Annotated in this window: 42 protein-coding genes (2 of these 42 only partly in view); 22 read left to right on the forward strand and 20 right to left on the reverse strand. The window is 45.6% G+C overall.

Annotated features, from left to right (window positions below):
• The 11 genes from ACHKAR_RS05145 to ACHKAR_RS05195 all read left to right on the forward strand — a co-directional run.
• On the forward strand, window positions 1–824 hold the 3' portion of the coding sequence (locus ACHKAR_RS05145) for an ROK family protein (RefSeq protein ID WP_395416591.1). It extends 91 nt beyond the left edge of the window; 824 of the gene's 915 nt are visible here — the last part of the coding sequence; its start codon lies off the left edge, out of view; it ends in the stop codon at window positions 822–824.
• Entirely contained in the window at window positions 824–1,966 is a 1,143-nt protein-coding gene (locus ACHKAR_RS05150) for an MFS transporter (RefSeq protein ID WP_395416447.1), read from the forward strand. Before ACHKAR_RS05145 ends, ACHKAR_RS05150 begins: the two co-directional genes overlap by 1 nt.
• A gap of 5 nt (window positions 1,967–1,971) precedes the next feature.
• On the forward strand, window positions 1,972–4,320 hold the full coding sequence (locus tag ACHKAR_RS05155) for a GH92 family glycosyl hydrolase (RefSeq protein ID WP_395416448.1): 2,349 nt from the start codon (window positions 1,972–1,974) through the stop codon (window positions 4,318–4,320).
• Window positions 4,321–4,479: 159 nt separating this feature from the next.
• On the forward strand, window positions 4,480–6,603 hold the full coding sequence (locus ACHKAR_RS05160) for a LamG-like jellyroll fold domain-containing protein (protein WP_395416449.1): 2,124 nt from the start codon (window positions 4,480–4,482) through the stop codon (window positions 6,601–6,603).
• Between the two features lie 12 nt (window positions 6,604–6,615).
• Window positions 6,616–9,651, forward strand: a complete 3,036-nt coding sequence (locus tag ACHKAR_RS05165; RefSeq protein WP_395416450.1) for a SusC/RagA family TonB-linked outer membrane protein — start codon at window positions 6,616–6,618, stop codon at window positions 9,649–9,651.
• 12 nt (window positions 9,652–9,663) lie between these two features.
• Window positions 9,664–11,235 (forward strand): RagB/SusD family nutrient uptake outer membrane protein, encoded by a 1,572-nt coding sequence (locus ACHKAR_RS05170; protein WP_395416451.1) that lies wholly within the window; start codon window positions 9,664–9,666, stop codon window positions 11,233–11,235.
• Window positions 11,235–12,464 carry a SusE domain-containing protein gene (locus ACHKAR_RS05175; RefSeq protein WP_395416452.1) on the forward strand — a complete coding sequence of 410 codons (1,230 nt, stop codon included), beginning with the start codon at window positions 11,235–11,237 and terminating at the stop codon, window positions 12,462–12,464. Before ACHKAR_RS05170 ends, ACHKAR_RS05175 begins: the two co-directional genes overlap by 1 nt.
• A gap of 15 nt (window positions 12,465–12,479) precedes the next feature.
• Entirely contained in the window at window positions 12,480–13,664 is a 1,185-nt protein-coding gene (locus ACHKAR_RS05180; RefSeq protein WP_395416453.1) for a glycoside hydrolase family 76 protein, read from the forward strand.
• A 24-nt stretch (window positions 13,665–13,688) separates the two neighbouring features.
• Complete coding sequence (locus ACHKAR_RS05185) at window positions 13,689–15,461, forward strand: class I mannose-6-phosphate isomerase (protein ID WP_395416454.1); 1,773 nt, start codon at window positions 13,689–13,691, stop codon at window positions 15,459–15,461.
• A gap of 112 nt (window positions 15,462–15,573) precedes the next feature.
• Window positions 15,574–16,797: a glycoside hydrolase family 76 protein gene (locus ACHKAR_RS05190; RefSeq protein ID WP_395416455.1), complete on the forward strand. Its 1,224-nt coding sequence runs from the start codon at window positions 15,574–15,576 to the stop codon at window positions 16,795–16,797.
• A gap of 406 nt (window positions 16,798–17,203) precedes the next feature.
• Window positions 17,204–18,982 carry a hypothetical protein gene (locus tag ACHKAR_RS05195; protein WP_395416456.1) on the forward strand — a complete coding sequence of 593 codons (1,779 nt, stop codon included), beginning with the start codon at window positions 17,204–17,206 and terminating at the stop codon, window positions 18,980–18,982.
• A gap of 91 nt (window positions 18,983–19,073) precedes the next feature.
• Here the strand turns inward: ACHKAR_RS05195 and ACHKAR_RS05200 are convergent, their stop codons facing one another.
• Entirely contained in the window at window positions 19,074–19,520 is a 447-nt protein-coding gene (locus ACHKAR_RS05200; RefSeq protein ID WP_395416457.1) for a hypothetical protein, read from the reverse strand.
• Between the two features lie 5 nt (window positions 19,521–19,525).
• On the reverse strand, window positions 19,526–20,812 hold the full coding sequence (locus tag ACHKAR_RS05205) for an APC family permease (RefSeq protein WP_395416458.1): 1,287 nt from the start codon (window positions 20,810–20,812) through the stop codon (window positions 19,526–19,528).
• A gap of 141 nt (window positions 20,813–20,953) precedes the next feature.
• On the opposite strand from ACHKAR_RS05205, the gene ACHKAR_RS05210 reads away from it, so the two are divergent.
• Window positions 20,954–22,906 (forward strand): tetratricopeptide repeat-containing sensor histidine kinase, encoded by a 1,953-nt coding sequence (locus ACHKAR_RS05210; protein WP_395416459.1) that lies wholly within the window; start codon window positions 20,954–20,956, stop codon window positions 22,904–22,906.
• Window positions 22,907–22,935: 29 nt separating this feature from the next.
• Here the strand turns inward: ACHKAR_RS05210 and ACHKAR_RS05215 are convergent, their stop codons facing one another.
• The 5 genes from ACHKAR_RS05215 to fbaA form a co-directional block, all read right to left on the reverse strand.
• Window positions 22,936–24,759: an alpha-amylase family glycosyl hydrolase gene (locus ACHKAR_RS05215; RefSeq protein ID WP_395416460.1), complete on the reverse strand. Its 1,824-nt coding sequence runs from the start codon at window positions 24,757–24,759 to the stop codon at window positions 22,936–22,938.
• A gap of 145 nt (window positions 24,760–24,904) precedes the next feature.
• Window positions 24,905–25,792: a 3-hydroxybutyryl-CoA dehydrogenase gene (locus tag ACHKAR_RS05220; RefSeq protein ID WP_395416461.1), complete on the reverse strand. Its 888-nt coding sequence runs from the start codon at window positions 25,790–25,792 to the stop codon at window positions 24,905–24,907.
• Window positions 25,793–25,799: 7 nt separating this feature from the next.
• Window positions 25,800–27,401, reverse strand: coding sequence for an alpha-amylase family glycosyl hydrolase (locus ACHKAR_RS05225; RefSeq protein WP_395416462.1), 1,602 nt, complete (start codon window positions 27,399–27,401; stop codon window positions 25,800–25,802).
• A gap of 1 nt (window position 27,402) precedes the next feature.
• Complete coding sequence (locus ACHKAR_RS05230) at window positions 27,403–29,226, reverse strand: alpha-amylase family protein (protein WP_395416463.1); 1,824 nt, start codon at window positions 29,224–29,226, stop codon at window positions 27,403–27,405.
• Window positions 29,227–29,352: 126 nt separating this feature from the next.
• Window positions 29,353–30,417 carry a class II fructose-bisphosphate aldolase gene (gene fbaA / locus ACHKAR_RS05235; RefSeq protein ID WP_159580871.1) on the reverse strand — a complete coding sequence of 355 codons (1,065 nt, stop codon included), beginning with the start codon at window positions 30,415–30,417 and terminating at the stop codon, window positions 29,353–29,355.
• A gap of 313 nt (window positions 30,418–30,730) precedes the next feature.
• On the opposite strand from fbaA, the gene ACHKAR_RS05240 reads away from it, so the two are divergent.
• The 5 genes from ACHKAR_RS05240 to ACHKAR_RS05260 all read left to right on the forward strand — a co-directional run bounded on the left by ACHKAR_RS05240 (window position 30,731) and on the right by ACHKAR_RS05260 (window position 36,802).
• Window positions 30,731–32,062, forward strand: a complete 1,332-nt coding sequence (locus ACHKAR_RS05240) for an MFS transporter (RefSeq protein ID WP_395416464.1) — start codon at window positions 30,731–30,733, stop codon at window positions 32,060–32,062.
• Entirely contained in the window at window positions 32,059–34,782 is a 2,724-nt protein-coding gene (locus ACHKAR_RS05245; protein WP_395416465.1) for a 4-alpha-glucanotransferase, read from the forward strand. The genes ACHKAR_RS05240 and ACHKAR_RS05245 overlap by 4 nt, the downstream gene beginning before the upstream one ends.
• Before the next feature lie 69 nt (window positions 34,783–34,851).
• Window positions 34,852–35,376 carry a hypothetical protein gene (locus ACHKAR_RS05250; RefSeq protein WP_395416466.1) on the forward strand — a complete coding sequence of 175 codons (525 nt, stop codon included), beginning with the start codon at window positions 34,852–34,854 and terminating at the stop codon, window positions 35,374–35,376.
• Window positions 35,373–36,116, forward strand: coding sequence for an LVIVD repeat-containing protein (locus tag ACHKAR_RS05255; protein WP_159580865.1), 744 nt, complete (start codon window positions 35,373–35,375; stop codon window positions 36,114–36,116). The genes ACHKAR_RS05250 and ACHKAR_RS05255 overlap by 4 nt, the downstream gene beginning before the upstream one ends.
• Window positions 36,113–36,802 (forward strand): hypothetical protein, encoded by a 690-nt coding sequence (locus ACHKAR_RS05260; protein WP_395416467.1) that lies wholly within the window; start codon window positions 36,113–36,115, stop codon window positions 36,800–36,802. The genes ACHKAR_RS05255 and ACHKAR_RS05260 overlap by 4 nt, the downstream gene beginning before the upstream one ends.
• Before the next feature lies 1 nt (window position 36,803).
• Here ACHKAR_RS05260 and ACHKAR_RS05265 read toward each other — a convergent pair whose 3' ends face one another.
• Window positions 36,804–37,598 carry a carboxypeptidase-like regulatory domain-containing protein gene (locus ACHKAR_RS05265; RefSeq protein WP_395416468.1) on the reverse strand — a complete coding sequence of 265 codons (795 nt, stop codon included), beginning with the start codon at window positions 37,596–37,598 and terminating at the stop codon, window positions 36,804–36,806.
• An 87-nt stretch (window positions 37,599–37,685) separates the two neighbouring features.
• Here ACHKAR_RS05265 and ACHKAR_RS05270 point away from each other — a divergent pair, with 87 nt between their 5' ends.
• Complete coding sequence (locus tag ACHKAR_RS05270; protein WP_395416469.1) at window positions 37,686–39,995, forward strand: acyl-CoA dehydrogenase family protein; 2,310 nt, start codon at window positions 37,686–37,688, stop codon at window positions 39,993–39,995.
• Here the strand turns inward: ACHKAR_RS05270 and ACHKAR_RS05275 are convergent, their stop codons facing one another.
• Window positions 39,996–40,445 (reverse strand): DinB family protein, encoded by a 450-nt coding sequence (locus tag ACHKAR_RS05275; protein WP_395416470.1) that lies wholly within the window; start codon window positions 40,443–40,445, stop codon window positions 39,996–39,998.
• A 12-nt stretch (window positions 40,446–40,457) separates the two neighbouring features.
• Window positions 40,458–40,922, reverse strand: a complete 465-nt coding sequence (locus tag ACHKAR_RS05280) for a nuclear transport factor 2 family protein (protein ID WP_395416471.1) — start codon at window positions 40,920–40,922, stop codon at window positions 40,458–40,460.
• A gap of 200 nt (window positions 40,923–41,122) precedes the next feature.
• On the opposite strand from ACHKAR_RS05280, the gene ACHKAR_RS05285 reads away from it, so the two are divergent.
• Window positions 41,123–45,223, forward strand: a complete 4,101-nt coding sequence (locus tag ACHKAR_RS05285; protein ID WP_395416472.1) for a T9SS type A sorting domain-containing protein — start codon at window positions 41,123–41,125, stop codon at window positions 45,221–45,223.
• Between the two features lie 125 nt (window positions 45,224–45,348).
• Window positions 45,349–46,878 carry a M61 family metallopeptidase gene (locus ACHKAR_RS05290; protein ID WP_395416473.1) on the forward strand — a complete coding sequence of 510 codons (1,530 nt, stop codon included), beginning with the start codon at window positions 45,349–45,351 and terminating at the stop codon, window positions 46,876–46,878.
• Window positions 46,879–46,988: 110 nt separating this feature from the next.
• Here ACHKAR_RS05290 and ACHKAR_RS05295 read toward each other — a convergent pair whose 3' ends face one another.
• The gene (locus ACHKAR_RS05295; RefSeq protein ID WP_395416474.1) at window positions 46,989–51,683 is read right to left on the reverse strand and encodes a glycosyl hydrolase; all 4,695 of its coding nucleotides are present in this window, start codon (window positions 51,681–51,683) and stop codon (window positions 46,989–46,991) included.
• A 385-nt stretch (window positions 51,684–52,068) separates the two neighbouring features.
• Between ACHKAR_RS05295 and ACHKAR_RS05300 the strand changes: the two genes are divergently transcribed.
• Both ACHKAR_RS05300 and ACHKAR_RS05305 read left to right on the forward strand, forming a co-directional pair.
• A complete protein-coding gene (locus tag ACHKAR_RS05300; RefSeq protein ID WP_395416475.1) occupies window positions 52,069–52,482 on the forward strand; it encodes a hypothetical protein in 414 nt (137 codons plus the stop codon).
• Entirely contained in the window at window positions 52,479–52,673 is a 195-nt protein-coding gene (locus tag ACHKAR_RS05305) for a helix-turn-helix transcriptional regulator (protein ID WP_159580845.1), read from the forward strand. The genes ACHKAR_RS05300 and ACHKAR_RS05305 overlap by 4 nt, the downstream gene beginning before the upstream one ends.
• 40 nt (window positions 52,674–52,713) lie before the next feature.
• Here the strand turns inward: ACHKAR_RS05305 and nudK are convergent, their stop codons facing one another.
• The 9 genes from nudK to ACHKAR_RS05350 form a co-directional block, all read right to left on the reverse strand.
• Complete coding sequence (gene nudK, locus ACHKAR_RS05310; RefSeq protein ID WP_395416476.1) at window positions 52,714–53,292, reverse strand: GDP-mannose pyrophosphatase NudK; 579 nt, start codon at window positions 53,290–53,292, stop codon at window positions 52,714–52,716.
• A 62-nt stretch (window positions 53,293–53,354) separates the two neighbouring features.
• Window positions 53,355–53,906 carry a YdeI/OmpD-associated family protein gene (locus tag ACHKAR_RS05315; protein WP_395416477.1) on the reverse strand — a complete coding sequence of 184 codons (552 nt, stop codon included), beginning with the start codon at window positions 53,904–53,906 and terminating at the stop codon, window positions 53,355–53,357.
• Between the two features lie 88 nt (window positions 53,907–53,994).
• The gene (locus ACHKAR_RS05320) at window positions 53,995–54,576 is read right to left on the reverse strand and encodes a YdeI/OmpD-associated family protein (RefSeq protein ID WP_395416478.1); all 582 of its coding nucleotides are present in this window, start codon (window positions 54,574–54,576) and stop codon (window positions 53,995–53,997) included.
• 16 nt (window positions 54,577–54,592) lie between these two features.
• Window positions 54,593–54,964, reverse strand: a complete 372-nt coding sequence (locus ACHKAR_RS05325; protein ID WP_395416479.1) for a DoxX family protein — start codon at window positions 54,962–54,964, stop codon at window positions 54,593–54,595.
• Between the two features lie 4 nt (window positions 54,965–54,968).
• Entirely contained in the window at window positions 54,969–55,433 is a 465-nt protein-coding gene (locus tag ACHKAR_RS05330) for an SRPBCC domain-containing protein (protein WP_395416480.1), read from the reverse strand.
• A gap of 6 nt (window positions 55,434–55,439) precedes the next feature.
• Window positions 55,440–55,763 (reverse strand): ArsR/SmtB family transcription factor, encoded by a 324-nt coding sequence (locus tag ACHKAR_RS05335; protein WP_395416481.1) that lies wholly within the window; start codon window positions 55,761–55,763, stop codon window positions 55,440–55,442.
• Between the two features lie 138 nt (window positions 55,764–55,901).
• Window positions 55,902–56,666, reverse strand: a complete 765-nt coding sequence (locus ACHKAR_RS05340) for a TlpA family protein disulfide reductase (protein WP_395416482.1) — start codon at window positions 56,664–56,666, stop codon at window positions 55,902–55,904.
• A 60-nt stretch (window positions 56,667–56,726) separates the two neighbouring features.
• Window positions 56,727–57,212, reverse strand: a complete 486-nt coding sequence (locus ACHKAR_RS05345) for a hypothetical protein (RefSeq protein WP_395416483.1) — start codon at window positions 57,210–57,212, stop codon at window positions 56,727–56,729.
• Between the two features lie 69 nt (window positions 57,213–57,281).
• On the reverse strand, window positions 57,282–57,671 hold the 3' portion of the coding sequence (locus tag ACHKAR_RS05350; protein ID WP_395416484.1) for a YdeI/OmpD-associated family protein. It continues 192 nt past the right edge of the window; the window shows 390 of its 582 coding nt (coding positions 193–582); the start codon falls outside the window, past its right edge; it ends in the stop codon at window positions 57,282–57,284.

Genomic DNA, 57,671 nt, shown 5'->3' on the forward strand with positions numbered 1-57,671 from the left:
TTACACTTCCGGTTGACAATGGAGCTTCTAAATCAGAAATATTATCTCAATGGACTGAAGCGATTCAGCGGACCATGTCGATCAGCGGAGTAGCTCATGTAGAAGGTATTGGTTTGGCAGTACCAGGGCCGTTTGACTATTACAATGGAATCTGTTTAATCAAGGGTGTGCAGAAGTTTGACTCACTGTATGAGGTAAACATAAGAGAAGAACTTTCCTCGCGGTTAAATCTACCAGGCGATAAAATTCGGTTTATCAATGACGCAGCTTCGTTTTCAATCGGAGAAGCAAAATTTGGAGAAGCGTCCACTTTTAGGAGATGTGTCGCTATAACGTTGGGGACTGGTTTCGGTTCTTGCTTTTTGATTGATGGACAGCCTATTGTCAATGGGCCTAACGTTCCAGAGCAAGGTGTCTTGTATGATAAATACTTTGACGGACATATGGCCGACGATCTGTTTTCTACCAGGGGTCTGATCAATTCATTTAATCAACTGACAGGCAAGAAAGTTGATTCTGTACTGGATATATATCAAATGGCTAAAGAAAACACAACTGCATATGAGGTGTTCAAAGATTTCGGCTCAGAACTGGGGAAGTTCCTGAAACCTCACCTTTCTCTATTTAATGCCGAAGTGTTGATTCTCGGTGGGAACATCTCTAAGGCCTTTGAATATTTTGGGGATAAACTTCAGGAGCAATTACCTGAAATTAAAATAACTGTATCGAAACTCAATGAAAATGCTGCCCTAATCGGAGGGGCAAGCCTTTTCGAGAAGGGCTATTATTCCGAGTTATCAACTACGCTCAAACTGATGAACTAATGAGAGGTCAATCAATCAAATTAATAGCACCTGTCCTTTTATCCTATATCGTTATGGGTTTTGTAGACATTGTCGGTGTTTCTACAGGTTATGCTCAGCGAGATTTTAGCCTGACACCGGACATGGCTCAGTTGATCCCATCCATGGTATTCGTTTGGTTTTTTGTTCTGTCGATCCCGGTTGGAGTATTGCAGAGCCGATTAGGCAAGAAAAGAATCTTGATAACAGGTGTTTTCCTAACCTCCTTGGGAATGTTTGTGCCATTTATCCATTATTCTTACCCTACGCTTTTGCTATCATTTTTATTTCTCGGTGTTGGAAATACAGTAATTCAAGTTGCTTCTAATCCACTACTAAAAGATGCTGTGCCGGAGAGTAAATTCTCCAGCTTTATGAGTTTATCACAATTCATCAAAGCAATCAGTTCATTGATTGGGCCTCTCATTGTGACCATAATGGTGACGAGATTTGGTGACTGGAAGCATGTTTTCCTTGTTTATGGTGCAGTCTCCATTATCTCTGGCACATGGTTGATAATGGTGAATATTGAAGAGGCCCAAACCACACAAAAAGCTTCTTTCAGTTCAAGTCTCAAGCTCCTTCGGAACCCATTGGTCCTGTCAATGGTGGTGTCCATCTTTCTAATCGTAGGTCTGGATGTGGGTATGAACACCAACATTCAAAACCTACTGGTTCAAAAGTTTGGTTTGACCCTTGAGAAGGCATCTCTCGGTATAAGTGTTTACTTTTTTGCGCTGATGGTCAGTAGGTTCTTCGGGGCAATTTTACTGGCTAAAGTAAAGAACTTCTCATTCCTAGTTTGGTCAGCTTTGCTTTCGTGCTTATTCATCATTTTATTAATGGTTTCGCCATCATCCAGTCTGGCTATTGTGTCAATTGCATTGATTGGTCTGGTTTCTGGCAATCTCTTTCCACTCGTATTTTCACTAACGATCAACAAGCTTCCAGAGCGGTCAAATGAAATATCAGCCTTAATGATAATGGCTGTGGTTGGTGGAGCTGTAATACCTCCGGTCATGGGGCTCGTCAATAAAATGTTGGGGGCTTCTTTAAGCTTTGTAGTGGTTCTGATCTGTGCGCTATACGTTTTTGGTTCTTCATTTATTTTAAAAAAACACTAGTACTCATGAAAAATATTTTATACTTATTTCTGGTTGTTGTGGCTTTCTCTTGCAATGTTCCGCAATCAGCTCCTACTCAAGAAGCTAAAGCGTCCGTTCTGGATTATGTAGATCCAAATATTGGGACAGCTCACAGTCGATGGTTTTTTTATACGCCAGCAGCCGTTCCTTTTGGGATGGCCAAGCTAGGCCCATCTACTGATGGTAGCTATGGTAATGAACAAGGATGGGAAGCTGTAGGGTATGATTCACGTCATGAGAGTATTGAAGGATTTGCGAACCTTCATGAGTTTCAGGTGGGAGGACTATTGTTTACCGCCATGACCGGTGATCTAAGGACCATCCCAGGTACTTTGGATGATCCTGATGGTGGATATCGTTCCAGGTTTGATAAGAAGGATGAAGAGGCTTCACCTGGTTACTACAGGGTGTTGCTCAAAGACTATGGTGTAACAGCAGAGCTTACCGCCACCAAAAGGGTAGGTTATCAAAAATATACCTTTCCTCAATCCAGGGATTCATATATTCTTCTGGATATTGGTAACCAGCTAGGAGAAAGTGGTAAGGTGAAGGATGCGATGGTGCGCTATGTAGGTGATGGACAAGTAGAAGGCTGGGTGATTACTTACCCTGAGTATGTGAAGAAATATCAGGCTGGAGGTGAAGTCAGAATGTATTTTTCAGGGGTTCTGGATCGAAACCCTGACGCTATAGGTACATTTAGAAACGAAGAGGCTTATGAAGGTGAAGCGAGTATTTCAGGAAAAGGAGCAGGCATATACTTTAAGTATACTACAGAGGAAGATGAGTCCATTGGAATTAAAGCAGGTTTTTCATTCACATCCATTGAAAATGCCAGGGAAAATTTAGATGCAGAAGCAGCGGATCTGACATTTGAGGATGCGCTGCTTGCTGCTCAGGAAATTTGGGCAGAAGAACTGAATAAAATAAAGGTTTCTGGTTCGAACGAAGAGGATAAAACCAAATTTTACACTGGTTTGTACCATGCTCTATTAGGTCGAGGACTTGCAAGTGATGTAGATGGTAGCTTTCCACAGAATGATGGATCTATTGGGAGTATCCCATTGAAAGAGTCTGGTGAGCCAGCGTTTAACTTTTATAATACAGATGCGGTCTGGGGTGCATACTGGAACCTGACACAGCTATGGGCTTTGGCATGGCCAGAATACTACAATGACTTTGTGCAAACGCACCTCGCTGTTTATAAAAACTCAGGCTGGTTGGGTGATGGTATCGCCAATTCGAAATTTGTCTCAGGGGTTGGTACCAACTTCGTAAGTCTGATTATCGCATCGGCCTATCAGTGTGGTATTCGGGACTATGATGTGGAACTGGCTTTCGAGGCGGCGTACAAAAACGAAGTGGCCTATCAGAACCGAATAGAGGGTGCTGGTAAGACCGATTTGGAAGGTTTTGTTAAAAATGGATACGTCGCTTATGTACCTGGCTGGAATACCACCTCAGAAGGTTCAGGTTTTTCCGTTTCGCATTCACTGGAGTATGCTTACAGTGCATATTCAGTTGCGCAGTTTGCTAAAGCACTCGGTAAGGATGAAGAATATGAAGAGTTAATGGCTCTGGCAGATAACTGGAAGAACTTTTATGATGATGAGATTGATTTTGTGCGGCCTATCATGCCTTCCGGTGAGTTCATTGAGGATTTTGACACCTTCGCGCCATGGATAGGTTTCCAGGAAGGAAACGCCTGGCAGTATACCTTCTATGTGCCGCATGATCCCGAAGCACTCATTTCCAGAATGGGTGAAAGGAAATTCGTAGATCGGCTGGATTCCATCTTTACCGTTTCAGAAAAGACAAAGTTCGGAGGAGAAGAAATAGATGCTTTTGCAGGCCTGACGTACCTCTACAATCAGGGTAACCAACCGAATCTACATATCCCGTGGTTGTTTAATTACACCGATCATCCGTGGTTGACGCAAAAATGGGTCCGACGGATCTGTGATGAGTTTTATGGAACAGGGCCTGTGCATGGTTATGGCTATGGTCAGGATGAAGATCAGGGTCAGTTAGGTGCCTGGTATGTCATGGCTGCCATGGGACTGTTTGATGTGAAAGGTTTGATTGAGACAGAACCAACATTCCAGTTTGGAAGCCCAATTTTTGACAAAATCGAAATTCAGACAGGTGCTTCCAACAAACTAACTATAGAAGCAAGTAATAACAGCAAGGACAATATGTACATCCAGTCCATTAACATTGACGGATCACTATTTACGGAAAGCCAAATTCCTTATGAACGATTGAAAAATGGAGCTCATATTATCATTGAGATGGGAAGTAGTCCTCAGAAGGAGCTTTATGATGGGAATTAGAATAAGGCAATACGGAGATCTCTATGGGGCTACGTATTGCAATAATCGCAATTCAGGATATTGATTTGTAAAAAATATTTATTACATTTGATATGTCTGAACATTTGGACTTAATAACTAAAATGGAGAATAATTAGCATCAATTAAACTAAAACCCATATGAGACATACCTACTTACTTTTACTCTTTTGCACCATAGCTATTTCGGCTTTAGGCCAGAATGGAGCAGTCAAATTGAATGCAAGCAACACTGATAGTTATGTTGATGCAGGTTATAATGACGATTACCTCACTGAAGGAAGTTACACCTATCAGGCATGGATTTATCTGGAAGCTGCCAATACTAATGGCTACATTATGGCTACTGAGGATGATCAAAAAGGATTTTCGTTTCGGATGTCAACAAATGACGCTGTAGAGTTTGTTCACGGTATTCCTGGATGGCATACCATTAACAGTGGAGAAGTTACAGTTCCTTTGAAAACATGGACACACGTGGCGGCTACCTATGATGGTACCGACCTGGTACTTTTGATGAATGGAGATTCGGTCACATCCAATCAACCAGCTGAGCCAATGATTACCTCAACCCAGAATCTGATTATAGGAGAGGGTGCTACATGGAAGGAAAGACGATTTACAGGTATTATTGACAATGTGCAGATATGGTCTGAAGCTCGCTCAGAGACGGCCATCAAAGAAAGTTTGTTTGAAGAACCAGCCGGTACAGAGACGGGTTTAATCGCTGCGTGGTTGTTTAATGAAGTATCTGGAAGCACAGCTTCAAGTGCTGGTGGTGCCTATGCAGCAACTTTAGGCAACTCAGTTACCCGAGTATCTTTAAAGGAGGACTTTTCATTAGTTTTTGATAAAAGCCAGACGCCAAGTTTGGTGGACTTTGGTGTGAATGCATCTTTATCTCCTGCTGCTCCTTTCACTATTGAAGCGATGGTGTGCCCATTTGAAAATAACAACGGATATATCGTTTCAGGTGAAAATGGAACAGATGGGCCAAATGGTATCACTTTAAGAATGGCCGGTACATACGGTGTTGACTTTTATTTTGGAGGGAGTGGAAACTGGAATCTGATCAACTCAGGAGACAATGCCCTGGATTCTGGAAAGTGGTCTCATGTGGTGGGTACTTATGCCGAGGATACGCTGAGACTATACATTAATGGTTCTGAAATGGCCAAAGCATATAACACCAATGCAGTAGGAGTCTCTACAACTGCTTTTACAGTTGGTGAAGGTTCTGAATACAGAGATCGTGGGTTTACTGGAAAAATTGACAATGTAAGGTTATGGAATACCGCAATTAAGTCGGGTGAAGTCTTGCTGCTTAAGGATACGATTATCGAAGAAGCATCTGATGATTTAATCGCTGCATGGGCTTTCAATGAGGGGGCTGGAAATACAACAACTGACGTAGCACAGGTATACACCGGTACTTTGAGCAACGTAACCTGGGTTCAGAATGGTTATTATGTTACACAATCGACCGATACCGAAAACCAGGCTCCTCAGGCCAGTGCGACTGTTGACATTGAGGATGGGGTTATTGGTCAGACATTTGCTTTTGATGCGTCAGGTTCTTCTGACAGAGATGGAGATGCTCTGACTTACACTTGGGATTTTGGTGACGGCAATAGTGAATCTGGTGAGTCAGTTAGTCATGCTTATGATACCGAAGGTGAGTATGAGGTAGTATTGATGGTTTCAGATGGAGAGGCCAGTAGTACGGCTAGTTTGTCTGTTTCTGTTTCTGTTAACCAGAATCCAATAGCCGCTTTTACCTCTTCAGCCACGTCTGGATTTTTGGTACTCACAGTTGATTTTGACGCTTCAACTACTGTTGATCCTGAAGGACACGAACTTTCATATGACTGGGATTTTGGCGATGGAAATACGGGAGAAGGTGTGCAGGTCACTCATAGTTTTGAGCAAGTTGGGACATTTGACGTAGTACTTACGGTATCTGATAGCTATGGAGGTTCAGCAACGGAAAGTACCACTGTGGGGGTGTTGGAAGAGCAGGTAACCTTATCTACTGATTCTCAAGTAGGTCTTCAGGTCTATCCCAATCCGGTAAATGATTTTGTGAAAATAGAAGGACTGGAAGGAGCCTTTACATACAGTATCATCGGAATGGACGGTAGGGTATATCTCAGTCAAGATACACAACAAACATCCCTAAATATATCACACCTTCCAAAAGGGATGTACTTGATTGAGATCTCTAATGATAAGGTCAATATTTCACAAAAAGTCCTAAAACAATAAACCCAAATACAGATGATGAAGAATTATACAAAATTTTTATCACTATGCCTTTTGGCTTTGTTGAGCACTGGATTGTTTGCTCAAGAGCGGGTGATCAAAGGTACAGTCACAAGTGAAGATGGGCCATTAATTGGGGCCTCTGTAGTTGAGAAAGGCACGTCTAATGGTACAATCACCGATATAGACGGTAATTTCCAACTTTTACTAGCCGGTGAAAACACCAAGACAATCGTGGCGTCGTTTGTTGGTTTTCAATCGCGAGAGGTTACACTGTCCAGCGCTCAAACACAGATAGAAGTCATGCTGGAAGTTGATTACGCTTCACTTGAAGAAGTTGTAGTTGTTGGCTATGGAACCAAGAAAAAAGTAAACTTAACTGGCTCCATAAGTCAGGTTGATGAGCAGGCATTTAAAGGGAAATCTGTAACTAATTCTTACCAGGCCTTGCAGGGTGAAGCTCCCGGGCTGATCATACAGCAAGGAACTTCAGAGCCGGGCTCAGTACCTCAAATCAATATCAGAGGGTTGAGTACGATCAATGGAAACACACCACTGATAGTGGTAGACGGAGTAATCAGTTCGCTAAATAATGTTAACCCGAATAATATTGAAAGTGTAAGTGTACTAAAAGATGCAGCTTCAGCAGCAATCTATGGGTCAAGGGCTGCTAATGGAGTGATTTTAGTTACCACAAAATCAGGAGAACCGGGGAAACCTAAGTTCACTTACAGCACAATGATGGGGATCCAGCAGCCGACTAATTTTCCTAAGGCTGCTGATTCATGGGAGTACGCCACGCTCCGGAATGAAGCTTTGGTCAACTCTGGGCTATCACCAGCTTTCACACCTGAGCAGATTTTAGGATTTAAGGAAAATGGCCCGAACACATTTCATTACAGAGAGATTTTTAAAGACCAGGCAGCGCAAAGCAGCCATAATTTATCCATGAGTGGAGCTGATAATGGCCTTAACTATTTTATGTCTTTGGGTTACCTGGACCAGAATAGTTTATTCAAGGGTCCAGATTATGGCTATAAGAGATACAACTTTCGAATTAACCTATCAAAGGAGATCAGTGATAAGTTGAAGGTGTCAGGTCGCATGTCTTTTGCCAGAAACGACATTAAGGATCATGCATGGTGGACCGAGTGGTTGATAGAGCCGACAGTTCGAATACCAACTATTTATGACATAGTAGACGAGAATGGAGATTATACCCTGGTAAGTGGTAGTAATGGTAACAGTTTAGCCAGACTGGAACAAGGTGGTTCCAGGACTAGTCAAAATGATGAAGCATTGGGAAATGTTAGCCTGGAATATAAACCAATAGATGGGTTGACATTGCGAGGTGTATTAGGTGGTAATATTACGAGCAACCAAACCCACCAGTTCCGAAAGGCGATAACGTACGCTTACCCTGGAGGTGGTGATAATCAAAACTCCGTAACGGATCAGTACAGTAGATCACTCTATTTGAATCCGTATGTTACTGCCAATTATCAACTGGAGTTATTTGATAATCACGAGTTTGAGGTTTTGATTGGTGCTTCATCTGAAAGTTTCAAGACGCAATTTTTTGGAGTGACGGGCTTAGATGTACCTGGGAATGAATTTGGAGTCATCGGAAATACATCGGAGATTCTTCAGAGCGAAACATACGGATCGGCAAATGACTGGGCTATTAATTCATTCTTTGGGCGGGTAGGGTATACCATTTCAGACAAGTACTTGTTTGAAGCCAATCTGAGATATGATGGGTCGTCCAGGTTCTCTGATGAGAATAGGTGGGGTACGTTTCCTTCCTTTTCCTTAGGTTGGGTGGCTAGCAATGAGGCTTTCTTCCAACCACTCACGTCAGTTATATCATTTGCCAAGATACGTGCCTCATGGGGCAAGTTGGGTAACCAGGACATCAACGACCTTTATGGCTACCAAAGTCTAGTAAGTGCTTCTCCAAATATTTATGCTTTTGGAAATGTGGGGGTACCCGGATCTTTTTATTCCGTATCCAATGCTTCCAGAACCTGGGAGACATCTACCATGAAAAATATTGGATTGGATCTTTCCTTTATGAAAGATCAGTTGAATTTGTCCGTGGATGTGTTTGACAACCTTACAGAAGATATCCTATTGCAACTGCCTGTGCCAGATGTTTATGGATTGGGGCAACCCTTTCAAAATGCAGGTTCAGTAAGAAATCGTGGATGGGAAGTTGCTCTTGATTACCGTTTCAGAAGTGGCTCATTCAATCACTCATTTAATGTGAACGTATCTGATAACCTGAATGAAGTCGTTGACCTAAAAGGAAGAGAGTTTATTTCTGGTGGTGATGTTCAGACCATCCTCAGAGAAGGGTATCCGATGTATTCTTACTATGCCCTAATGTCTGATGGCTTTTTTAACTCCACAGAGGAGATCGATGCAAGTGCTACACCCATCTTTGCCACAAGTGTGAAGCCTGGAGATATTAAGTATGTAGACAGAAATGGTGATGATGAAATCAACTATGAAGATGACCGGTTCATTGTGGGTAACCCATTTCCGCGATACAATTTTGGTTTCACATATAGAGCTGAGTGGAATGGACTTGATTTCAGCCTGTTTCTACAGGGGTTAGGTAAGAGATCTCAGTGGGTAAGGGGTGAAATTGTAGAGGCTTTTCACAATAGCAACGAAGGTCCTGTTTTTAAGCAACATCTGGATAGGTGGACACCTGTGAATACGGATGCTTCTTATCCAAGATTAACCATTGGTTCTGAATCAGTCAACAATGCAGCCCGGTCAGATTTTTGGATTTTTGATGCTAAGTATCTACGCATCAAAAATGTACAGATTGGATATACGCTACCGGAAACGTGGACCGGTAAAATTGGAATGTCGAATGCCAGATTTTATGTGTCAGGGTTCAACTTATTAACATTCAGTCCATTTGACATTGGCCTAGATCCAGAGGTCAATGGCAGCCTTAGCGGAGCAGGAGCACCTTATAGTGGTCGAGTGTATCCGGTAAGCCGAGTCATCTCAGCAGGGTTAGATATTAATTTTTAAACAAACAGATCAATGAAACGAATTATAACATATTTAGTGGTGATAGCTGTGATCAGTAGCTGTGCCGATTTGGATCTGGTGCCTAAGGATGCACAAAGTGAACTTAATTATTGGCAGACCGAGGAGGATGCAAGAATCTTTCTGAACTCCATGTATGCTGACTTAATGAGTGCAGACTCTTATTTACTATTGAGTGCACTCAGTGATGATGCTTATACCAGGGCACAGGAAGGCTATCGAAACATTGCCAATGGAAACTATGACGCCTCAAATGGAGTGGTGCGTGGCATGTGGTCTGGTCGTTACGCCAGTATTCGCCGGTCCAATATTTTCTTAAATAACATTAATAATGTTGTCGAGATAAGTGAAGAGAAAAGAGCTGCCTACATCGCAGAAGCGAGGTTCATCAGGGCTTGGCATTACTTCTATTTGATCGAACTGTTTGGAGACGTACCTTTCATTACCGATGAAATCAGCATTGAGGAGTCGCTGGAGGTCACACGTACTGATGAAGCTGAGATTCTTGGTTTTATCTATGATGAACTTGATCTGGCCATTTCGGACTTACCTTCAGATGTTGCGGGAGATCAGCAAGGAAGAATTACTTCAGGAGCAGCTATTGCTTTCAAATCCAGGGTACACCTGTATAATGGTCAGCATTCTGAAGCCGCTGCTTTGGCAGGACAATTAATTGATGAATACGCTCTGTTTCCTAACTATGGTGGGCTGTTTAACATGGCCAATGAAAATAATGAAGAAGTGATACTGAGTTTGCAGTATGTGCCGGTGGATCGGGAGCATGGCATTCAGTACTTCTTGATTCCTCCAAGTTTGGGTGGTTATGCCAACTTTTCTCCTTTGCAGGAGCTGGTTGATAGCTACCCAATGGCCAATGGCCTTGCTATAGATGATCCATTATCAGGGTACGATGAATCAAACCCTTACCAAAATAGAGATCCCCGGCTTTCAGCGACAATTATTCATGATGAATATAGCTTGACTGATTTTAGTGGAAATGAAGTGACTATCGATACTTCACCTGGTGCCGAACCAAATGGGTTGAACTTCTCGTCCAATTCCACACCTACCGGATATTATGTGTCTAAATTTTATGACCAGCAAGCAAGAAATGTATCAAATTCTGGTTTGAATCTCATAGTGATCAGGTATGCAGAAGTCTTGCTCAACTACGCTGAAGCAAAGATTGAATCAGGAACTTTTACTTCTGCTGATTGGAATAATACCGTTCGGCAGATTCGTGAAAGGGCTGGTTTATCTGGTGCTGCAGCATTGAATTACCCTGGGAATGACCAGGAAGCATTGCGAACTATAGTACGCAATGAAAGAAGGTTAGAACTGGCTTTTGAAGCAGGGCACAGATTTTTTGATATCAGGAGGTGGCAAATCGCAGATGAAGTACTTGACGGCTGGGCACATGGTATACAAACCAATGTGTCACCACAGGATGATGGTTATGAAAGAGTGGATTTAAGAACTTTTGATACTGACAAGCACTATCTCTGGCCTATTCCGCAAAGTGAAAGAGATATCAATGACAAATTATCACAAAACCCAAATTGGTAATGAAAAAGATTAGAAAATATTCGGTTTTGGCAATGGTTTTTGCCTTGATGTTTTTCTCCTGTAATAAGGAGGAATTTGAACTTAATAGTGAAATAGCGCAGGTGGGTTCATTGGAAGGTCCTGTGAATGACACAAGAATTCAAATAGATCCTGAAAATGGAGAAAGCGTGACTTTTAACTGGACTCCGGCACAGGCCGCTGATGGGGGATTGATACTCTACACAGTTTTATTTGATGTGGAAAGCGGCTCATTCGAAGAACCAATTTATTCCATTTCATCTGATAACAAAGGAGGAGGAACTACGCTTACTATGAGCCAAGTGTTTCTGAATATAATAGCTGCCAAGGCAGGTATTGAGCAGTTAACAACGGGTAAGGTGAAATGGACTGTAAAAGCCTCCAGTGGATATCAGTCAAAGGTCTTTGATCAAAGTCTTGGGCTTTCGCTGACAAGGCCTGAAGGTTTGGCGATTTTCCCGAAATACATGTACATCCATGGATCAGCGACAGAAGGCGAGGAGTTGTCAGATGCGGTTGCCTTCAAAGAGATTGTCAACGAACTACCTACAGATAACTTCAACCCTGGTGTTTTCGAATCAATTTCTAAACTAACACCGGGTGAATTCTATATTGTTGATTCGAATAATCCGGACTCTACGGTAAACAACTATTACCTGAACAGTGAAGGTAAAATCAGAAGTGGGGATCAGGCTACCTCATTTACCGGAGAAGAGGGAGTTTACAGGATAAGGATGAATTTGTCTGCTGCCACCATTTCCTATGAGAAAATATCGGATTTGGAGCTCTACATATTTGCGAGTCAGGTCACCAAGGCGGAATTATCTTATGTCGGTAATCACACCTTTGAATCAACCAATGGATTTTTTGATTTTCTAAATCCCGGCGATCCGGAAGCCCCAGACTGGTTAGGTTGGGAGGAAGAGCGATATCGCTTCAAATTAATGATAGATGGGACGCAAACTTACCTTGGCAGCTTTCACAACGAAGCTATGAATGCATCGCTGGTAGAGGGTCAGAGTGCTTATAATGTCAGGCCAACAGGAGAAGAGCCAGTCAGCTACTACAATGTTTATTTTCTTGGAGCTGATGCAGGTTACTGGCAAGGAGCCTGGAAGTTTGCTGATGAGTACAATGGAGCACCATTTACCGTAAGGGTAATATTTGATCCCAAAGCGGATCACTATTACCATGAGTTTGAATTGAATTAGTACTATTAAATACACATGAAATATACAGTTGTGAATATTCTAATTATATCAATTATCAGCTTAATCGCCTGCAAAGAACCCGTGGATGATCAGCTTGTTGACCCTACGGACAAAGACACTACAAGTGTTGAGATATCTTATAAGGAGAAGGCAAAGTCTGTTTATGATTTCATCCAAAACAATTATAAAGCTGGTGACTTATATCGGGAGAATAATCCTACTCAAGGTGGAGATAACAAGTACTGCTATCTCTGGCCTTATGTAGGAATGCTCACTGCCGGTAATGTGCTCTATGAGCTGGGTTATGACCAATCCATCCATGACAAGGAATTTGATGGTTTGGAGTTTTTTTATGAAGCCAGGGAAGAGCTTCCCGGGTATCAGGCATATCCCATAATTGAGGTCAAATCTGACCACTATTATGATGACAATTGTATTGTGGCGATGGAGTTGATAGACGCTTACAGGTTGCTCGGAGATCAGCAGTTTCTGGATCGGGCCATTGCAATTACGGAATTTATCATGTCCGGTGAAGATTCACGAATGGGCGGTGGCCTCTACTGGCTGGAAGCAGTAGCCGGAGATTGTACCTCCGGCCCCAATTGCATAAAAGCAGCCAATACTACCGCATATGCAGCTTTTGTCACCAGTGAGCTGTATAAAGAGACTCAGGAAGAAAGATATCTTGACTTTGCGAAAAGGACTTATAAGTGGAATTACAACACTTTACGGGATACTTCTGATGATTTGTATTGGAACGATATAAACATAGGTACCAATCAAATCAACCCTGTAAAGTGGACTTACAATGCCGCCATGATGATCATGTCAGGGGTGAACCTCTATGAGATCACCGGAGAGCAATCCTATTTAGATGAGTCCATTGCCACGGCCAGATCATCTTTTTCAAAGTTTACATCTGTGCGTGACGATCAACTTTTCTTTCCGGCGAATGATCCATGGTTTAATACTGAGCTGATGACCTCATTTATCAAGTTGTCAACGTATGACGACAAATCGAAAGAATACATTGAGGTTTTTATCAAAAACGCAGATCATGCATGGGAAAATGCGCGCACTCAGGAGGGCCACTTTTATGAAGACTGGTCCGGCAACCGCCAGGGAAGGTACTTCTGGCTTTTGCATCAGGCGTGTATGATCGAAGTATTTGGCAGGGCTGCAATTTATAGAGGTGAATAAAGTATTAGAATAAAGCAAGAGCAAATGTCTGTAACACAGCAAGAGGAAATTAGAAATACACAACAGTACGAATTACCCGTAAAGAAAGAGAATAGATCAAACGGATATGATATCTACCCGACTCATAATATAGGTGCAGGGTTAATATTTGAAGGTTATGAGTCACTGGCCAGGGAGTTGGCTAATAGTTCTCATGTAAAGATCGATGGCTATGTGGGAGTCTTGTTTGAAGACCTCAAGCAGCAGTTGGATAGCGCGTTTGAGAAAATTGATATTCGCCCGAAATGGGTGAATGTAAAGGATGCTATGTTTCCAGAGGAGGAGATCAACGATAAGGTTGGGCCGTTTTTAGGAGGTGATGATCCGGTTTTCGGAAAGCTAACATGTCTCGAGCTTATTGATTTTTTCAATTCAGATCAGCTAAAAACGTTGGCTTCCGAAAACACCGTCGAACCGATAATTTTTTATGGAGTGGGTGCTTCTCTGATCCCAGTTGACGGGGTGAATGTCTACTTTGAAATAAGTAAAAACGAAATTCAATTTCGATCAAGGGCGGGATCGGTTCTCAATTTGGGCAGCTCTAAGCCTGCAGACCCGAAGGTCATGTACAAACGGTTCTATTTCGTTGATTGGGTTGTACTCAATAAGCATAAGAAGCGAGTGAAAAATGAGATTGATCTTTTGGTGGATGGGCAGCGTTCGCAGAATATAACATGGATTAAAGGGAATGAATGGAGGAAGACCTTGGCTAAAATTGTAGAAGAGCCTATTCGTGTACGCCCGTGGTTTGAGCCAGGTGCCTGGGGCGGAACCTGGATCAAAGACAAAATCGAAGGCCTTGAACAGGATGTGGTCAATTATGCATGGTCTTTTGAATTGATTGTTCCTGAAAATGGGGTCATTATCGAGAGCTCAGGATTGATGCTTGAGTATTCTTTTGATTTTCTTATGTTCATGGCCGGCCAAAAGATACTCGGAACCGACTATGAGGAGTATGGTTTTGAGTTCCCAATTCGTTTTGATTTTCTAGACACTTTTGATGGTGGTAACCTCTCTATCCAGTGCCATCCTCAGCTGGATTACATGAAAAAGAACTTTGGTGAGAATATCACACAGGAAGAAACCTACTATATACTTGATTGTCAAAATGATGCGAAAGTTTATCTTGGATTTCAAGAAGGAGTAACCCCTGCAGCATTTCAGGAGGCTCTGGAGAATAGTCAGAAAAATAAAGAAACAATTAAGATTGAAGAGTACGTTCAGGTTTTCGATGCACAAAAGCATGGCCTGTATCTCATTCCTCCTGGCACTATTCACGGGTCAGGAACGGATAATCTGGTACTAGAGATTAGCTCCACACCGTACATCTATACTTTTAAGATGTATGACTGGTTGAGGCTGGATCTGGATGGTAATCCAAGGCCCTTGAATATCGAAAGAGGCATGGATAATCTCGATTTCGAACGATCCGGAGCAAGTGTAAAGGACGAACTCATCTCGAAACCCTACCTACTTGATCAGACAGAAAACTGGGAATTGTATCATTTGCCCACCCACGAAAAGCATTTATATGATGTGCACAGATATGTGGTCAACTCAGAGGTGACAATAAATACAGAAGGTAAAGCGCATGTGTTGAGCCTAGTAGAAGGAGGTCAAATACGGGTTACGACCAAAAACAATTCCATGATATTCAAGTATGCTGAAACATTCGTTATTCCTGCCGCCGCGAATCAATATGTTATTGAGAATTTATCTCAAACCCCCGTTTTAGTGGTAAAGGCATTTATCAAATAGGGCTAGTAGGACACTAAGGCGGACTTTCCATGTCATGTGGGAATCCAATTCCGGCCCCTAGGGGGCCGGAATACTCTCTGGAAATTTTTAATAAACATAAATCAATAACACAATGAAAAAAGAAAACCCAAAAAGTCTGTCCTTAGTAGTTTTGATGATTCTTTTCTCATGCCATCAAGAGGTGGATGTAACCAAGATCTCTCCACCCATGGAGCCAGGGGTAGTTCCCTCATCCACTGCAAATTCTGCATATTGGACAAAGGCTCAAGAAACCCATAATTTTATTTATGGAAATACATTGACTTCCTATGATAGTTATCATGCTAATCTTACGACCAATTATAACAACTGTTGGGAATGGTACAATGTCAGCCACATCTATGCGGATGCGGAAATGGTAAGGCAAGGTGATACACAATACCTTCCGTATATGAATGATACTTATACATTTATGGGAAATATGTGGGACTATGCATCCAGTGGACTTGGAGGGTATTTTTCCTCAGTTAACCTGGATGGTACAGGTGCAGGAGGCGACAAGTATGTAGATGACAATTCAGTAACCGGAATTACATACCTTGATTGCTACAATGTTACATCAGGTACTCAACAAACCCAGTACTTGAATTCGGCCATTGCGGTAGCTAACTGGCTTATGAATGCTGGTGTCTGGGATTATACCTTTAACGGTGGGTTCTGGTGGAATGATGGCACAAAGAATGTGGCGCCAAACGTCAAGCCAACTCAAACCAATGGTCTAGCCATGCATTTGTTTATCAGGCTCTATGATCTTACCGGACAATCGTATTATCTCTCCTGGGCCAATTCAATTAAGGCGTGGTTAGAAAGTGAAATGTATGATAGCAGTGATGGACTATTTATCTGGCAAATCGAACCGGGCGGAACAAAGCGGTATGAGAAGTTTACCTATGACAATGCCATCATGATAGAAGCATACCTGGCCTACTATGACGTAACTGGTAATAACAGTTATCTCACTAAAGCTCAAAACCTCGGTATTGCGCTAAATACAGTTCTTTGGGACTATACTTCCAACGTTTACGAATTCAATACTTCAGACCCTAGAGTAAATCCAGCTTGGTGCGGTTGGGGGTCTCAGGCGATGATCAAGCTTTATGAGGCCGATGGCAATTCTGCCTGGTTGGACTATGCTCAGGATAATATTGATTTCATCAATTCCCACAATAGAAATACAACCAATCATGGCTATTATCATTTTACCAATTTGAATGGAACACTCAGTGATGGTAAATATGAGTCTGTTGATCAGGCGTGGATGCAGAGAATTCAAGGAATGCTTGCCGAGTACAGGTAGACTTGCACTTGCTATGAAAGGATGCTCTTATAAGGAGCATCTTTTCTTGTACAGTTGCAGATAGATCAGGATATTTAATTACTTCAGTTGTTGGATGCTATAAAGGATATTATTCCCAGACTCCTGTCCCGATCAGGTACCTGTTGTTCTCAAACAAGTAAAGAGCCTTACACCACAGGAGCAGCAACACTTGGCCAAATTAACTCTAAACTACCATGCAGCTACCAGGGCTTTACTGGGTGCAATTTTTCAGAAGGTTGGTACGCCGAATTTCAGCTCGAAAGGAGGATGAGAGGCACTCAATTGGCTTAAGCGGTTTCGGTATCCACGTACTACAATATACCGAGAGCAGGGTATGTTTTCGGCTCATAGGCAAGCATAACTTTATCCAAAAAACATCACGCACATGAACCGAATCAAACTATTCGCCATCTACTTGACCCTGGGTGGTCTTCTTGCATTCAATGCGGAAGCACAAAAATTACCTTTTGGAAAGAAGGACGACGCAAACGATGATCCAAAAGAGGAAGCCACGGAAGAAGAATCCGGGGGTTTCGGCGGCAAGCTGAAAGCAAAAGCCAAAAATTTCAATGTTATGAAATCCCTCGGCAAGCTGGCGGGAAATCTACTTACATCTACTACCGATGATTTGTCTACCCTTTCCATGCAGGTGATCTACATGCAAAACCTCTATCCCAGCGAGACGGAGACGATCGAAACCGAATATTTCGGTTTCTGGGAGCCCGGTATGGACATGGCTGGTGTGTTATTTCTGAAAAAAGAAGGCGTTGGGATGAGTAAGATTGATGGTACGGTAAATATTGATGGAAACCTTACAGAGCATGTGGCCAATGGATTTTATGGAGGTATTGTGTCGCAAAACAGCGGAGCACATACCGTCAACGTGTCTACTGTGCGCGGGGATCAGGCTGAGTTGAAGGCAGAGCCGATTGAGCCGATTGAAATCATTTCGGTCAATGGAAAACCCAAAGGTGAAGTGGTAGATGTAAACATGGATGAGGACCTGGTACTGGAGCTCAACCATCCCGAGGGTGGCACCGCGGATTTTTATGTAGCCGTGTTGGGAAAAGTGATGGGTATCAGGGGCTTTAACGAAATTGGTTTTTTCAAAAGCACCACCAAAATCATCATTCCGAAAGAAGCCTTCAGGCATACAGCCACCACAGCTTACAAGTTTGAGCAGGGAAGCAATTACCTGCTGGTGCAGCGCACAAAGGAAAAAGTAGTGAACCTGCCTGCTTTGGGTGCTGCTCAGGTGATATCCGGAGCCATGGACTGGTCACCCATTAATTTGGTGGGGGATCAAAAAACCTTTCTGGGTATCGGTACTGATGAGTTCAACGCTGGCTATAAGGCCAAAACCAAGGATGGTTTTGAAGTCAATGCCAATAAGCCAAATGCCTTCTGGGGGCCACCACTCTCTGAACCAAAGAAACTGGCCATGGCATCTTTCGTAGTTCGGGCCACACAGCTCAAGCAGCAGCAGGTAAAGACCTCCACTTCCACCTCCGGCAATGTGACCACTACTACCACTACCACCACCACCAAAACTTTCCCGGAGGTGCCAGAGGCTTATTGGGATCAACTTGTGAATGAGTTTTACAAGAAGTTTGAAACGGCCTTACTTGAGCAAATGAATGTGCAGCTGGTGCCAATAGAAACCACCATGAAAGCCAGTCAATACCAGCACTTGTTTGCTACGATGGATACCGTATCGGAGGAAATAGTAGTGAAGCCATACAAGGGTTGTAAGCTGCTTTTGCCAACCACGTTTAGTGAAACATGGGCCAGCCGAACCAGTACCTTTCCCTCAGATAAGCCGGAAATCAAACTTCTGGAAGAGCTTGGCGTGGACGGGATCATCTCAGTGACAGTAGACTGTGCCATGTCCTGGGAGGATGGCTCCCTGAGCCCACGGATGTCCTTCAGGATCAACGGACCTACCAATGGATGGAAAGTAGGCCCCACTACCTATGCCAATGGCCTTATAGCAGGTCCGGGACAAGGGATTAGTGAGACCGCAAAGAATGCTGCCGACATCACCGATCAGCTTAATCAAATCATGAATGTAGACAGGGTCATTGCATTGTTTACGGAAGCTATGGAAGGTCTGAAGGCAGATGAAGCCAATAAGGGGTATGAAAAAATATGGGCTTTGAAATAGATTCACGCCATCATTCATCGGTCATCGGTTGGCCGGTGCATATTGGCAGTTAATGAAGGGGCGGACCATGTTCGCCCCTTTTTTGTTGCGACTAGTTTTCCGAAGATTCCTGTATGGTTGCAAAACCAAACTTCCGTACGGTGAAATAGGCCAGATTTAGTCCTATGACAGAGGCGATCAGGTCATTGGGATCATAAGTGTTGTTATTGCCCAGACCATGCACCCTCAATTCGCCCGAGATGACGTAGATCGCCGCCAGGACAGCTGCTGTCAGAAATACATGGCCTGGTTTGAGGAAAGTTACTTTATGTAAGGTGATGTGCTTGACTCTGAAAAGTATACCAGTGAGTACCATGGTGCCCATGATCGCTTCAGCAAAATTGGGGAAGGACAGCACTATGACCTGAAGTGCATTGGGTAGATCGTTTTGGAGGACATATGGCCTGAGTAACACTTTGTTGAGGGCAAACATCACGAACATGCCCACAAACAAGTAAATGACATAAGGCCTGATCTTTATTTTTCTATTGTCAGTCATGGTAATTAATCTTTTTCCTCCGATTTCCGGGTATATAGCTTGTACAAAGCAAATAGCATCAGCCCAACGGCGGTGGTGATAAGTACATCGATCAACTCCGCTGTTTTTGAGCTAAAGAGCAACCATAAGGAGGCGAATATACCGCCTACTGCAAAAAGATGACCCCATGGAAGTTTGAAATAGCTGGTAGGCTGGCGTTTGTTGCGACGAAGCTTGATCAGTGCTCCACATACAGTAAGAAAAATGAGGATTTTACTGATCACACTGATGGAAAGGGCGTACAGAAAAGAACCCGACAAGGAACCCAGGAGGGCAACACCAGAAAACAACAACAAAGAGAGCGTTGGTGTTTGATATTTCCGGTGCAGACGTCCGAAGATACCCGGAAACTGATTCTCTTCACTGAGTGCATAGGGTACCCTGGAGCCCACCAGCATCACACTGTTGAGCGTGCCACTGATAGAAATCACTGCCCCAACGGTGATTAACCAGCCACCGCCAGACCCCATAAACAACTGAGCTGCGTCAGCGATGGGGGTATTGGAAGTAGCCAGCCCGGGCAGTGTGCCCATACTCACCACCTGAATGAGACCATAGAAGACCGCTACGCACAGGATGGAGAGAATCAGCGCAAAGGGAATGTTCTTAGCAGGGTTTTGGATTTCCCCGGTATTGACCAGTACCGATTCAAAACCAGTGAAGGCAAAAATGAGTACCAGTACGGACGTGGCAAATTCACCAGAGGATGGGTAGGACTGAGATGTCTGAATGAGGCTGGTGTCGATGAAGAAGAAACCTACGATCACAAAAATGAACAGCGGAAGCACCTTAGCAATGGCCAATCCATTACTCACCCTGGTGGAGCTCTTCACCCCAATGAGATTGATAAGCGTGAGGAGGAGTGTGACCCCAGAGATGATGGCCGCACGCCATATTTGACCTTGAAACGGGGGATAACAATACACCAGATAGGTCGCCAGGAGATTGATGAGTGCCGCATAGGTGGAAATACGCGTGATCAGGAGAATCCAGCCAATGACAAAGGCAGGAATTTTGCCAAAGGCAGCAAGGGTATAGAGATATGGTCCGCCGGTTTTGTCAAACCGACTGGCCACTTCCGCAAAATTGAAGACGATGATCAGAACGATCACAGCACAGACCAGCAAAGCAGCGATGCTGTAAATACCTGAGAGTGCATAAATCTTGGAGGGTAAACCAAATATGCCGGCACCTATGATGCTATTGATGAGCAGAAGTACAAGATCCCATCTTCTGATTTCTCTTTTAAGCATCTGGTATGGTCGGTAGCTTGATTCGCACATTCTAAATTAGACAATAGAACCCAAATGCAGATGTGATATGGATCTCAGGTCCTTTTTCAGTTTTGTCATTGACTGAGATTGGGGCTAATTTGCTGGTCTAACCACTACCAATTGAAAGCGACCTGCATCATAGTGCTCCTGTGCTTGTTTCTCAGTATTTCGTGTCCTGTACGGGTTTTGGCTGGGGCTAGCACTGATCAGCCCGGTACGCTGATCACCCGGGCAGATTCATGTGCCAAAGTACCCGATTTCCAGTGTGCCCTGGAGCTATATGAGTTGGCGTTGACCACAGGTATTGATTCATCAGACTCCCTTACTATCCGATTGGCACTCGGGGACATCAGGTATCAGCTGGGGCAGTTTGATCTGGCTTTTGTTCAATTTGATAGCGCCCTCTTGATGGCCGAAAAGATGGGCCTGGATTATGAGAAGGCGTTGGCCTTGAAGGGGCTTGCACATATTTTGTGGCGAACAGGTGAAAACGTGAGGGCTACGACCCTCATCATCGAAAGCATTGAGCTTTCCAGAAAACTGCAGGATACAGCAGCTATGATCACCTCCTCCAATATACTGGCGGGCATCTACATGAGTGTTGGGAATTTGGATGATGCCGGCAAACTTTATCAGGAGGCACTGGGCATGGCGTTGGGTATGCAGGACTCCCTGAATATTGCACAGGCGTATGAGTACCTCGGGGTGCTAGAGTTTTTTAGGGAGGATTATTATCGAGCCATCGACCTCTATGAGCAAGCACTGCAGATCAATTTGGGTATGGATAGGGGCCTTGAGTCCGGTATCAATTACAGCAACATCGCAGAGTCATTGAATAAACTAGGGGAGTACAGAGAGGCCCTGAAGTATTTGAAAAAGGGTGAAAAGGTGATGAAGCGGTATGACTTTCTCTCAGGTCTCATTTTTGTTTATTACACCATGGGGGATACTTATACGCAACTAAAGCAATATGATCTTGGAATCGCATTTTATCAGAAGAGCCTGGAGCTGATGGAGCTCTCTGGAGAAACCCGTGAAAAGCAGATGGTGTATGGTTTGATGGCCGAAAACTATGCTGCACAGAACAAATTTGAGGAAGCTTTTATCTATCACAAGCGGCATGCGGCAGCCAAAGACTCTCTGTTCAACATTACGAAGAACAATCAGTTGGAGGAGATCAGGGCTAAGTATGATTTGGAGAAGAAAGAGCAGGAAAACTTTTTTCTGGCAAAGGAAAATGAAGCCAAGGAAGAACAACTCGCCGTTAAGCAGTCCACCATCAGAAGACAGTATATCATGGGCGGACTATTGGTCTTGTTGCTACTGATCGCCATTTACCTGTCGGTTAAACTTTACCGGAACAAACTGTTACTATCCAGAGCCAATAAAACAAAGGATAAAATGTTTGGATTCATCGCCCATGATCTGATCAGTCCAATGGGCATTATTAAGTCACTTGCCGATTTACTTTCACCTGACTCTGGTTTTGACCTTACCAAGAAGGAACGGGACAATATGATGCGTGATATGCACAATTCGGCTAGTTCGGTGTTGATTTTATTGAAAGATGTACTCTTATGGTCTATCGCTCAGCAGCACGGTTATGATTTTAAACCAAAAGAGGTGAATCTTCGGGAGGTGTCGCAGAAAAATGCGGATCTCTATCATCTTCATGCAAAGAGCAAGGAAATAGCTATCAGAAATGAGGTCCCCGAAGGTATCAGGGCATTTGCCGATGTAAAGGCCGTTTCTACTATTATTAGAAATCTGATTTCCAATGCCATCAAGTTTACCGAAAAGGGCGGAACCATCACCCTCAGTGCCGCCCTGGATGATCCATCTATGGTCGTCCTGTACGTGTCGGATACGGGTATTGGTATGACATCATCCCAGCTGGAGCTGATCTTGTCTCGAAACGAACTCAATACTCAAAAAGGCACCGAAGATGAGCATGGATCCGGCCTGGGTTTAAACCTTGTCAAGGATTTTTTAAAGGAGTGCAAGGGGAGGCTGAATATCAAAAGTGAACCCAACCAGGGCACAACCATAGAGATCTACCTCCCAAAAGCTTAAGAGCGGTTAATGCCAGAGCACCAACATGCCTAATGCTTGATGATGACTTTTTGTTGATGGGTGAGGTTACCCATTGTGATTTCCAGCAGATAAAGCCCACTTTTCACCTTCTCTACCGGGATTTCATTTTTAAAAACTCCTGATTGTACCACCGCACCATTCAGGGCCACCAATTGATAGTGTTGAACAAGGTTAGTCCCAGTGTTGATCCTGATGAGATCATGAGCCGGATTGGAGACAACCTCAAACTGCCCGTAGGAGGAGGTGCTGAGCACAGTGGCCTCCCGGTCAAACGTAAGTATCATGGTCTGATAAGGAGATAAAAAGAGCCCTTTAAGATCGCCCTCAGAGGATACCGAGAGGAGGGATTCGCCACTTATATGGTCAAAAGGCGGTAGGTCAGCGGCGTTTGCATAGGACGAAAAGTCAATATCGAAGCGCTTGTTACTGGAAGTAGTGTTGATGGCAATGACAACCTTCTCATCATCTAATTGGCGCAGGTAGGTGAGCACGCCACCCAGAGAAGCATCGAGGGTAATGAAATCTCCGGTACGCAATGCAGCATAATCGTTGCGGGTATGAATGAGTTTTTTGTAATGGTTGAGTAGGGAAGAAGGGTCATCCTCCATTTCATCTACGTTGTTGTCGGCATAATTGGAAGAGGGGGCATTCCAGGCTGATCCGGCGGTGGTAAACCCGGCGTTTCTCCCTCCTGTCCATTGCATGGGGCGACGTATGTTTTCATCTGGCTTGGCTCCCAGCATGCCCACTTCCTCGCCATAATACAGGAAAGGTACACCGGGCAGTGTCAGGTATATAGACGCTGCAATTTTGGATTTGCCAATGTCAGAACTTAACTCATTCATGATGCGGTTTTGATCATGGTTGGTGAGAAAAGTAGAAAACTGATACCACGGGTAAGCGTTGATCACATTGGTGACCTGGTCGGTCAGATTGCTGATACTTCCTGATCTGGCCGCATTGATGATGCTCGTGGCCAGGTCAAACTCAAAACAGAAGTCGATGCGCTCATCGGTCACGTAAGGAACCACTTTGCTCGTGCTGGTCCAGGCTTCCCCTACGGTGATGGCATCAGGATTGAAGGATTTGATATGGCTGCTCAGGTCTTTGAAAAACGTATGGGTGGCTTCCAGGTCTTCCAGCTGACTACCATTTTCATAGATGTATTTGACGGCATCCAGCCGAAAGCCATCGATCCCTATTTCATCGATCCAGTAGGCGGCATGGTCAAACATGGCGGCTTTCAGGTCTGCATTTTCATAGTTGAGATCGGGCATTTGATCCCAGAATATACCGTAGTAGTATCCGGTTGCGGAGCTGTGCCAAACGTTTTGTCCCCAGGGACCACTGTAGCTCGGCTTGGTGTCACTCCACCTGTACCAGTCCCGTTTTTCAGCAGATATGGAGCTTTTTGAGTCTACAAACCACTGATGCTGCGCAGAAGAATGGTTCATTACATAGTCTATAATTACCTTAATGCCGCGGGCATGTGCAGCAGCCAAAAAGGCCTTGAAGTCTTCCATGGTGCCATAGTCAGGGTTGATGCCGCGATAGTCGGTGACGTCATAGCCATGATAGCTGGGAGATGGGTTGATGGGCATCAGCCAGATGCCTGTGATTCCCAGGTCTGTGTCTGTGTTGGGGTCACCGTCGTTGAGGTAGTCCAGCTTTTCGGTGAGTCCTTTGAAGTCCCCCACACCATCCCCATCACTGTCATAAAAGCTCCTTACAAATACTTCATAAAAGACCGCATCATTCCACCAGTCAAGTTCGGATTGTGCCTGGGTGAGGTGACCGAGGAAAAGAATGGAGACAAGGAGGTAGTTTTTCATACAATGAGGTTCAAGGGAAGGGGCAAGGTAATGAAATCGGTAAAAAGGAGGGTGAGTTTTGATACCAGCCTTTATCCCTTAGACTGAACGTAAGTAAAAGTACAGGCTGCTCTGTGATTTCTTGAGCAGCCTGTAGTGCTGAGTTTTATTTGAACATTCCGCTCACTACCAGGTCTTTGGAACCCGGAGTGTAATGGTAAAAACCCTCGCCGGTTTTTACGCCCTTGTAGCCGGCAGTGACCATATTGACCAGCAGTGGGCAGGGTGCATATTTTGGATTGCCAAAGCCTTCGTGCAGCACCTTCATGATGGAGAGACACACATCAAGCCCGATGAAATCGGCCAGCTGAAGTGGGCCCATTGGGTGAGCCATGCCCAATTTCATCACCGTGTCTATTTCCTCTACACCAGCTACTCCTTCAAAAAGGGTGTAAATAGCTTCATTGATCATTGGCATGAGTATTCTGTTGGCCACAAAACCAGGATAGTCGTTGACTTCTACAGGTGATTTCTGAAGTTTGGCTGAAGCTTCCATCACGGCCTGGGTGGTTTCATCACTGGTAGCGTAGCCACGGATCACTTCTACCAGTTTCATTACCGGTACAGGATTCATGAAGTGCATACCGATCACCTGTGCTGGTCTTTTGGTTTCTGCCGCTATTTTAGTGATGGAGATGGAGGAGGTGTTGGTAGCCAGAATGGCCTTGGCCGGTGAGTGTGCGTCCATCGTCTGGAAAATTTGCTTTTTGATCTCAAAATTTTCCGTGGCGGCCTCTATCACCAGGTCTGCATATTTCACTCCTTGTGCTACCTCTGTGAAGGTGGTGATATTGGCAAGGGTGGCCGTTTTATCGGCTTCCGTGATTTTCTCTTTGGCGACCTGCCGATCCAGATTTTTGCTGATAGTAGCCAATGCTTTTTTTAGGGCTTCTTCCGAAATGTCAATCAGGGCCACCTGATAGCCGTGCTGCGCAAACACGTGTGCGATTCCGTTGCCCATGGTACCAGAGCCTATTACTGAGATGTTGTTCATTTGAAATTTATTTTTGGGGTTTTGATAAAATGATTGTTTGGTACGGTGGCAAAGCTAAAACATCCGCGGTTTGTCTTACCTTTTTGGAAGTGGTAAAAAGGATAAGGGAGTAGGGTTCCAGCTGGCGAATACGCTTCACTCGGCTGCTGAGGTTGTGAACTACCAGCACAGTGTCACCAGCATGGGATCGGGTAAATGCCAGCAATTCATCATTGGCCAGGTCTATCTGCTCTACCTCTCCGTAGGTCATTACGGCGGACTTTCTCCTGAAATGAATCAGTGATTTATAGTGATTGAAGATAGATCCAGAGTCTTTCCGCTGCACACTTAGCGGAGCCACTACATTGGTGGTGTTATAGGTGGGTTCCATCCATTGTGTTCGCATAGAGTCGTTTTTGGTTTCCCAAAGGAAGGGCTCCCTGATCAGTTCATCGGGCTTCAATCCGCGCATGCCAATCTCCTCACCATAGTAGATGTAGGGCGCTCCCGGCAATGTCAGCAGAATGGAGGCAGCGAGTTTTGCTTTCTTCTCGTGATTCTCAAAGAATGACATCACTCGATTCTGATCATGATTGGTGAGAAAGGTGGTGTTGATAAAATCCGGGTTGTATTGCTTAAATGCTTTCTCACTTTCGTTGAAAAGTGTGACCGGAGAACCTTCATCCAGGACTTTCCAGGCATGTTCATGGATGGTAGCACTGACGACCTGGCCATTTTTCACTGTTTCCATAATGGAAAAAGCCAAATCAAAGTTGAAGAGGGCACTAAATCCCTGAGCAAAGGGTGCCTGAGTAGGCAGGTCTGCCCAAACTTCTCCTACCAGATAGACCTCTGGTTTGTAAGTCTCCATTTTGGTTTTGAATTCTTTCCAGAAGGCGTGATTATCGGCTGCACGATGGTCCGGATAGATGTGTTTGGCAGCATCCAGGCGAAACCCATCCACGCCTATTTTGGTCAGCCAGAAATTTCCAATCTCATAGATTTCTTCTCGCAGTTTGGGGTTGTCATAGTTGAGATCGGGCATGCCACTCCAGAAAAAGGAAAAATAAAGCTCATCCTGCCCGCTTACTTCATTCCATTGGTGGATGTTGTCACTATCTCCGGTTTTGGCTTTCAGGAGATTTCCCTCAGCCTCAATTCCCGCTTTGTCGGCCCATACAAAATAGTCTCTGTATTCTCCATCTTCTTTCAGAGCATTCAGAAACCACGGATGTAGCTTGGAGCAATGATTGATGACCAAATCCATGATCACCTTGATATGCCGCTGGTGTGCTTCCTCCAGGAATTCCTGAAAATCCTCCATGGTACCATAGTCGCTATGAATGCCGTAGTAATCAGAAACATCATACTTATGATAGGAGGGAGAGGGGTTAATGGGCATCAGCCAGACTGCCTCCACTCCGAGCTCCTGCAAATAGTCAAGTTTGGAGGTCATCCCTTTGATGTCTCCAATCCCATCTCCATCACTGTCGGCAAAGGACTGCACAAAGATTTCGTAAGTCACTGCATTCGGCCAGCGATCGGGTAGAGATTCTTTCAACTCTTTCTCCATAGGACTACAGGCAAGGGTGATAAGGGCCATTGAAAACAACCATAGATTCGCTCTCATGTTATTGCTTTTCCTGCATCTGATAAATCGCATAATTCATAGGGGGCACTTTAATCACGAGATCAGTGTCGTCGGTGTAATCCAGTGTGGAAGCCACTTCGATGCTAATTTGTACCGGTCCGCTGATTTGTGCCACTGGAGTGTTGATCCCAAAAGTTTCCCACGCAGGAGCGGGAATCTTTATTTTGGCGGTTTGTGGATTTTCATCAAAGTTGATCACGATCAGTAATACTTCGCCCGGGGTATGTCTGACAAACGTGTAGACTTTATCGCTATAGCCTGTGTAATCATCGTTGCGGTTGTAGTAGTGAAGGTCATAAAACTGGCCCTCACGAATGGCTTCCATGTTATTGCAGGCCTTGAGGATTTCGATGTATTCCTCCCGCAAAGCTTTCTGATCTTCTGATAGTTGGCCACCATCATACGCTCCGTTATTTACCCATTTTACATGCTCTGGCACCCCCCAGTAGTCGAAAATGGTGGTCCTTCCATCATCGCCACCAAAACCTGACACCCCCTGGCCGGGTTCGCCAACTTCCTGTCCAAAATAAAGCATCACAGGACCTGTATGCATGAAGGTGGATGCCGCCATCATAGGGATGCCTTTCCACATATCTCCCGCAAAATCAGGAGACGCAATACGCTGTTCGTCGTGATTTTCAAGAAACCTGAGCATATTGGCTCCGATCCCGTCCTGCCGCTGCCAGATGCCAGTGATGGCATCTGTAGTCATTTTGTTTTGTATGATATATTTCAGGGTATCATACATTTCCACTTTATCATACAGGTAGTCAAATCCACCTGTTTGGATGTATTCCCTGTAGGCATGGGGATTGTAAATCTCCGCCAGGAATACCACTTCGGGATACTGCTCCTTTACTTCTTTGGTCACCCATTGCCAAAATTGCACGGGTACCATCTCAGCCATATCGCAGCGGAAGCCATCTACATCTTTGGCGGCCCAATAGAGAAGGATGTCACGCATCTTACTCCAGGTGTCAGGGATTGTGTCAAAATATGTGGTGCGGTTGTTTTGGTAATCCACACCATAGTTGAGCTTTACGGTTTCAAACCAGTCGTATACTGAAGGGGATGCTGAGAATACATCGTTTCCGGTGGCTTTGGCCGGGAACTCTGCGAATTGTCCATCCTTGGTGGGGAAGTCGTTGTCCCCCAGCGACTGGTAACCTTCTGGTACTTTAAAAGGCTCACCGGGCAGGTAATAGAAGTTGTTGTTGGGATCAAAGGCCCTGGTGGTATCGTCATCCTCCCCAAAGTCAATGATGCCTTCGGGTCTTGCGTCAGAGTGGTAGGCTCTGGCCACATGATTGGGCACAAAATCGATCATCACTTTCAGGTTGGCAGCATGCGTCCTCCTGATAAGTGCTTCAAACTCCTGCATTCTGTCCGGCACTGACTCGGCCAGATCCGGATTGACATCATAATAGTCCTTAATGGCATAGGGTGAGCCGGCGCGGCCTTTTACCACATCTGCATCATCCAGTGGGATGCCAAAGGAGGTGTAATCTGTGAGGACGCCATGTTCGATCACACCTGTATACCACATGTGGGTAAATCCCATCTTTCGAATTTCCCCAAGCGCCTTTGCATTGATGTCTTTGAACTTACCCACTCCATTTTCCTCTAAAGTGCCCCAGGGCTTGTTGGTGGTGTTGGTGTTGCCAAACAGACGGGTAAACATCTGATACAGAACCATTCTTTCGTTGCTTTTTTTCATCGGATGCACGCCTTTGTAGTTGTATTCTTTCGTACTGCATGCCAACATGCAGACGGTCATGGTAAAGATTAACAGGGGTGTTTTCATGGGCCTAAAATAGGGGTTTTCGATCGATTTCTTAAGCGGAGTTGGAAGTAACCGGTTGGATTCGTTGGTGACTTTAAAACAGAAAAGCCATCACAAGGATGGCTTTTCATTAGATTTTATGAATGATTATGCGTTTTGATTGATATTGTTTAGATCTTCAAACGACACTTTCAATCTGGAGATAAAGCTTTTTTCAGCTTCTCTCAGCCATACCCTTGGGTCATAGTGCTTCTTGTTTGGCACATCATCTCCATCAGGGTTACCGATTTGTTCCTGTAGATAACCTTCTTTGGCCTGGTAATAATTTTTGATACCGTCCCAGAATGCCCACTGCAAGTCAGTGTCAAGGTTCATTTTGATGGCACCATAAGAGATCGCTTCTCTGATTTCTTCGCGGGTGGATCCTGATCCACCGTGGAATACAAAGTTTACAGGGTTCTTGCCTGTGCCAAATTTCTCCTGAATGTAATCCTGAGAGTTTTTAAGAATCTTAGGTGTAAGCTTCACATTACCTGGCTTGTAGACACCATGTACGTTGCCAAATGCAGCCGCAATGGTGAAATTAGGGCTGATTTCCATCAACTGCTCGTAGCAATAGGCCACTTCCTCAGGTTGTGTATAGAGTCGGCTGTTGTCAATGTCTGTATTGTCTACACCATCTTCTTCACCACCGGTAACTCCCAGTTCTATTTCCAAAATCATGTCCATTTTGGCCATGCGCTCGAAGTATTTCTTACAGGTGCCGATGTTTTCTTCCAAAGGCTCCTCAGAAAGGTCAATCATGTGAGAGCTGAAAAGTGGAGAACCTGTTTCGGCAAAGTGCTTTTCGTTGGCATCAAGCATTCCGTCTATCCAGGGAAGGAGTTTGCGGGCTGCATGGTCGGTGTGGAGAATTACAGAAACACCATATTTTTCTGCCATTTGATGTACGTGCTTCGCACCAGCTACTGCCCCGGCCACTGCAGCTGCCTGGTTGTCATTGCTCAAGCCTTTGCCGGCAATGAATGCTGCTCCACCATTAGAAAACTGAACAATCACTGGAGAATTCACTTCCCGTGCCGCTTCCAGTACTGCGTTGATCGTGTTGGTGCCGATGGTATTTACAGCAGGCAGTGCAAATCCATTTTCGTTAGCATAGTTAAGAAGGTCTGTTGCCTCTTTTCCAGTAAGTACACCAGGTCTGAATTTCATAAGTAAGTATTTAGGTTGCTTTTAATAAGTGGCAAATATAAGTCGTTCGTCGGATACCTGTGGCTACCTTTTAAATTCTTGTATCGGAGCCTGTTAATTATTGGGAATTTTCTATTTTAAAGCCGTGAAAAGGCCGTTTTTTGAGGATTATGCAAGATAATCATGGAATCGAGAGCTTGCAATCGTTTGTATCTCGCCAACCCATGATGGAGAGTTTTGAGAAGTTTTTGACATTTTTCAAGAGATATTCTCGGTGGCAGTCTTCAGATTAGAAAAATTCCGGTTTTTGGGAAAAAATAAAAGAGAGAAAAATATGAAGAAGCCAGGCCTTAGTACAGCTCAAATTTGGAACATGAGCATGGGCTTTTTGGGGATTCAGTTTGGGTTTGCACTACAGAATGCCAACGCCAGCAGAATACTCCAAAATTTTGGAGCGGATGTAGAACACTTGTCATGGTTTTGGCTGGCCGCACCTGTCACCGGTCTAATTGTCCAACCCATCATTGGTCACTACAGTGATCGTACCTGGAACAGGATGGGGCGAAGAAAGCCTTATTTCCTCACAGGGGCCATCCTGGCATCTATCGCCTTATGTTTGATGCCCAACTCAGGAGCACTGGCTTCATTTATCCCACCGATGTTTGTGGGAGCTGGTATGTTGATGATCATGGATGCCTCCATCAATATCTCTATGGAGCCATTCAGGGCCCTGGTGGGGGATATGTTGCCTACCGAGCAGCGCACGCAAGGATTTTCGGTTCAGGCCTCCCTCATTGGGTTGGGCGCTGTGGTTGGCTCATTTCTTCCGTACATGCTGGCAGAGTGGGTGGGTGTATCCAAAGTGGCTCCAGCTGGTGTGGTTCCCGACAATGTGATTTTCAGCTTCTATTTTGGAGCAGTAGTTTTTATAGCTACCATATTATGGACACTGGCTAAGACCAAAGAATATCCCCCGGAGGAGTATGCAGCCTTCAATGGGCAGGAAGAATCGCAGGAGAAGGGAAGCATTATGGATATTTTTAGGGACTTTGCTAAAATGCCCAAAACCATGAAGCAATTGGGGTTGGTGCAGTTTTTTAGCTGGTTTGGGCTGTTTTCCATGTGGGTCTTTTGTACGCCTGCCATAGCCCAGCACGTATATGGCGCTGGCGCTGAGGATTCGTCCTCGGTGGCTTATAATGATGCTGGCAACTGGGTGGGGGTGATGTTCACCGTTTACAATGCTGTGTCCGCGGTGGTAGCCTTGCTACTTCCGGCCATTGCGGCCAGGGTCGGCCGTAAGAGAACACATGCCATCGCATTGGCCCTGGGTGGCCTAGGATTACTCTCCATTTATTTTTGCCCTTCTCAGCCAGTCACTTTGGTGGCCATGGTCTTTGTAGGGTTGGCCTGGGCCAGCATTCTCTCCATGCCTTATGCCATTCTGGCGGGAGCCATTCCCGGCGGGAAAATGGGAATTTATATGGGGATTTTTAATTTTTTCATTGTGATGCCGCAGATTGTCAATGGCGTAATCGGCGGCCCAATTATCAAGAGATTGTTTGATTCTCAGGCGATTTTCGCGCTCATCATAGCGGGAGGATGTCTGCTTATAGCAGCCCTGACGGTAAATTTTGTAGAAGATAAAGACGAGGTAGTAGCATGAAGCTGAAATTTGTAGTGGGTTATAGGACCCAGTGGGGTCAGAATGTATATGTGACAGGATCAGCGAAAGAGCTGGGAAAAGGAGATGCAAGACAGGCAGTAAAGATGCAGCCCTCCTCCGGAGATTTGTGGACAGCAGAGGTAGCGTTCGAATCTACCGGTGATTTCACCTATCACTATTTCTTGAGAGATGAGAGCGGCCAGGAGCATCATGAGTTTGGTGAGGAACGCAAGTTGCAAGTCAACAAGCACTTTGATAAGATGCACTTGCGGGATTACTGGAGACCACAGCATGCCTTTGAGAACTCACTTTACACGGCGCCCTTCACCAAAGCATTCTTTGCACGTGGTAAGGCTGTCAAATACAAAGTAGACCTCAAGTCTTCTTCGCATTTTGTGCGCTTGCAATTGCGGGCTCCACGCATCGGGCGAGATTATCAGATGGCTGTTGTGGGAAGTACCAAATCCCTGGGAGCCTGGGACGAGTCCAAGGCTGTTTTGATGAGTGATGAGGACTTTCCGGTATGGAAGGTTGATATTCCAACCTCTGCCAAAGAAGTGCCTTTTGAATACAAATTTGTCATTTACAGTCACAAAGAGGGTCGGGTGGTCACCTGGGAGGGTGGTGATAATAGGTATTTCCCGCTTTATACCTTCTCGAAGGAGTCCAAGCTCATTGTGCATTCTGAGGAGTTTTTTCATTACCCGGTGGGTAATTGGAAAACTGCCGGAGTAGCCATTCCCGTTTTTTCGCTCAGGTCCAAAGAGGGGTCGGGAGTGGGTGAGTTCACAGATATCAAAAAACTGGTGGACTGGTCCGTTAAGACAGGATTGAAAGTGGTACAGATACTGCCCGTGAACGATACGGTAGCTACTCATACCTGGGTGGACTCATACCCGTATGCAGCGATCTCGGTAGAGGCCCTTCATCCGATTTATGCCAACCTCCAGTCCATGGGAAAGCTCAAGGACAAAAAGGTACAGTCGGAGATTGATAAGGAGGCCGCGAGGTTGAATGCTCTGCCTGAGGTAGACTATGAGGGTGTGATGAAATTGAAAACCCGATTTTTCAAGCTGAGTTTTGAAGAGAAGGGAGCTGCATTTTTGAAGAGCAAGGAGTTCAAGGACTTTTTCCAAAACAATGAAAACTGGCTGCCTGATTATGCTGCATTTAGCTACTTGCGGGATAAACATGGTACTCCAGATTTCACCCAGTGGGGGAGTTGTGCCGAGATGAGCAGCGATGCGCTGGAAACTTTCGTGGACCCCAAGCAGAAGCACTACCAGGACATTGCCATCCATTATTACATCCAGTACCATCTCGATAAGCAACTGAAGGAGGCTACCGCCTATGCCAGATCTCAGGGTGTGGTGCTGAAGGGAGACATCCCGATAGGGATATATAGAAACTCTGTAGATGCCTGGAGACTGCCTCACTTATTCAATATGGACACCCAGGCTGGAGCCCCGCCGGATGACTTTTCTATCTCCGGCCAAAACTGGGGCTTCCCTACCTACAATTGGGAGGAAATGGCCAAGGATGACTACCACTGGTGGCGCGATCGCATGGTGAAAATGTCCGAGTACTTTGACGTATTCAGAATTGATCACATCCTTGGATTTTTCAGGATTTGGGAGATTCCATGGGAGCACGTGGAGGGATTGCTGGGAAGATTTAACCCAGCACTCCCAGTTCACTTAAACGAGCTTAGAGATCGTGGAATCAATTTTGACTATGATCGCTTTTGCCGACCATATATCAGGAGGCACATGATCTATGATATTTTTGGAAACTACGCTGATCTGGTACTGGAAGAATACCTCCATGAATATAAGGCTGGATGCTATGCACTCAAAGAGCCTTTTGATACCCAAAGAAAAATCAAAGCTCACTTCGACGAACTGGTGGATAATGATCCCGAGAGCAAGGATTTCAATATATGGATCAGAAACAGCCTCTACAGACTTCATAGTGAGGTACTGTTTCTGGAGGCTCCTCTTTCGGATGGCCAGGCATTTAATCCCCGAATCGGCCTGCACAATACCTACTCCTATGGTGAGTTGGATTACGACACTCAGCAAAGGGTAGATCAACTGTACGTCCACTTTTTTTATCAGCGGCACAATGATTTTTGGAGGGAAAGTGCCATGCGCAAACTTCCCATGCTGAAAGGGGCAACTGATATGCTCATCTGCGGAGAGGATCTGGGGATGGTGCCAGCCAGTGTGCCCGGTGTAATGAGTGAATTACAAATCCTCAGTCTGGCCATTCAGCGAATGCCCAATGATGACAGAGAGTTCTGGCATCCTGCGGATACGCCGTATCTGAGTGTGACCAGTACGGGCAGCCATGATATGACTACATTGAGAGAATGGTGGCAGGAGGACGATAAGCAGACCCAGCGGTTTTACAATCAGATTTTGGGACAACAGGGTAAAGCTCCCTACTTCTGTGAGCCATGGGTGGCTCATCAGGTGATCAATCAGCACCTGCATTCACCAAGTATGCTGGCTATATTTCCTATTCAGGACCTCATTGCCATGGATGGTGCTCTGCGATCTGATACACCAGAGAAAGAACGCATCAATGTGCCCGCTAATCCTCAGCATTACTGGAAGTATCGCTTTCATATGAATATGGAAGATCTGCTTCAGGAAGAAGGATTCAACTCTTTTCTCCGTCAGCTGATCGATCAGGGTGGGCGAAGTGCCGATTATTGACGCGCTACGTCCAACGGTTTTTAGTGATGATGTGTCATAAGGCATATCATCACTAAACACTGACCCATCATGCGTTACACACTTTTACTCCTCTCGATGCTGGTCCTGGCCTGTGGTCCGGACGACTTCCATCCTGATTTCAATCAGGAGTCAACTATGGGTTTCAGACCCATCTATGCAGACAGCTCCGAACTAAACATAGGTCTTGAAAGTGCCAGAAACATCGTTTCGGCAGGAAAGATCTACAGCTATGGCAACCTCCTTCTGGTCAACGAAGTAGGCAAAGGGCTCCACGTCTACGACAATACTGATCCCAGAAAGCCGGTGAATAAGTTTTTTGTGACCATACCGGGCAACCATGATATGGCTATGAAAGACGGGGTGCTCTATGCGGATAATTATGACGATCTCCTCGCTTTGCAGGTTTCCAGCGATACGGTGATCATTTTGAAGCGTCTGGAGGATGTGATCGGATTTACAGCTGAGTTCCCATCACAAAACAATGTCTATTTTGAATGTGTGGAAGAGGGTAAGGGAATAGTGGTAGGTTGGGAACAAACCATGATTGAAAAACCTAAATGCTACAAGCCATGAGAAAGCTCCTTTTATTACTCGTAGTATCTTTTTGCTGGTCTTGTACCGATGAGAGTGGAGATGTAGGCTTCATCGATGGAGGAGGTGTTGGTGTGGGTGGTTCTACTGCTCGTTTTGCCATCAATGGTGAATTCCTTTACATCGTCAGCAACACCGATCTGAAGGTTATCAATATCAGCAGTGTAGCCGACCCACAGTATCAGAGCTCCACTCCAATTGGCTCTGGTATAGAAACGATTTTTGGTTTCAAAGGAAACCTGTTTATTGGCGGACAGAGCGGAATGAAAATCTACACCGTGGATGCCCTTGGAAGACCTACCTACCGATCGGAATTTGTCCATCGCACGGCCTGCGATCCGGTCATCGCCAATGATCAATATGCATATGTCACTACCAGATCAGGAGAGGGATGCAATAACACCCTTTTTGAGGCCAATAGGTTGGTAACACTCGATGTATCGAACCTGGATAATCCATTTGATGTGGATCAGCAGCAGATGATCAATCCTCGTGGGTTGGCGTTTTTCAAGGGTGACCTCTTTGTAGCAGAAGGGGCTAGCGGGCTAAAGCAGTTTAGTCTGGAGGATCCGGCACATCCCGTATTGATTCATTTCCATACAGAGATAGCGGCAAACGATATGATCGCACTTGAAAACACCATGATCATCACCAGAGATGATGGGATCTATCAGTTTGGATGCGTGGATGAAGACCTGGAGTTATTCAGTCCAATTCAATGAAAAGGTATCTGCTTTTAAGCTTGCTCCCGCTCTTTGCGGCGAGCTTGTATGCCCAGTATCAGGAGCCTCAGAAGGAAGATCATCCCCTGACTGCAAATCGATTGATCCTGAAGGGAGATTTTGCCAATGCTGTGAATCCCAAGGATCCATCCGTGCTATTGTCATTAGAATATCAATTTCGCACCTGGGTGAGCTTCATCCAGGAAGTGGGAGTGGTGGCTGCGGTGCGTAGCGAAGAGTCTGTGGGAGATGAATATTTGGGGTTTAAGGCCCGCGAAGAGCTACGCTTTTATTATCAACCCGGAAGCTCGGAGGAAGCCCTTTGGTACTTTAGTGTCAATGCAATGTATCGGTATCTGAAGGTAGACGAGCCCGTGACTGTAGGCTATGGATGTACCTCAGGCTGGACCGGCTCGTGTGATTATCTCAGGTTTTATGATGAAGAGACTAGTTCACATCGATATGGAGGTGGGTTCCGGATGGGGATCAGCAAAAGTGTAAGTCCTCGTCTGACACTGGAAGGTGACATTGGCCTGAACATGATGTATCTACTTCTGAACCGAAGGCAAGAGGACAATGTAACCTACTTCTTTCGAGATGATTTTTTCTTCAATAACGAAAAGGGTCTGAGATTACAGCCTACTTTGTCGGCAAAAGTGGGCTATGTACTGATGAAGAGACCCTAGCCTAATAATCCCTGACAATATTGGCTGACCGGTCAAAATGCATGAGCAGCCAGTTCCAGATTTCCATGGGGTTGTACTGCTTTTGTATGCCGGGAAACTGGTTGTGGAGCCTTACAATCACCTGGTCATATTGCTGACTGTTGAGGTGGTAGAGTTCACAAAGTTTCTGTTTGACAGAATCTTGCACGATGAATTTCTGGTAGGTGATCGTTTCACGGGTCTCCTTATAGGCTTCCACTGCCTGACGTTTTTCCCTCTCGTCCCTACTGAAGTAGGTGATGGGGCCGTAGATGGTGACCGCTGGTACAGGCACACCACCTACCCCTGTGGCTCCAAACCCTACATCACCTGGCTGAATGCCATCTGTCTTTTCCGTAATACTCACCCCGGGAATGATGATAGGTTCGCCATGAACATTCAGAGGCACCCGATAATTGGGGTCTGCATAAATGGTAATGGACGGTAGTAAAATGGAGTCCTCAGGCAGGGTGATTTTCAGGTAATTCACCAGATGAACGGAGTTGACCGGAAGGGTAAGGGATTGGTACCCAACATAAGAGAAAAGCAAGGTGTCCCCCTTTTTGGCGGTCACCTTGAAGTTGCCATGGATGTCACTGACTTTTCCCAGACCCATGGTTTGATTGTACACATGGCAGAAGCCCACCGGTTCCTCGCTTTCGTTGAGAACGGTCCCTGAGATCACATGCTGAGCTGATATGCTTGTGAAATGAAATAATAAAATGGCATAAAACCAGTTTTTCACGTAGCAAAGAAACACAGAATGATGCAGAAACATTTTTGCTCAACAGCCATTTTAACAAATATTATGAAGTTACTTTTTACCGAACGGATGTAACTTTCTCATGATTTAAACGACAGTCCCATGATTCAGTCCGATTATTTAAAGGAAAACCCGTTTCTCTTCTCTTTTGTGCCCATGTTTTACATGGTGTGGGCCGATGCCATTCTCACACCCAGTGAGATACTGAAGATTAGAGAGCTGATAGAGCAGCAGGTCTGGATTACTCAGAAGGAGCGGACCTTTTTACTCTCGCACCTGGATCCTCAAAACCCACCGTCACCCGGCCAGCTGAAGGAATGGCTCTTCGAAATCAGGCGGGTTTCTCAGGACCTCACTCCCCAGATGAAGCGCAGCTTGGTCGATATTGGCATTGAATTGGCCCGGTTAAATGCCAGAAATCAGGATGACAAGACTTTGGAGGCAGCCAGGGCTCCACTTACCGATATTGAGGAGGCGCTGGGGATTCTCTCCAGGGAGGCGGCCTTTCATCTGAGATCACAGGAGCGTACCACCCAGACCGGGGGACAGCAAACAGAGGCTAGTTTTGATCTTAATAAGATGAGTGAACTGCTGGATGGAAAAAACCGGGTGGTGATCAGAAAGGTCAAGACGATACTTTCCGATCCGGAGTTTGAATATTATAAGGGAGAAAGTACTGCAGAGTATCGGGAGCAGGTTCTGAAATGGTGCCAGTACCTGGCAGATCAGGGCTTTGGAGGCATGGCATACCCGGAGGCCTTTGGAGGTCAGGGTGATATGGCCAGTTATTTTGCCATCATGGAAACGCTTTCTTATCACGACCTGAGCATGGTTATCAAGTTTGGCGTGCAGTTTGGGCTATGGGGGATGAGTGTCTACTTTTTGGGTACAGAAAAGCACCATCAGCAGTATCTCAAAGATATCGGTACATTGAAACTTCCGGGCTGTTTTGCAATGACCGAGACCGGGCATGGGTCCAATGTGAAAGGGATAGAGACCACCGCCACTTACCATCACAAGACCAAAACCCTTGTGATCAATACGCCGCACCATGGTGCCGGCAAAGAATATATTGGGAATGCCGCCGTGCATGGCCAAATGGCCACAGTTTTTGCCAAACTGATTATCGATGAGGTAGACTATGGTGTGAATGCCTTTGTGGTGCCACTGCGCGATTCGGATGGTCATACAGTAAGTGGGGTGATCATAGAAGATTGCGGGCCAAAAATGGGCCTCAATGGTGTCGATAATGGCCGAATTTGGTTTGACGAAGTGGTAATCCCTGTAGAGAATATGCTGGACAAGTTTGCATCTATCGATGCAGATGGAAAATTCAAAAGCCCGATTACCAGTGATAACAGGCGATTTTTTACCATGTTGGGTACCTTAGTGGGGGGTAGAATTGGCATTCCTCGCTCTGGTCTTAGCGCTATGAAAACAGGGTTGACCATAGCCATCAGATATGGAGACACGCGTCGGCAGTTTGGGCCTGAGAATGGCTCCGAGGTGCCCATTCTGAATTACCGCACCCATCAGCGCAGGCTGATGCCCCTACTGGCTGAGAGCTACGCCATCCATTTTTCATTGCAGTACCTCACTAATCGTTTTTTGAGCCGAAGTGAGGAGGATATGCAGGAAATAGAGGCGATGGCCGCAGGGTTGAAATCATTTGCTACCTGGCGAACGACCCATGCCCTGCAGGAGTGCAGGGAGGCTTGCGGGGGTAAGGGCTACCTATCCGAAAATCGCATAGACAGACTCAAAAATGATACTGACGTGTACACCACTTTTGAAGGTGATAACACCGTGCTGATGCAGCTTGTAGCCAAAAGCCGGTTGTCAGAGTTTAAGAAGGAGTTCTCTGATATCAACCTTTTTGGAGTGCTCAGCTATGTGGCGTCTCAGGCAAAAACCAGTCTCTCAGAAATGAACCCGCTTACGGTGCGTAACACGGACCCTGAGCACCTGCTGGATTTTGAGTTTTATCTGAATGCTTTCAGATATCGTGAACGGGACATTCTCACTTCTGCAGCACGGCGCATCAAGAAGCATCTGGACAATGGTATGGATTCTTTTGATGCTTTCAATCAAACGCAGTACCATATGGTGAATGTGGGCTTTGCCTATATCGAGCGGCTAATCCTTGAACAATTTATCGCTCAGGTGAAGAAGACCGAAGATGAGGGCTGCAAGATGATCCTGACCAAGTTGTGTCAGCTTTTTGCATTGTCTCAGATGGAGAAAAACAAGGGCTGGTACCTGGAACATGATTACATGGCAGGAGTGAAGACCAAGGCGATTCGTAAAATGATCAACCAGCTTTGCCTGGAGGTAAGGGAAAATGCAGTGCCACTGGTCAATGCCTTCGAGATCCCAGAGAGCTGTCTGGCTGCGCCCATTGCCATGAAATGATCAATGCACGCGTCTGATCTGAAGGATATGATGTTCCATGTGTTCCACATAGTCAGTCATCAGAAACCTCAGGTCAGAAGCGCTGTTATCTGCAAATCGAATTTCATAGGATAACGTAGCATCGGTTTGGGCTGCTATGATGATTCCAATGCGGCGATTGAGTGATTTCCAAAGTACGAGCAATTCCTGCAAATCAGCATGCTGATAATCATTGGCTCGCACCAGATCATCCTGACGGTAGTTTCTGATCACATAAGGTTTCTCTGCATACTGAATCTCGGTAAATCGCTGCAGATTGTTGATGGCTGAATCGATCAGGTGTCCAAGGATCTCCCTTTTAGACCATTTATTAGGCGCTGGCTTTTGTGAAAGTACTTCTTCTGAGCAGCTGGTCAGATAGGCCTCAGTTTGCACCAGAAGGCGCTCAAGTTTTTGTATGCTATCGTTCATACATCTATGGTTTTAGTCCAGGCTGGCTTCAAATTTAGCCAGGAGCCCGACTGTTTTGGCATTCAATTTCTTTTTGAAAAAACCGCTCCATCCGATAAGAAATCCAGAAAAACCCATGGCCTGACGTGCCCATCGGTATAAGGGGAAATGATCGGTATGTTGGATGATTTTGCCGTCCTTCAGGAGGAAACTCGCTTCAATGATGTTGTGAACACGCCTGCCCGTCTGGCTAAAGGTGTAGTGCGCTTCCCAGTGCGCTTTTCCTTTCTCTTCGTCTTCTTCTATTCCCGAAAAAACAACCAAAAAGTCTTTGCCGGTCTGAGTCTTACAAAGCATCCGCCACATGTTGCAGGCATGCTCACCTTTGAGTACTCCAAATGCCGGATCTTCGAAGGTAACATCCGGATGATAGCATTCAGCCATGGCTTCTGCGTCCAGCTTCCTGAAGGCTTCATAAAATTGGAGGATTACATTCATTCTTTTTTGTTTGAAAGTTAATTCTTTAACCGATGAGAATTGCTGGTTAGAAGATTATAAAATTCATGATTAATAGCTTTGGTGAGGTATGTGCAAGTACTATTGATCTTTTGAAAAATTGGTTATTTCGTTAATTTCTTCTTTGATATAGGCGCTTGTTATTCTAATTTGAAGAAGAATTTGCATTTTTTCAGCAAACAATGAAGGCATCCCAACCTGTTTTTTTTGCGCTATTCATGATTATTTCTTCTACCGCTTTCGGTCAATTTTATTGGGTAGGAGATGGTGGGAATTGGAGTGATTATTCCTCTCACTGGGCTACCACTTCGGGAGGCAGCACCTTTCATTCCAACGTGCCTGGTGCTGGTGATGATGTTTTTTTTGATGCGAATTCATTTACCACAGGTGGCCAGGTCGTCACACTGGATCAGATTGGTACGGCTAATAATGTCAGCTTTAGTGGTGTGACCAATTCTCCTACCTTCACGGGTGCCTTTGGTCTAACCATGGCGGGTGATCTTACATTGGATGACGATCTCGCTTTTACGGTTACCGGTGATCTCACTTTTACTTCAAGCGGAAATATCACTGTAGAGCTGGGGAGCATCGCCAGGTCACTTCCAGATTTTTATTTCCCTAATAGTTCAGGTACCATTCAAATCAATACGGGCAGTGCTGCGAACACCGTTGATCGGGTGGTATTTGGCAATATCACAGTCTCTACGGCGGGTGTTACTTTGAGGGTGGAAGGCAATAATCTCAATAGCAATGCCAAAACCTTTGGAGTGATTTCCCTTCCTGCCAATTGTTCCTACAGTATTAGGGGCCCCAATGGTAGTGGTTTCGGAGTTGGTGATAGCAATATATTTTCAGGTGACTTCATCGTGGGAGATGGCGGAGATGGAGACTTTAGGGGTGATTATACAATCTTTCAGGGAAATGTTGACTTGGGTGCCGATGGTGAGGTTCGATGGCGTGATCAGGTGGAATTTGAGGCTGATTTGACCATTGATGGATCCACTGGCAGTGACATTATATTTAGTCAGAATATGGAGCTCGATGGAGATTTTAATCTCACAGGAAGCACAATTGTCGTTTTCGACAGGTCAGCCACCATTGGCGGTGATATTGTGGTTGCGGCGAGTACAGTATCATCCATCAGGATTGATAGAGCCACTACGGTGGCTGGAAATCTCACGGTGGGCACCGCCGCCGCTCTTTCGTTTACCAATACCAATGACAACAGCCCATCTTTAGATGTGTCAGGAAACGTTAACCTTAGTGATAATGTGACCCTGACGTTAGGGGATGGGGTGGATGCGCCTTATACACTGGGGAACATTACCTGCGGTGCGTCTGTTGATATCACTTTTGATAATGGAGCAGAGAGTGTGTCGCTGGCGAGTCTTACGATGGGAGACTTTAACATCGTGAGATTTAACAGTGCCAGTAGTGGTACTTCGTTTTCAGGAAACCTGGTTTCCAATGGAGATTGTGCCAGTTGGCGAACGATCCGGTCAAATGTAGAAGGCGTACAGGCAGACTTATCCTTTGGTGCGGCTCAGAGTGTGGATGCAAATGTTATTCAGGACATTGCTGTGTCAGGAGCCTCCTTCACCAATAACTCTGGAATTGACCATGGGAATAATACCGGAATTACATTTAGCGGCAGCCATTCACCTGTTAATCTTTATTGGATTGGTGGAAACTCGGGGAACTGGTCTGATGAAAGCAATTGGTCAACTACGAGCGGAGGTGCAGCAGGAGTATGCGTACCATCCAGTGCTGATAATGCATATTTTGATGCTAACTCCTTTTCAGGGATTGATCCTGCTGTAACATTGGATATAGTAGGAGCAGAAGTTCAGGATATGGATTGGTCGGGAGTGAATACCGCTGTGAGATGGGAGGGGGTGGTCACCAATACACTTTACGTCTTTGGCGACCTGGTTCTGGATGCAGATGTGACAGTCAACTATTTGGGAAACATCATTTTTACCATGGCTTCTGCCACCACCAATAGCATCACCACCAATGGAGTCTCACTGATGGGGACTGTGGAGTTTGATTTCACTGGAGGCACCTGGACGCTTTCAGATGATTTGGATATCAATGGTGATGATGCCGACCTGGTTATTACCAATGGTACATTAAGTGCAGGGAGCCATACCATCGCATTGGAGAACAACTGGATAGTATCAGCAGGGGGATCTTTTACTGCGGGTACTGGTACGGTATTATTAGACGGTCAAAATTCAAGTGGAGATCAGGAGGTGGATGCCGGGGGGAGTCCTTTTTATAACCTAACCATAGACAGACAGAGCAGTGGGGGTAGTTCTACTGTCGCGTTGCTTTCGGATGTGACGATCAATAACGATTTAACCATACAACGGGGACGGCTGGAGGACGGTGGGTTTCAGATTACAGGGAATGCCGGAGGTACTCTGACGGTTCAAAACGGTGAATGGTTGAGGTTGGGATCTAACACCGTGGCCACATCGTTTCCTATTGGATTTGGGAGTGTAAGTTTGGGCAACCTGAGTATCGTGGAGTATAGGAGTCGGGAGGATCAGGATGTGGAAGGGGGAATCACCTATGGCAGACTCTTTCTGGCCGGAGGAGGGAATGCTTCCAGGTCGAAAGTACTGCAGGGAGCGATCACGGTAAATGGTGAACTAAGGATTGATGATTATAACGATTTCTTTGATAACGGGTACCAAATCACCGGAGCTTCAGGTCAGACTTTCAGAATGGATGCCAATAGCTCATTCACTATAGGTACAAGCACTACAACCACTCAATTCCCTACAGGTCATGATGCTTTTAATATTGATGCCAGCACAGAGATCATTTATGCTTCCGGGCAGGATGATGGTCAGGTGATCAAGGCCCTGAATGGAGGAGGTAATAGTAGTTATGGGAGCCTTACCCTGATCAACGTTGCGGGGGTTCAGCGAATCAAAATGCTGGAGGGGGATATAGATATTCGTGGTGATTTGAATATCGGAGATGCCAATACCATGGATTTGACTGCTAGTAATTACACTTTTGACCTGGAAGGTGACCTTAATATTACTGGTTCCGGAATGATTGATTTTCGCAATGGGTCTCTTACTCTCGATGGATCGGCAGAGCAGGTTTTGGATTTTGGAGGAAGCACTCCCCTCATCCATGACTTGATTGTAAATAATGCAAGCGGAGTGATTTTAGCGGATGATTTAACCATAGGAAATTCACTGGATTTACAAAATGGAATCGTAACACCACAAGCGGCTGAAGTGATTACGATGAATGCAGGATCATTTATTGTTTCTGTTTCTGAGGCTAGCTTTATCGATGGAGAGATCCAGAAAATTGGAGGAACAGCATTTACTTTTCCTGTGGGGGATGGAGGGTCTTACCGGCCCATCAGCATTTCAGCTTCCGGTACATCTACAGATGCATTTCAGGCGCGATATTTTGCTTCCAGTCCACACTCTTCGTATCCCATCAACTCCCGGGAGCCCGGTTTGGAAAGGGTGAGTGCCTTGGAGTACTGGACTCTGAGTGTGACCAATGGTAGCCCCACGGTGGATGTTATCTTGAGTTGGGACGCACTGAGTGAAGTTGAAAATTTGGATGACCTGCGGGTTGCTCATTGGAATGGCTCGAGTTGGGACAATTACGGAAACAGTGGTACCAGTGGAAATGTGACAGGGGGCACCATTACGGCATCAGGGGTGAGTTCGTTTAGTCCCATCACGCTGGGGTCTTCGTCATTAGATAATCCATTGCCTGTCACATGGTTGTATTTCACGGCAGAGAGGAACACCTCAGAGGTGGAGCTTAAATGGGGAACCGCTTCGGAAGTAAACAACAGTCACTTCGCCATTCAGAGATCTCAAAATGGTGAAATTTGGAGGGAATTGGGCAACGTAATTGGCCATGGGAACAGCAAGGAGAAAGTTCATTATACATTTGTAGATAAGTACTCCCATTCAGAAAGTGCTTTTTATCGCATTAAGCAGGTAGATTTTGATGAGAAATATGAGTATTCAGAAATAAAAATGGTTGATGCTTTGACCATTGGAAGTCGGCTGAGTCTCTACCCAAGCCCTGCGCAAAATGTATTAAAAGTGCGGTCTGAAGATTATGTGGTTAAACTTGAGGTGTTCGACCTGTCCGGGGTATCTGTAATGCCGCGACTCGGGGGTTTTTTCGATCAGGAGATTGATGTTTCACATCTGAAGAATGGTTTGTACATTGTGCATATCCAATACCATGAAGGTTCGGCCACTCACAAACTGGTCATTGGCAAATGATCTGTTTAGTGCTTCATATTACTGGCTGATTTTCTCCGATTATAACTACCTACAGCCATCAGTCAAAAGCTACATCTTTCTTTTAGATGAGCTGCGTTTATTTGGAGACTTAAATGACTCCAGGGATGAGAAAAATTATAATACTTTGTGGCGCACTGGCCGTCAGCACACTTGCGATGGCTCAGGATTTACCGGAGATGTCGTATGAAATAGACATTACTCAAAATCTGGACACTTTTTTTGTGACCTTATCGCCGGCTACTACTTTGGATAAATCGGCACGCATTTATCAGTTTGCAGCTACTGCCCCTGGCACCTATCAGACCATGAATTTGGGGCGGTTTGTGAGTTTATTTCGGGCCTTCGACAAAAAGGGTAGGGAGCTCCTGGTGACTCGGAAATCGGTAAACCAGTTTGAAATCAGCAAACCCCACAAGATTGCCAAAATCACTTATCAGATGGCAGAGACATTTGATACTCCGGTAGAGGACTTTCCTGTTTACCTGATGTGTGGCTCCTCCATTGAGGAGGATCATGCATTGATCAATACTCATACGATCATGGGTTATTTTGAAGGTTATCAGAAGAGCCCGATCAGTATTAGTGTTACTGGTAAGGATGACTGGAAAATAGGAACAGCGCTTCCTATGGAAGGTAATCGCTTCCTGGCCTCCAGCTTCGACCATGCCGTGGATTCTCCAATTCTGATGGGTGAGCTTTCTTTTGCTGATACCACCATCGCCGATACTCAGGTGGAAATTTACACCTACTCACAGCAAGGAAAATTTGACTCTAAAAGCCTCCTGGCGGGTATGTCGGACATGCTGGATGCCACACTTCAGTTTTTGGTAGAGCTTCCTGTTGATCGTTATACATTCCTGTATTTTTTTGAGCCCGGCCTCACGGGTGCCACAGGAGCCTGGGAGCACTCCTATAGTTCGGAGTATGTACTAGAGGAGAAGGATCCTACCGCCGAGTACATGCAAAGTGTGACGGATATTGCTTCGCATGAGTTTTTTCACATTGTCACACCGCTCAATATCCACAGTGAGATTGTAGAATCCTTCAATTTTGTGAGCCCGACACCCTCCGTACACCTCTGGATGTATGAAGGAGTGACAGAATGGGCATCCAATATGCTACTTTACCGAGGAGGAGTGGTCGAGGAGGAGGATTACCTGCAAAACGCTATTGCTACTAAGATTTTGGTGGATGAGAAGTATTTTGATCCAACCTGGAGTTTGAAAAAACTTTCGGATGAGTCTTTCAATGGGGGTGCGGCCTCAAAACAATATGCTAATATTTATTTCCGTGGTTCATTGGTTGCTGGCCTGCTGGACATCAGACTTTTGGAGCTTTCCGGAGGGCAAGCAGGTCTGCGTGAACTGATGCTGAAATTGATTGATCAATACGGTAAGGGAAAGCCGGTTTCGGAAAAGACTTTTTTCGATGACCTCACTGCCATGACTTACCCTGAAATCAGAGATTTTTTTGATCAATACATTTTGGCAGCCAATCCTCTGCCACATGAGGAGTATCTGGCTAAGATAGGTTTGGAACTCACGAGAGGAGAGTCAGGAATCAGCGTTACCAAAATGAAGGAGATGAGTGAAGATCAAAGAAAGCTGTTTGAAGCCTGGAGTAAGAACCTGTAAGGGATAACCCCTCGTTTGGGAAAAAGAATGAGGCGGTACTTGCTGGCAAAAAAAGGAAAAAGGTTGCCTCAATGAAGCAACCTTTTGATCGATTAGTATATGAGATTGATTTACTCTTTGAGCAGTCGCAGCGTTTTGGGTTGCGACGAAATGATCCTCAGCAGATAGGTACCCGAAGCCAGATGTTTCAAGTCCAATTGCTGGCGCCCGTCGGTGGTATTGATGAGCCACTTTTGACAAACTCTACCACTTACATCTACCAGTTCCAGTTCACCTGTTTCCGAAAGCCCGGAGATCATCACCATGTCATTGACCGGATTGGGATAAATCATCACATCAGAGATGGCCTGCGATGCGGTGCTTTCCGGCGCCCATCGGGCTCCTGAGCTGCAATTGCCAACTACAAAGTTATGTCTGGTGGTAGAGGTGTTGTTTTCTCCTCCCTGAGGCAAACTGTAAGTGTAATAGAAGTAGATCGTCTGCCCGGCAGCTGCGTTGATCTGGTATGGAGTATTTGGGCTGACCATATACCCGGGGTAGTTGCCTGTTGGGGAGGTGCTATAGTAAAGTATGGTGACATTGTTCCCCACACCACTCACTGAAGGGACAAAGGTAATGGTCGGATTGGAGGCATCAGATGACACTTCCGCTGTATAATCGCCAGTGGACGCCACAAATGTGCATCCTCCACCACTTGAAGCATTCACGGTGACGGTAGCATTGCCAGACACACCTTGTGAAGAAGCTGTGACTGTAAATGACCCGGCCGAATTGGCGGTATACAGCCCGGATCCATTAATGCTTCCTCCAGTTGCAGACCAGGTGGGAGACATGCTCATTGGGTTTCCGTTTTGGTCAAAACCCTGCGCAGAAAACTGCTGAGTATCATTCAGCTCCAGGGTAACAGAAGCTGGAGACACCGTGATGGTGGTCAGTACAGGGGTGGGTGTGCCACCTCCGCCACAGTTCCCTACTTCAAATGAGTGCCTGCTTGCTGAGGTATTGTTTTCTCCACCTTGTGGCAAGCTGTAGGTATAATAGAAGTAGATCGTTTGCCCGGCTGCTGCATTGATCTGGTAGGGAGCGTTTGGCGAAACGATGTACCCCGGATACCCACCAGTGGGTGAAGTACCGTAGTAAAGAATGGTCACATTATCACCCACACCACTTACCGACGGTATGAAAGTAATTGTAGGATTGGGGGAGTCGGAAGAAACCTCGGCCGTATAGTCACCAGTAGATGCCTGAAATGAACAGCTCGTTCCGCCACCGCCAGTCACGGTAATGGATGCTGTTCCGGAAACGCCCTGAGCGGAAGCTGTCACTGTAAAGCTGCCCACAGAACTACCTGTGTAAAGTCCCGATCCATTGATGGAGCCACCATTGGCAGTCCAGGTTGGGGAGACACTCATGGTATTGCCATTTTGGTCAAAGCCCTGCGCGGTAAACTGCTGGGTAGTGTTTTGACCGATAGAAGCACTCGACGGGCTCACGATAATAGAAGTGAGCACCGGAGCTTGATTGCTGACAGACACACTTGTACTTCCTGAAACACCGCTGGCAGAAGCAGTAACCGTAAAATTACCCACTGCTGATCCGGTGTAGAGGCCTGATCCATTGATGCTTCCGCCATTAGTACTCCAGACAGGTGTCATCGCTATGGGATCGCCATTTTGATCATAACCTTGTGCGGTGAACTGCTGGGTGTCATTTTGCGCAATAGATGCGTTAGCAGGGCTCACCACGATGGTCGTGAGAACAGGTGTAGGGGTGCCGTCATATTCAAACGTCATTCTTCCCAGGTTGAAACCACCATTTCCTGCCCGTACCCTGATCACCTGAGTACCTGCTCCCAGCGCCACACCGGTGATGTCCTTATTGGTATATGTGGTCCAGCTCGCATCATTCATAGCTACAGTGATGTCTTCGCTGATTTTGGTGCCGTCTTCGCGCTCAAACCAGAAAGGGCCACCTCCTGATGCACTACCGGAAGTATAACGGATCTGGACGTTGTAATTTCCTGCCTGAGCCACGTTCACCGTGTATTCCAGCCATTCACCAGCATCAATCCAACCCACAGTAAATCCTTCACTGGCTGTACTGCCTGCATCTACAGCTTCACTTTGTCGGAAATCTCCTTCATTCCATGGGGTAGCATCAGAATAAGCAATGCCTTGTCCGCTTCCACCTTCGAAACTGTCGTAGTAGCCGGCCTCCACTGTGCCGGGGATGGCAGCCGGGGTTCCGGTATAAGGCAGCTGAGAACCAACCTGCACCCGTACGATGTTGGACACATTCAGGCTGGTGCCTACATAAACCCTGGCGTAATAGTTGACAAGACTGGCTGGTACATTATTGTCCGTGGCAGAGTATGGGGCGGAGGTATCAGTGCCAATCAACAGGTTTCCACGGTAAAATTCTACTTTGGTAATGCCGCTGCCTGAGGTGGAGGCATTCAGGGTTACAGAGCCATTGGCCGGAATCTCACTGGCACTGGCGGAGATAGTGGCTGTTGGTGTGATGTCTCTGTTGGTGACCATGGTACCACCAGGCACGTTGAGGCTGAATCCATCAGAAAAATGAACGGTGATGGAGCTGGAGCCATAGTTGTGCGCTACGTATGTTTTCACTCCATTTTTATTGAATACCGCTGAAATGGGATAATCGGCAGTCACTTCTTCCATGACCTGTCCCATAGCATTCATCGTATGCAGCCAGTGGTACGTTTGGGCATCGGATATGCCAAACTTAATGTTTCGGTCGGGGTAGGCATCATACAGGCTGATGGCCAGCGCCGGATCTGAAAAGGAAAGGAAACTCCAGTACGTGTCGTACCACAGGTTGTCATTCGATACATTATTGAGTACATCCGTTTTGGAGGTCATCCCGTTCCAGACTTCCTGTACATAGGCCGTATTGTGGCCCATATAGAGTGCTCCACCATGGATGGGGTAAAGCTGTATGCCGTAGGAAGCTGCAATGTCCTGCGTCCACCAGGTGCCATTGTCATACCCACCACCCCAGATTCGGGCTACCATCTCATGCTGATATTCAGGTTGAAATGTGCGGTCATTCTGATCAAACCAGTACTCTTCTATGGCTGACTGCTCAGTGGTGTAGAGGTAAATCCCCAGGTCTCTGATGGCGTCATTACCAGTGACCGACCCCCAGTGGATCAGCGAGGAGTTGAATTGCATGGATTCTGAAGTGGATTCCTGGTCGTTGCCAAAAGGCTCAGTGGCAAATCCATTGGCCCAGCAATGCCCTGCAAAAGGGCTGAAATTTCTCATAAATGGGAACATCGCATCCGTTCGGGATGGGTTGGATGCATCACGGATCAGTAGATCTACCATACCGCCCCATTGAGCCGCCCAGCCAGGCTGGTACTGCTCTATGGCCGCTGCCGCATGTATGAAGTAACCCCAGTGAAAATGATGATCGTTCAGGTTTTCATCCTGGCGGTGTCCGGCGGGGTACCCGATCATGGTCTTCCAGGTATCGTTGTAGTAGAAGAGAAAGGCCACTTCGCCACCTTCCGCTTTGAACCAGTCTTCCAGTCTGTTTTTTACTGTATTGACCAACTGATCACGAGCTTCGGTGTGTCCGATCTGGTCTGCCAGGTGAGCCACCTGAATCAGGCGGTTCATGGCCTGTCCTTCATTGTAGGAGTCGGTCCATTCAGCCAGTCCGTCATTTTTGATGGCCTCTATTTTCTGGTAGAGTGCTCCTGGATCAAACCCACTACTGTATTTTCCCAAGTCGGGCAGGGTAGGCAGGATGCCTGCAAACTTATTGGCCACAGAGAAAGTATTGCCATGAAGAAGTTTCAATTCGCCTCGCACGGTTGGGTAGCTCATGCCAGTGGGCTGTGCCGATCCGGAGGCCAGTCGAGACCATTGATGGGGAAGGAGGCCTTGTACGAAGGTGTTATTGCCACCTTCTTTCACATCGGGAGTGATGGTGAATGTGGTGGTCACAGTGCCAGTGGCCTCATTATAGTTGTAGTCAGAAAGGGTATTGCCAGGAAAAACAAAGGCATGTGGCTCCAAAGCTGCAATGGCCGAATTCACATCGGCGCCAGGTGGGAGCATGGCCATAGACCAGTAGTTTTTGCCGTTGAGGCTTGAGGTATATTGTCCTCCACTTTCTGACCATACTGTGCCGGCGGGCCCGAAAATCACGAAGTTAGCGCCGTTGTAGTTGTTGGTGATGATGATTTTGTTGCCGCTTACCGTGGCTCCTGCAGGATTGTGATTAACCGCTACTTTGGCCACATCACTGGTGCCTTTGGTGAAATAGGTGAAGGGCATGCCAATGCCCATCGTGGCATTGAAGGTTTTGCCGGAACCTGCCCAGGTCATGGTGACTGCCCAGTCGGAGTGGTCAGAGGCAGTGGACTGACTGGCACTGAGGCCATCCACGCCCATGACTATGCCATTGACATCACCCATCGGCTGACGATACTCTGTAGGGCCAGCCGCGGGAGGTACCGTGTAGTTGATGACCAAGCCGCTGGTGAGTGACTTATAGGATAAGGGATAGTTAAAGGCTTGTCCGCCATGATCCACTTTGATCATATTGGAGTACCAATCGTTAGTAGGTACAGGCTTGGTGCCAGCGGCTCCAGAGAGCTGCGGAGAGCCACTGGGAAAGGTATTGCGTCCGGCTGCATCGGTGCCGGGAAATACCGTGGTGTAGCTACCACTGCCTACCGGGATGGTTTGTGCTAAAGGGTTAAAGAAAAAGGTGAAGATAAAGATCAGCGTTAGCCAGATCGATTTCCATGGTGTTGTTGGATTGTTCATAACATAGGTTTAGATAAGTGATGGTTGAGATTGGGATTTTTACTGGTTTTCGTGTTCTGTTTTATTTTAAATTTTGCAAAATGAAGCCAGAATAAATCCATGTTTTTATGGTTTTTATTTTTTATTGATTCATTTTTTAAAATTACTCCAATATATCCTGGAGCCCGGGGGAACACAACACATCAATACCACAGCACCGGTTACATCAATACTACAACACCCATTACATCAACACTACATCAGCGGGTGTGAGGTAATTCTTGGAAGCTATTTTTATAAAAATGTAAAGTTTACTTAACTTTTTGTCTGATGAGTTTGATATCTAACTTAATTGGCCTTTATTTGTGTCAAATAAACTTGACTAAAATTAAAACTAACTTGACTTATGAGTAAGCAATCAGAAAGTTGGAAACAGGTGAATAAGCGTAACACAGCAAATTTGGCTGTATGGACCCTGGCCTGGACCCTCACCATGGCAGTGGTTTCCTTAGGACCAAAATACATCTGGGAAAATGATGCTTCTATTTCGCTAATAGCAATCCTGATCAATACCGCGATCGGTGTGGGGATGATCCTGGCGAATAAGAGACATTTGAATGGGTTGGATGAGTTACACAGAAAAGTGCAGTTGGAATCACTGGCCCTGGCATTGGGTGTTGCGGTAGTAGGAGGGCTTAGCTACTCAATGCTGGATGTTGTCAATGTGATCAGCTATGATGCGGAGATTTCGCACCTTGTGATATTGATCGGGCTCACCTATTTGGTGGCTACTGTGGTAGGTTTAACGCGCTACAAATGAAGAATCGCATCAAAGTACTGCGTGCCGAACGGGATATCACCCAGGCACAACTCGCCGATGAACTGGGGGTGTCCCGACAGACCATCAACGCCATAGAAAAGGGGAAGTTTGATCCCAGTTTGCCACTGGCTTTCAAATTGGCCGGCTTGTTTAGGCTCACTATTGAGGAGGTATTTCAATATGAGGATTAAAATCTCCGGGTGGGCCAGGGCCCACCCGGTTCATTGAAGGTCATAAGATCTGGTGCAGTCTGAGGTGTTGGAGAAGCATAATGGTTTTTCCGTCTTTGATTTCACCTGAGCTGATCATATTCAGGGCCGCTTCAAAGGGGATTTCCATGACTTCAATATTTTCCTCTTCGTGTTCCACTCCGCCTCCTTCACTGACTTTCATCTCTTTGGCATACTCAGCAGTAAAGAAGTGTAATATTTCCGTGACCGAGCCGGGTGACATATAGGCTTCGAATATTTTGTGAACAGAGGATACTTGATAGCCCGTTTCTTCTTCTGTTTCTCGTTTGATGCAGTCTTCAGGATTGTCTTTATCCAGCAGGCCGGCACAGGCTTCTATCAGCATGCCACTGTCATTCCCATTGATGAAGGTGGGCAATCGAAACTGCCGCGTGAGGATGACGGTTTTCTGAGCTTTGTTGTAGAGGAGGATGGTGGCGCCATTGCCCCGGTCGTAGGCTTCCCGGGTCTGTGTTTGAAGAGAGCCATCTTTTTTGAGGTATTCGTAGGTGATTTTTTGGAGTGTGTACCAGTTGTCAGAGAGGATCTCCGTGTTGAGTATTTTTACGTTTTCGATCATACATATTAAGTATTGACTACTTAACGGATGGGAGGGAGATTGGGTGTGTAAAAGGGATTTGCTCAAGGGTAACGATCAAAAAATCCTTTTCCTTCCAGAATCTGCGGAATACATTTTTCAATCCTTGATATTCTCGTTTTGGCCTGTTTGGGCGCCGAGAAGTGCAGGATATAGCCCCTTTGCTTCCCGGGTGTCAGTGCTTCAAAAGCTGCCTTCAAGTCAGGATTTTCCTGCAGCTTCAACTGTAACTCTTCAGGTATGGGTTCGGGGTTTTCTTTGAAAGTCACCTCTAAACCAGCTTTTTCTACTTCTATGGCCTCATAAATGTAGGCTTTGAGTGTGGCCTCCTGATCCAAGACCTCTTTTAGGTGGGTGAATTTAATGAGACGTGCTCCTTGTGTGTTCTCCCCGGGCTTTTCCAGTAGACCATGAGTGTCCTGCAATAAGGATCCTTTGAAAAAACTAAGGGCACAGTATTCCTTGAAAGCACTGACAATTACAATGTTTTTACCCTGATGGGTATAGCAGGGTACACCCCATTTTGATTCTTCGTTGAGCCCGGAATCGAGAGCAATTCTTCTGAGTTGTTCGAGCTCTTTCGGCCAATTTCTCACTTTACACTGCGGGGTAGCATAAAACGAGCACCGTCCGCACCCATCTGAGAAATACGTATTCACATCTTTGTTCATCCTCTATATATGATTACAGATCATTTAATCCCTTTCCTTCCAGAATCTGAGGAATGCATTTCTCGATTCTGGATTCACGGGTTTTGGATTGCTTGGGCTGAGAGAAATGCAAGAGGTACCCTCTTTGTCTGCCAGGTGTCAGTGCTTCAAAAGCCGTTTTCAACTCAACATATTCATCTAATACCTGTCTGAATTCATCTGGCGTATTGAATTCAGACGTCTTTTTGAGTTCCACTTTCAGGCCGGCACGCTCCACTTCAATGGCTTCATAAATATAGGACTTCAGGCTCGATTCCAGATCCTTTATTTGCTGGAGGCTGGTGAAACGGATCTGCCGGGCTGCCTGCACATTTTCAGTTTGCTGGATGAGGAGGGCATCGGTGTCTTTCAGTAGCGCTCCTTTGTGAAACAGGAGGGCACAGTATTCCTTAAATCCATGGATCAATACCACATTGGTTTTTTGAAAGGTATAGCACGGACACCCCCATTTCAATTCTTCTGTGAGCTCCGTTTGCAGAATGATTTTCCTTAAAAGGGCGTATTCTTGCTGCCACTTGCTGGTTTTGTTAAAAAAGAAGTCAACCTTGGGATTCATGAGTTGGTGGAATGATTCAAGCTATTTTTCTGTCAGCTGGTCTAAAGTACCATGATACGACCGTTAATACAATCAAAAGAGTAGGCCCGAAGAGCTCGATCGGATCACTTCCCCCTGCCAAATGTGAAAATATGGCGCCCGACATGTTAAAGAAAAACCCCGCGTAAGCCCATTCTTTGAGCAGCGGAAACCTGGGGATAAGTACAGCCACCACGCCCAGTAGCTTCCAGGTACCGAGTATTGTCAATATGTAGCTTGGGTAGCCCAATTCCGTCATTTTGGCTACCGCCTCGTCCATTTGGAGGAGATGCACGATTCCCGTGGAGGTCATTCCTAAGGCCAGCCAAAGGGTAGCGATCCAGTAGATGATTTTATTTCTCTTGGTCATTGGATTATTTTAATTGAGTTAAGATTTTTTCAAGTCGATTGTGCGCCATATTGATACCCTGAGCGAAAGGTAGTTGGAGAATTTGATCCCTGATGGCCACCGAGCGATATACCACATGCATGGTGAGTTGGCTGGTTTTGTCTGTGAGGGTTTCAAATTCCAGAAACTCCAGCTGCACACCAAAACCGGCATTGTCCATTTCGAAGGTTCTGGTGATTTTCTCGTTCTGGATAAACTCATGAATGGTGCCGTTAAAGCCATGTTTGTTTCCCTTGGGGTCGGTGGTTTCAAACTGCCAGCTGCCATGCCTTTTGTTTTCCAACTTCAACACTTTGGTGCCCATCCACTGTTCTATCAGGTGGGGTTCTGAATAGGCCTTGAAGAGTAGCTCCAGGGGGATGTCAAATGCTCTTGTGATTTGCAATTCCTGCTTACCATCTTCGGCGTGGATCTTGGTTTTGGGTTCCATAGACATTTATTGATCGGATTGATAGTTTTTCATCACGGCCTCCAGCTTGTTGAACCGGTCATCCCATAGCTGCCTGAATGGCTCTATAAAGTCTGCGATTTCTTTGAATTTTTGAGGATTCAGGTGATAGTGGATGGTGCGTCCATTTTGCTCCTGCTCCAGTATCTCACAGGCGGTCAGTATCTGTATGTGCTTGGAAATGGTCTGTCTGGAGGACTTAAAATTTTCGGCAATGGCACTGGGAGTCATAGCTTGCATGGCCACCAAAGCGATGATGGCCCGGCGGGTGGGGTCGGCTATGGCCTGAAAGACATCTCTTCTTAGTTCCATTTATGCAGTCACTTGACTGCAAATATATGTGCAGTTAAGTAACTGCGCAAATTTCAGTGCATTATTTGGGCTGTCTGTATCAAAATCTGATATTGTTGTAACCGAAACACGGTTTTATGGTTTGTTATTGATCTGTTTTCATTGGACTAAGGTTTCTAACCTTTCATCAATGACCAGAAACGTACCTTCTGATAATCCAGCGAGAGCAGTATCAAAATGTTGGTTATTCAGAATGATGTTTGTGGGGTACCCCTCGATATAGGAAAAATTACTTTTGAGCGACTTATTTAAAATCACCACAGGCCACTGGAGATTCTTCCTTCTCAAGTGCTCCCGTGTTTTGCGTTCGTTGCTGTTGGAGAGTGATATGAATTGAATATTAGGGTTTTCCTTATATTTTTCATAGAGCTGATTCAATTTGGTTCTTTCTAACTCACAGGGCTGGCAACCTACAAACCAGAAGTTGAAATACACCGTCTTGTTCTTAAATTGCTCTGTGGTGTAGTGGTTTCCGTTCAGGTCAACCATTTCAAGATCAGGGAATTTCTGCCCGATCAGACTGTGAATGCTAGCCCTGTCCAGAACGATTCTTTTTCGCATCATTTTTTCATCATTACTGGCCTTTTTGAACTTCCAGCTTATGGTGTGGGCAGCGCTATCTATTTCTATATACTCAGAATAATTACCATCCAGCTTCATGATTCGGTAGGTCAAAGGAGCGGATGACGTGGTTAGTTTGTACCCCAGGGTGTCATAAAGGTATTGGTCACATGAATCAATAAACTTTTTCTGCTCAGGAGTCAATGCGGAGGGGTTCCAGGTCGTGGTATGTGTTTGAGCAAAGCAGTCAAGGTTAAGCCCGGGACATAGCAAAATAAAGAGGATGAGGAGGATTTTTTTCATAGCGAGGAGGCAATGTTGGGAGTGTGGTTTTCTAGTTTTTGTGATGCTTTGTTCGGAAATTTAGCCACTGATACCCTCCATATTATCCAGTAGCACGCCATAGTCGTATTGCAGGTCTGCTTCAAGGGTGCTTACCTTCTTTCTGATCATGGTCAGTTGGCGATCATACAGGTTTTGCAAAGTGACGTTCCTGCTAATGGACGGGCTCATTTCTTTCAGACTGGAACAAAAGTAGATCAGCAGTTCCACCTCTGTGGTTTTGTGTGGGGAGTACCGGATGTATTTTTTGACTGTGCGCAGGATTTTGCGCACGCTTTTCTTAATGAAGTAGTAGCTCGTGGTATTTATTTCCTCAAACTGGTCGTCCATTTCCGTTTTCACGCTTTGAATATAGCTCTCCTCATCAGCAGCTTCATAGAGCAGATAGGTGAGTAATTCTTTGTTCTCCTTTTTAAACTTGGACAGACGTAGACAAAGCTCAGAAAGCTCCTCTGTGGTTTTGGTTTTTAGCTCCCTCTTGATTTCGCTTACTGTAGCGGCCTTCATGTTTGATGCTCTTTGATAAATTAAACGACCAAGTTAAATGAACCTTTCGTGAGTATTCCTAAGATGGTGTTATCTCAATGGTTTCGGCTTGAGCTTTTGCCCGGCACTTTCCACTGTTTCTTTGATTCTTTGCAGTCTGGTCTCGGGTCGTCTGGCCAGCACCAGCCATGCTAAGATGTTCTTTTTTGCCGATTTACTTAAACTCAGAAAGAAGTCCTTAGAGCCAGGTGTGGTTTTGAATGCCACCTCCAGGTCATCAGGAATGATAAGGGCCTCCACAGTATCCAAAATACTCCACGAACCATTTTGCTTGGCGATTTTGATACTTTCCAGTCCGGCACTGGTCATGCGGCCATCGGCGATCAGCTTTTCCACCTTTTCTTTATTCACTTTTGACCAGGTACTATTGGCTTTTCGCTTGCCAAAGTACTGCATGTACTTTTCTTCGTCTATCGGCCG

Origin of the sequence: Marinoscillum luteum (genome assembly GCF_044005705.1) — a bacterium.
In the GTDB taxonomy this organism is placed as follows: Bacteria; Bacteroidota; Bacteroidia; order Cytophagales; family Cyclobacteriaceae; genus Marinoscillum; species Marinoscillum luteum.

Excerpts from the sequence above, each read along its gene's own strand:
- ACHKAR_RS05150 (WP_395416447.1), top strand. The coding sequence starts at position 824 with ATGAGAGGTCAATCAATCAAATTAATAGCACCTGTCCTTTTATCCTAT.
- ACHKAR_RS05155 (WP_395416448.1), top strand. The coding sequence starts at position 1,972 with ATGAAAAATATTTTATACTTATTTCTGGTTGTTGTGGCTTTCTCTTGC.
- ACHKAR_RS05160 (WP_395416449.1), top strand. The coding sequence starts at position 4,480 with ATGAGACATACCTACTTACTTTTACTCTTTTGCACCATAGCTATTTCG.
- ACHKAR_RS05165 (WP_395416450.1), top strand. The coding sequence starts at position 6,616 with ATGATGAAGAATTATACAAAATTTTTATCACTATGCCTTTTGGCTTTG.
- ACHKAR_RS05170 (WP_395416451.1), top strand. The coding sequence starts at position 9,664 with ATGAAACGAATTATAACATATTTAGTGGTGATAGCTGTGATCAGTAGC.
- ACHKAR_RS05175 (WP_395416452.1), top strand. The coding sequence starts at position 11,235 with ATGAAAAAGATTAGAAAATATTCGGTTTTGGCAATGGTTTTTGCCTTG.
- ACHKAR_RS05180 (WP_395416453.1), top strand. The coding sequence starts at position 12,480 with ATGAAATATACAGTTGTGAATATTCTAATTATATCAATTATCAGCTTA.
- ACHKAR_RS05185 (WP_395416454.1), top strand. The coding sequence starts at position 13,689 with ATGTCTGTAACACAGCAAGAGGAAATTAGAAATACACAACAGTACGAA.
- ACHKAR_RS05190 (WP_395416455.1), top strand. The coding sequence starts at position 15,574 with ATGAAAAAAGAAAACCCAAAAAGTCTGTCCTTAGTAGTTTTGATGATT.
- ACHKAR_RS05195 (WP_395416456.1), top strand. The coding sequence starts at position 17,204 with ATGAACCGAATCAAACTATTCGCCATCTACTTGACCCTGGGTGGTCTT.
- ACHKAR_RS05200 (WP_395416457.1), bottom strand. The coding sequence starts at position 19,520 with ATGACTGACAATAGAAAAATAAAGATCAGGCCTTATGTCATTTACTTG.
- ACHKAR_RS05205 (WP_395416458.1), bottom strand. The coding sequence starts at position 20,812 with ATGCTTAAAAGAGAAATCAGAAGATGGGATCTTGTACTTCTGCTCATC.
- ACHKAR_RS05215 (WP_395416460.1), bottom strand. The coding sequence starts at position 24,759 with ATGAAAAACTACCTCCTTGTCTCCATTCTTTTCCTCGGTCACCTCACC.
- ACHKAR_RS05220 (WP_395416461.1), bottom strand. The coding sequence starts at position 25,792 with ATGAACAACATCTCAGTAATAGGCTCTGGTACCATGGGCAACGGAATC.
- ACHKAR_RS05225 (WP_395416462.1), bottom strand. The coding sequence starts at position 27,401 with ATGAGAGCGAATCTATGGTTGTTTTCAATGGCCCTTATCACCCTTGCC.
- ACHKAR_RS05230 (WP_395416463.1), bottom strand. The coding sequence starts at position 29,226 with ATGAAAACACCCCTGTTAATCTTTACCATGACCGTCTGCATGTTGGCA.
- fbaA (WP_159580871.1), bottom strand. The coding sequence starts at position 30,417 with ATGAAATTCAGACCTGGTGTACTTACTGGAAAAGAGGCAACAGACCTT.
- ACHKAR_RS05240 (WP_395416464.1), top strand. The coding sequence starts at position 30,731 with ATGAAGAAGCCAGGCCTTAGTACAGCTCAAATTTGGAACATGAGCATG.
- ACHKAR_RS05245 (WP_395416465.1), top strand. The coding sequence starts at position 32,059 with ATGAAGCTGAAATTTGTAGTGGGTTATAGGACCCAGTGGGGTCAGAAT.
- ACHKAR_RS05250 (WP_395416466.1), top strand. The coding sequence starts at position 34,852 with ATGCGTTACACACTTTTACTCCTCTCGATGCTGGTCCTGGCCTGTGGT.
- ACHKAR_RS05255 (WP_159580865.1), top strand. The coding sequence starts at position 35,373 with ATGAGAAAGCTCCTTTTATTACTCGTAGTATCTTTTTGCTGGTCTTGT.
- ACHKAR_RS05260 (WP_395416467.1), top strand. The coding sequence starts at position 36,113 with ATGAAAAGGTATCTGCTTTTAAGCTTGCTCCCGCTCTTTGCGGCGAGC.
- ACHKAR_RS05265 (WP_395416468.1), bottom strand. The coding sequence starts at position 37,598 with ATGTTTCTGCATCATTCTGTGTTTCTTTGCTACGTGAAAAACTGGTTT.
- ACHKAR_RS05270 (WP_395416469.1), top strand. The coding sequence starts at position 37,686 with ATGATTCAGTCCGATTATTTAAAGGAAAACCCGTTTCTCTTCTCTTTT.
- ACHKAR_RS05275 (WP_395416470.1), bottom strand. The coding sequence starts at position 40,445 with ATGAACGATAGCATACAAAAACTTGAGCGCCTTCTGGTGCAAACTGAG.
- ACHKAR_RS05280 (WP_395416471.1), bottom strand. The coding sequence starts at position 40,922 with ATGAATGTAATCCTCCAATTTTATGAAGCCTTCAGGAAGCTGGACGCA.
- ACHKAR_RS05285 (WP_395416472.1), top strand. The coding sequence starts at position 41,123 with ATGAAGGCATCCCAACCTGTTTTTTTTGCGCTATTCATGATTATTTCT.
- ACHKAR_RS05290 (WP_395416473.1), top strand. The coding sequence starts at position 45,349 with ATGAGAAAAATTATAATACTTTGTGGCGCACTGGCCGTCAGCACACTT.
- ACHKAR_RS05295 (WP_395416474.1), bottom strand. The coding sequence starts at position 51,683 with ATGAACAATCCAACAACACCATGGAAATCGATCTGGCTAACGCTGATC.
- ACHKAR_RS05300 (WP_395416475.1), top strand. The coding sequence starts at position 52,069 with ATGAGTAAGCAATCAGAAAGTTGGAAACAGGTGAATAAGCGTAACACA.
- ACHKAR_RS05305 (WP_159580845.1), top strand. The coding sequence starts at position 52,479 with ATGAAGAATCGCATCAAAGTACTGCGTGCCGAACGGGATATCACCCAG.
- nudK (WP_395416476.1), bottom strand. The coding sequence starts at position 53,292 with ATGATCGAAAACGTAAAAATACTCAACACGGAGATCCTCTCTGACAAC.
- ACHKAR_RS05320 (WP_395416478.1), bottom strand. The coding sequence starts at position 54,576 with ATGAATCCCAAGGTTGACTTCTTTTTTAACAAAACCAGCAAGTGGCAG.
- ACHKAR_RS05325 (WP_395416479.1), bottom strand. The coding sequence starts at position 54,964 with ATGACCAAGAGAAATAAAATCATCTACTGGATCGCTACCCTTTGGCTG.
- ACHKAR_RS05330 (WP_395416480.1), bottom strand. The coding sequence starts at position 55,433 with ATGGAACCCAAAACCAAGATCCACGCCGAAGATGGTAAGCAGGAATTG.
- ACHKAR_RS05335 (WP_395416481.1), bottom strand. The coding sequence starts at position 55,763 with ATGGAACTAAGAAGAGATGTCTTTCAGGCCATAGCCGACCCCACCCGC.
- ACHKAR_RS05340 (WP_395416482.1), bottom strand. The coding sequence starts at position 56,666 with ATGAAAAAAATCCTCCTCATCCTCTTTATTTTGCTATGTCCCGGGCTT.
- ACHKAR_RS05345 (WP_395416483.1), bottom strand. The coding sequence starts at position 57,212 with ATGAAGGCCGCTACAGTAAGCGAAATCAAGAGGGAGCTAAAAACCAAA.